Annotated in this window: 44 protein-coding genes (2 of these 44 only partly in view); 15 read left to right on the plus strand and 29 right to left on the minus strand. The window is 72.7% G+C overall.

Features of this window, described 5'->3' with window-relative positions; all coding sequences use genetic code 11:
• The 4 genes from pglZ to ACQUFX_RS18175 all read right to left on the minus strand — a co-directional run.
• Positions 1–452: the 5' portion of a BREX-2 system phosphatase PglZ gene (pglZ, locus tag ACQUFX_RS18160; protein WP_428961533.1), read on the minus strand. The gene continues 2,395 nt to the left of window position 1, outside the view; the window shows 452 of its 2,847 coding nt (coding positions 1–452); it begins with the start codon at positions 450–452; its stop codon lies off the left edge, out of view.
• Positions 422–4,132, minus strand: coding sequence for a phage resistance protein (locus ACQUFX_RS18165; protein WP_428961534.1), 3,711 nt, complete (start codon positions 4,130–4,132; stop codon positions 422–424). The genes pglZ and ACQUFX_RS18165 overlap by 31 nt, the downstream gene beginning before the upstream one ends.
• A 246-nt stretch (positions 4,133–4,378) precedes the next feature.
• A complete protein-coding gene (locus tag ACQUFX_RS18170) occupies positions 4,379–5,092 on the minus strand; it encodes a hypothetical protein (RefSeq protein WP_428961535.1) in 714 nt (237 codons plus the stop codon).
• The gene (locus ACQUFX_RS18175) at positions 5,089–5,340 is read right to left on the minus strand and encodes a hypothetical protein (protein ID WP_428961536.1); all 252 of its coding nucleotides are present in this window, start codon (positions 5,338–5,340) and stop codon (positions 5,089–5,091) included. Before ACQUFX_RS18175 ends, ACQUFX_RS18170 begins: the two co-directional genes overlap by 4 nt.
• Positions 5,341–5,713: 373 nt before the next feature.
• Here ACQUFX_RS18175 and ACQUFX_RS18180 point away from each other — a divergent pair, with 373 nt between their 5' ends.
• The 6 genes from ACQUFX_RS18180 to ACQUFX_RS18205 all read left to right on the plus strand — a co-directional run bounded on the left by ACQUFX_RS18180 (position 5,714) and on the right by ACQUFX_RS18205 (position 8,585).
• Complete coding sequence (locus tag ACQUFX_RS18180; protein ID WP_428961537.1) at positions 5,714–6,598, plus strand: helix-turn-helix domain-containing protein; 885 nt, start codon at positions 5,714–5,716, stop codon at positions 6,596–6,598.
• Complete coding sequence (locus tag ACQUFX_RS18185) at positions 6,591–6,785, plus strand: DUF397 domain-containing protein (RefSeq protein WP_428961538.1); 195 nt, start codon at positions 6,591–6,593, stop codon at positions 6,783–6,785. Before ACQUFX_RS18180 ends, ACQUFX_RS18185 begins: the two co-directional genes overlap by 8 nt.
• A gap of 204 nt (positions 6,786–6,989) precedes the next feature.
• The gene (locus ACQUFX_RS18190; protein ID WP_428961539.1) at positions 6,990–7,253 is read left to right on the plus strand and encodes a hypothetical protein; all 264 of its coding nucleotides are present in this window, start codon (positions 6,990–6,992) and stop codon (positions 7,251–7,253) included.
• Positions 7,254–7,262: 9 nt separating this feature from the next.
• A complete protein-coding gene (locus ACQUFX_RS18195) occupies positions 7,263–7,523 on the plus strand; it encodes a hypothetical protein (RefSeq protein WP_428961540.1) in 261 nt (86 codons plus the stop codon).
• Entirely contained in the window at positions 7,520–8,224 is a 705-nt protein-coding gene (locus ACQUFX_RS18200) for a hypothetical protein (RefSeq protein WP_428961541.1), read from the plus strand. Before ACQUFX_RS18195 ends, ACQUFX_RS18200 begins: the two co-directional genes overlap by 4 nt.
• Positions 8,160–8,585: a hypothetical protein gene (locus tag ACQUFX_RS18205; RefSeq protein ID WP_428961542.1), complete on the plus strand. Its 426-nt coding sequence runs from the start codon at positions 8,160–8,162 to the stop codon at positions 8,583–8,585. Before ACQUFX_RS18200 ends, ACQUFX_RS18205 begins: the two co-directional genes overlap by 65 nt.
• Here the strand turns inward: ACQUFX_RS18205 and ACQUFX_RS18210 are convergent.
• The 8 genes from ACQUFX_RS18210 to ACQUFX_RS18245 form a co-directional block, all read right to left on the minus strand.
• A complete protein-coding gene (locus ACQUFX_RS18210; protein WP_428961543.1) occupies positions 8,582–9,895 on the minus strand; it encodes a PIN-like domain-containing protein in 1,314 nt (437 codons plus the stop codon). The two genes, ACQUFX_RS18205 and ACQUFX_RS18210, sit on opposite strands and share 4 nt — an antisense overlap.
• Positions 9,892–13,398, minus strand: a complete 3,507-nt coding sequence (gene pglX / locus ACQUFX_RS18215; protein ID WP_428961544.1) for a BREX-2 system adenine-specific DNA-methyltransferase PglX — start codon at positions 13,396–13,398, stop codon at positions 9,892–9,894. The genes ACQUFX_RS18210 and pglX overlap by 4 nt, the downstream gene beginning before the upstream one ends.
• Positions 13,395–17,522, minus strand: coding sequence for a BREX system serine/threonine kinase PglW (gene pglW, locus ACQUFX_RS18220; RefSeq protein WP_428961545.1), 4,128 nt, complete (start codon positions 17,520–17,522; stop codon positions 13,395–13,397). The genes pglX and pglW overlap by 4 nt, the downstream gene beginning before the upstream one ends.
• A gap of 196 nt (positions 17,523–17,718) precedes the next feature.
• Positions 17,719–18,585: a DNA/RNA helicase domain-containing protein gene (locus tag ACQUFX_RS18225; protein WP_428961546.1), complete on the minus strand. Its 867-nt coding sequence runs from the start codon at positions 18,583–18,585 to the stop codon at positions 17,719–17,721.
• Positions 18,530–19,696, minus strand: coding sequence for a DNA/RNA helicase domain-containing protein (locus tag ACQUFX_RS18230; RefSeq protein WP_428961547.1), 1,167 nt, complete (start codon positions 19,694–19,696; stop codon positions 18,530–18,532). The genes ACQUFX_RS18225 and ACQUFX_RS18230 overlap by 56 nt, the downstream gene beginning before the upstream one ends.
• Positions 19,697–19,804: 108 nt before the next feature.
• The gene (locus ACQUFX_RS18235) at positions 19,805–21,652 is read right to left on the minus strand and encodes a DNA/RNA helicase domain-containing protein (RefSeq protein ID WP_428961548.1); all 1,848 of its coding nucleotides are present in this window, start codon (positions 21,650–21,652) and stop codon (positions 19,805–19,807) included.
• A 172-nt stretch (positions 21,653–21,824) separates the two neighbouring features.
• Entirely contained in the window at positions 21,825–22,205 is a 381-nt protein-coding gene (locus tag ACQUFX_RS18240) for a nucleotide pyrophosphohydrolase (protein WP_428961549.1), read from the minus strand.
• Positions 22,206–22,216: 11 nt separating this feature from the next.
• Positions 22,217–23,269 carry a hypothetical protein gene (locus tag ACQUFX_RS18245; RefSeq protein ID WP_428961550.1) on the minus strand — a complete coding sequence of 351 codons (1,053 nt, stop codon included), beginning with the start codon at positions 23,267–23,269 and terminating at the stop codon, positions 22,217–22,219.
• Positions 23,270–23,437: 168 nt separating this feature from the next.
• Between ACQUFX_RS18245 and ACQUFX_RS18250 the strand changes: the two genes are divergently transcribed.
• Complete coding sequence (locus ACQUFX_RS18250) at positions 23,438–24,130, plus strand: formylglycine-generating enzyme family protein (RefSeq protein WP_428966996.1); 693 nt, start codon at positions 23,438–23,440, stop codon at positions 24,128–24,130.
• A 133-nt stretch (positions 24,131–24,263) separates the two neighbouring features.
• Here the strand turns inward: ACQUFX_RS18250 and ACQUFX_RS18255 are convergent, their stop codons facing one another.
• From ACQUFX_RS18255 to ACQUFX_RS18270, 4 genes are all read right to left on the minus strand, one after another.
• Positions 24,264–26,699 (minus strand): glycoside hydrolase family 2 protein, encoded by a 2,436-nt coding sequence (locus ACQUFX_RS18255; protein WP_428961551.1) that lies wholly within the window; start codon positions 26,697–26,699, stop codon positions 24,264–24,266.
• Complete coding sequence (locus ACQUFX_RS18260; protein WP_428966997.1) at positions 26,696–27,538, minus strand: carbohydrate ABC transporter permease; 843 nt, start codon at positions 27,536–27,538, stop codon at positions 26,696–26,698. Before ACQUFX_RS18260 ends, ACQUFX_RS18255 begins: the two co-directional genes overlap by 4 nt.
• A 50-nt stretch (positions 27,539–27,588) precedes the next feature.
• On the minus strand, positions 27,589–28,590 hold the full coding sequence (locus ACQUFX_RS18265) for a carbohydrate ABC transporter permease (protein WP_428961552.1): 1,002 nt from the start codon (positions 28,588–28,590) through the stop codon (positions 27,589–27,591).
• A 94-nt stretch (positions 28,591–28,684) separates the two neighbouring features.
• The gene (locus ACQUFX_RS18270) at positions 28,685–29,965 is read right to left on the minus strand and encodes an ABC transporter substrate-binding protein (protein ID WP_428961553.1); all 1,281 of its coding nucleotides are present in this window, start codon (positions 29,963–29,965) and stop codon (positions 28,685–28,687) included.
• A gap of 351 nt (positions 29,966–30,316) precedes the next feature.
• On the opposite strand from ACQUFX_RS18270, the gene ACQUFX_RS18275 reads away from it, so the two are divergent.
• Positions 30,317–31,336, plus strand: coding sequence for a LacI family DNA-binding transcriptional regulator (locus ACQUFX_RS18275; protein WP_428961554.1), 1,020 nt, complete (start codon positions 30,317–30,319; stop codon positions 31,334–31,336).
• Between the two features lie 13 nt (positions 31,337–31,349).
• Here the strand turns inward: ACQUFX_RS18275 and ACQUFX_RS18280 are convergent, their stop codons facing one another.
• The gene (locus tag ACQUFX_RS18280) at positions 31,350–34,253 is read right to left on the minus strand and encodes a putative bifunctional diguanylate cyclase/phosphodiesterase (RefSeq protein WP_428961555.1); all 2,904 of its coding nucleotides are present in this window, start codon (positions 34,251–34,253) and stop codon (positions 31,350–31,352) included.
• 202 nt (positions 34,254–34,455) lie between these two features.
• On the opposite strand from ACQUFX_RS18280, the gene ACQUFX_RS18285 reads away from it, so the two are divergent.
• A complete protein-coding gene (locus tag ACQUFX_RS18285) occupies positions 34,456–34,839 on the plus strand; it encodes a PH domain-containing protein (RefSeq protein WP_428961556.1) in 384 nt (127 codons plus the stop codon).
• A gap of 181 nt (positions 34,840–35,020) precedes the next feature.
• Positions 35,021–35,581, plus strand: coding sequence for a PepSY domain-containing protein (locus tag ACQUFX_RS18290; protein ID WP_428961557.1), 561 nt, complete (start codon positions 35,021–35,023; stop codon positions 35,579–35,581).
• Between the two features lie 84 nt (positions 35,582–35,665).
• On the opposite strand, the gene ACQUFX_RS18295 is transcribed toward ACQUFX_RS18290, so the two are convergent.
• Positions 35,666–36,592: a 2-hydroxyacid dehydrogenase gene (locus ACQUFX_RS18295; RefSeq protein ID WP_428961558.1), complete on the minus strand. Its 927-nt coding sequence runs from the start codon at positions 36,590–36,592 to the stop codon at positions 35,666–35,668.
• 67 nt (positions 36,593–36,659) lie between these two features.
• Between ACQUFX_RS18295 and ACQUFX_RS18300 the strand changes: the two genes are divergently transcribed.
• Complete coding sequence (locus ACQUFX_RS18300; protein WP_428961559.1) at positions 36,660–37,829, plus strand: PQQ-dependent sugar dehydrogenase; 1,170 nt, start codon at positions 36,660–36,662, stop codon at positions 37,827–37,829.
• Between the two features lie 147 nt (positions 37,830–37,976).
• The gene (locus ACQUFX_RS18305; protein WP_428961560.1) at positions 37,977–39,617 is read left to right on the plus strand and encodes a metallophosphoesterase; all 1,641 of its coding nucleotides are present in this window, start codon (positions 37,977–37,979) and stop codon (positions 39,615–39,617) included.
• A gap of 88 nt (positions 39,618–39,705) precedes the next feature.
• On the opposite strand, the gene gatB is transcribed toward ACQUFX_RS18305, so the two are convergent.
• Positions 39,706–41,202 carry an Asp-tRNA(Asn)/Glu-tRNA(Gln) amidotransferase subunit GatB gene (gatB, locus tag ACQUFX_RS18310; RefSeq protein ID WP_428961561.1) on the minus strand — a complete coding sequence of 499 codons (1,497 nt, stop codon included), beginning with the start codon at positions 41,200–41,202 and terminating at the stop codon, positions 39,706–39,708.
• A 133-nt stretch (positions 41,203–41,335) separates the two neighbouring features.
• Here gatB and ACQUFX_RS18315 point away from each other — a divergent pair, with 133 nt between their 5' ends.
• Positions 41,336–41,983, plus strand: coding sequence for a hypothetical protein (locus ACQUFX_RS18315; protein WP_428961562.1), 648 nt, complete (start codon positions 41,336–41,338; stop codon positions 41,981–41,983).
• A 170-nt stretch (positions 41,984–42,153) separates the two neighbouring features.
• On the opposite strand, the gene ACQUFX_RS18320 is transcribed toward ACQUFX_RS18315, so the two are convergent.
• From ACQUFX_RS18320 to ligA, 5 genes are all read right to left on the minus strand, one after another.
• Complete coding sequence (locus ACQUFX_RS18320; RefSeq protein ID WP_428961563.1) at positions 42,154–43,191, minus strand: hypothetical protein; 1,038 nt, start codon at positions 43,189–43,191, stop codon at positions 42,154–42,156.
• Positions 43,192–43,454: 263 nt separating this feature from the next.
• Complete coding sequence (gene gatA / locus ACQUFX_RS18325; RefSeq protein WP_428961564.1) at positions 43,455–44,930, minus strand: Asp-tRNA(Asn)/Glu-tRNA(Gln) amidotransferase subunit GatA; 1,476 nt, start codon at positions 44,928–44,930, stop codon at positions 43,455–43,457.
• 67 nt (positions 44,931–44,997) lie between these two features.
• Positions 44,998–45,303 carry an Asp-tRNA(Asn)/Glu-tRNA(Gln) amidotransferase subunit GatC gene (gene gatC, locus ACQUFX_RS18330; protein WP_067360211.1) on the minus strand — a complete coding sequence of 102 codons (306 nt, stop codon included), beginning with the start codon at positions 45,301–45,303 and terminating at the stop codon, positions 44,998–45,000.
• Positions 45,304–45,461: 158 nt separating this feature from the next.
• A complete protein-coding gene (locus ACQUFX_RS18335) occupies positions 45,462–48,236 on the minus strand; it encodes an EAL domain-containing protein (RefSeq protein ID WP_428961565.1) in 2,775 nt (924 codons plus the stop codon).
• Between the two features lie 189 nt (positions 48,237–48,425).
• Positions 48,426–50,561 (minus strand): NAD-dependent DNA ligase LigA, encoded by a 2,136-nt coding sequence (gene ligA, locus ACQUFX_RS18340; RefSeq protein ID WP_428961566.1) that lies wholly within the window; start codon positions 50,559–50,561, stop codon positions 48,426–48,428.
• 188 nt (positions 50,562–50,749) lie between these two features.
• On the opposite strand from ligA, the gene ACQUFX_RS18345 reads away from it, so the two are divergent.
• A complete protein-coding gene (locus tag ACQUFX_RS18345; protein ID WP_428961567.1) occupies positions 50,750–51,415 on the plus strand; it encodes a type II toxin-antitoxin system PemK/MazF family toxin in 666 nt (221 codons plus the stop codon).
• Between the two features lie 183 nt (positions 51,416–51,598).
• Here ACQUFX_RS18345 and ACQUFX_RS18350 read toward each other — a convergent pair whose 3' ends face one another.
• From ACQUFX_RS18350 to ACQUFX_RS18370, 5 genes are all read right to left on the minus strand, one after another.
• A complete protein-coding gene (locus ACQUFX_RS18350; RefSeq protein WP_428961568.1) occupies positions 51,599–52,627 on the minus strand; it encodes an ADP-ribosylglycohydrolase family protein in 1,029 nt (342 codons plus the stop codon).
• Between the two features lie 120 nt (positions 52,628–52,747).
• Entirely contained in the window at positions 52,748–53,122 is a 375-nt protein-coding gene (locus ACQUFX_RS18355) for a VOC family protein (protein ID WP_428961569.1), read from the minus strand.
• Positions 53,123–53,333: 211 nt separating this feature from the next.
• Positions 53,334–54,338, minus strand: a complete 1,005-nt coding sequence (locus ACQUFX_RS18360) for a methionine synthase (protein WP_428961570.1) — start codon at positions 54,336–54,338, stop codon at positions 53,334–53,336.
• A gap of 156 nt (positions 54,339–54,494) precedes the next feature.
• Positions 54,495–55,568 carry a tRNA 2-thiouridine(34) synthase MnmA gene (gene mnmA, locus ACQUFX_RS18365; protein WP_428961571.1) on the minus strand — a complete coding sequence of 358 codons (1,074 nt, stop codon included), beginning with the start codon at positions 55,566–55,568 and terminating at the stop codon, positions 54,495–54,497.
• 213 nt (positions 55,569–55,781) lie between these two features.
• Positions 55,782–56,960: a cysteine desulfurase family protein gene (locus ACQUFX_RS18370; RefSeq protein WP_428961572.1), complete on the minus strand. Its 1,179-nt coding sequence runs from the start codon at positions 56,958–56,960 to the stop codon at positions 55,782–55,784.
• A 171-nt stretch (positions 56,961–57,131) separates the two neighbouring features.
• On the opposite strand from ACQUFX_RS18370, the gene ACQUFX_RS18375 reads away from it, so the two are divergent.
• Positions 57,132–57,671, plus strand: the 5' portion of a protein-coding gene (locus tag ACQUFX_RS18375) for an RNA polymerase sigma factor (protein WP_428961573.1). The gene runs 75 nt beyond the window's last position; 540 of the gene's 615 nt are visible here — the first part of the coding sequence; the start codon lies at positions 57,132–57,134; the stop codon falls past the right edge of the window.

Here is a 57,671-nt window from a genome sequence, read left to right on the forward strand (position 1 = left end):
TCGACCGGTGCCAGGTCGGTGAGCGCGTCGGCGACCCACCGGCCGGTACGCACCAGCGTCGAGTCGAGATCCAGTCGGGTCTGCCCACCGAACGCCTGTCGGACCAGTTCCCACGGGTCGACGCTGCGCCCGGTCTGCATGCTCACGTGGGCGAGCAGGCCGTCACCGAGTTCGGCGTCGGGCAGGTCGGTGAGAAGCACCAGCTTCTCGTCGGCGCGCCGGTCGACGAGGGCGGCCCGGGCCGCGATCGGCGTCGGGCAGGGCACCACCCGAACCGGGGTGTTGCCGACGGTGAGCACCGGCTCGTCGGTCCACTCCGGGCGGGCGAGCAGCACGATGGCGTCGGTGCCGTCCTGCTCGGCCAACCATGATTCGATTTTCCGTCGTACCGCTGCCGGCCGTACGGCGATCCGGGCGAGGCTCACGTCGGCTGCTCCGGCGTGGCGTGCCACCGAAGGGCGACCGACCGACCGGCGACGATCTCGGCCCGGATCTCCTTCGTCAGCCGGGACAACTCCTCCTCGTCGGTGACGACCCGCTCCCGCACGACGACCTGCGGAGGCGTCAGTTTGTCGCCGCCGCCGGTCTTGTCGGGTCGAGGACCAATGACGGGCGGAAGCGGGGGCGGGGGCGGGTCGTCCTCGGCGAGCAGGGCGGCGGCAGCGGCCACCGCCTGGCCGAGCGCCTGGGCGAGGTCGGCCCGATGGTGTTCCTCACCGGCGGCGGCCCGGAGCTGCGTGAGGATCACGCGGGCCCGGTCGTCGTTACCGGCCCGGTGGGCGATCGCCGCCAGCAGCGGCCACTGGGTACCGGCGAGGGCGTTGGTCACCTTCTGCGCCTGCTTGTACACCTGGCTGGCGTACCGCCCGTCGAGGCCGCCGAGGTGATCAGAGCCGTCGGCGACGATGCGTACCAGGACGACGTCGTCGCGCTCGTGGGTGACCTGGGTGAGCAGGTCCGCGACGCGCCGTGCGGTGGCCAGACGTCCCGTCTCGGCAGCCGGGTCCAGGCCCAGCATCGCGGCGTGCTCGACCAGTGCCGCCACGAGGTGGCCGGCGACGGCGGCGTAGGTGGTGGCGACCCGACGCATGGCGCCGGCCAGGGTGCCGAGGTTGGCCGGGTTGCGGAAGATCGGCAGCACCTCGCCGAAGAATGGCTGCCCGAACTGGACCGCGGCCTTCCACTCCTGCTCGGTGGGCATCGGCGGGTGGCGCAGCTCGAACCGGTCCTCCACGCCGCCGACGGCCGCGACGCTGATCTTGCTGCCGTTGTCGTACCAACTGAGCTGCTGTTCCAGGGCGAAGACCGCGATGATCAGGTTCTGCAGGTCGCGGTCGAAGCCGCGTCGTTTCGGCACGTCGAGGAACTCGCGGAGGACGTGGACCGGGAAGTGGTCGCGGTAGTCGCGCTTGGCGGCCTCCTGCAGGAGGTGCTGGCTCCAGTAGCAGGTGCTGATGTCGAGCACGTACCGGTGGTCGACCAGTTCACCGAGGCGCAGCGGGTTGCAGATGCGCTTGAGGATCCGCTGGTCCGTGGCCGACGGCACGGATACGCCGTGCGTGGGGTCGGCGGCGGCCTGCCGGGCGTGGTCGAGCACCTTGCCGAGGTCGGCGCGGCTCAGCGGCTTCTCGTCGACCGGCAGGGCGGGGGTGCCCGGGTACGACCAGTCGAGCAGTTCGGCGGTGAGGTTGCGGAAAGCGTCGGCGAGCGTACCGCCGCGCGGGTCACCGACGCGCAGCCCGTCGGCGAGGGTGTGCAGCACGCCGACCGTGTCGTCCTGCACGTCGGAGGGTTGCGGGTTGGCCGCGCCGTACGCCTGCTTGAGCGCGGTGATCAGGCCCTCGCGCAGTTGGGTCTGCCGCTGCTGCAGGTAGACCCGGCCCTGCTGACGGTCCGCCTTGGGCCAGTCGGCGGCGAGGGTGTTGAGTCGTTCTCCGGCCCCGCCGACCCCCAGCAGGTAATTGATCTTTGCGAGTTGGGCGACCCGCCCCATCATGTCGTCGGTCAGGTAGAGGGGCAGCCAGAAGACGGTGTTGGAGCCTCGCGGCAGCTCCTCGATCCGGGCCCGGTCGGCGCTGCGCGGCAGGTCCTGCGGGTCGAACGGGTAGTCGATGACGATCCGCCAGGACTCGCCGGGGGCGAGCAGCGCGGCGACCGGCATAGAGTCGCGGTCGCGGACGTTGCCGAACTTGACCTGCACGACGTGCCGTCGGCCGCGCCAGTCGCGGGGCTGCTGCAGCTCACCGTGGGTGCCCTCGGCGCCGGAGAGGCCCATCTCGGCGCTGATCAGCTCCCGCAGGAGTTGCTGCCGGACACCGGCCGACGTCTCCCCGTGCGGCACCAGGTCGAGCAGCTTGTCGAAGTCGACGGTGTGCAGCTTGAGCGAGACCACCGGATCGGTGTCGTCGGTCAGGTGCAACTCCCCGGCGTCCTGTTCGATCTTTCGAAGCCGTTGGAGCACGATGGTGTTCTCGTAGCCGGGGATCGGCGAGGCGATCGAGCCGAAGTTCAGCGCGTGCAGCTTGGCGGCGGTCAGGTTGTGCAGCGCCGGCACCTCGGGCACCAGCGCTCCGAGCATGATCGTCTTGACCAGCTTGTCGTCGAGCTGGAACTGGGTGTGCCCGGCCGCCCGCTCCTCGTCGATGCCGTTGAGGGCGAGCAGGATGGGACGCAGCTTGCGCAGGTAGAGGTTGCGGGCGGCCTCGAAGCGCTGGCGCAGCGCGGGCCGGTCGGGCAGCTCGCCGTGCAGCACCAGCGGGTCGAAGAGAGCGGCGACCCCGATCAGGTCGTTCACCTTCAGGGTGTTCCGCCGGTCGACCAGCAGCTCGGTCATCACCTTCAGCGCGGTCCGCTCCCGCTGCAACGCCTGCGACAGCGCGACCAGGGTCGCCACCAGGGCCGGCGAGAAGGGGTAGAGCTGCCGGAACGCGGTGGCGTCCGAGCCGATGCCGGCGTCGCCGTACTGCGCGCCGAGCAGGAGGATGTCCCACACCTCACGGTTGTGCCGCACCGCGGCGAAGGCGTTGTCGATGACCCCCCGGGCCGCCGGGTTGTGCGGATTGAGCAGCCGCTTCTCGGTGATCTCGGGCAGGTTGGTGTCGGCGAGGACGATCTCCCCGAACCGCCCCTGGACGCTGCGCATCACGTGCGCCAGCGCCTCCCGCTCGGTGCCGCCGACCTGCGGGCCGAGGAACTCCTCCAGGTTGCGTTGTCGGGCGACGAAGGAGACCAGGGGCAGGGGCCGGGCCGCGTCCGCCGACTCGACCAGCTTGTTGAGCTTGGCGCCCTCGGTGTTGACGAAGGTGTGGTCGGCGATCCGGCCGGAGAGCCAGAGGATCAGCTCGTCGAGGAAGAGCACGATCGCGTCGTACCCGAGGGCCTTGGCGTGCCGGGTGATGACCGCGAGGCCGGTGTCCAGGTCGAGGTACTCGCCGCTGTGCACCGCGCCGCTGAAGAAGGTCTCGGTGAGTGCGCTGACCAGGGCGTCGCGGTCCTTGGTGCCGGGTGGCTGGGCGGCTGCCTCGGCGTACCGCTGCGGGGTCCAGCCCTCCCGGCGAGCCCGCAGGGCGGCCAGGCCCGCGCCGCCCGCGCCGGGCGCGGACTCCCCGCCACGCAGGGTGGCGAAGAACCTGTCGTCGCCGAGCGTCCGACGCAGGTCGGCCGCGTTCTTTAACAGCGCGTCCGACCGGTGTACGGCGGGCACCGGCGCGTCCGGGTGGACGGCGGTGACGTACCGCAGGTACCCCTCCAGGACGGCCTGCTCGACGGAGCGGGCGTCCAGCATGTGCAGGGTCAACGAGAGGAACGTCCGCCCGGTGAGCCCGGAGTCGGCGGCGGCCACCGGCTCCTCCAGACCCTCGATCCGTCGGGCGTCCGGGTTGTGCGCGAGGATCTCCCGCAGCACCGCCATGAAGTGCGACTTGCCGGAGCCGAAGGAGCCGTGCAGGAAGACCGCCTGGGACCGGCCGGTGATGACGGCGTGCCCGATCTTCCTCAGCGCCTGGGTGAAGTTCTCCCGGAGTTGGTCGGTGACGACGTATCGGCGCAGGTCGGCGCCCTCTGCCGCCTTGACCACGAAGTCACCCTCACCGACCGACGTGGGAATGTCGATCAGGTCACGCAGCAGCGTCACGCCGTTCCTCCAAGCCTCCCCAGGGTGCCCGACACGCTACCCATCGACGTGTTTGTTCGGTAACCGGACTGGTTGGCCGCTATCCGGGCGGTTGGGCGGATCGTCTCGACCATCAGCATCGACCACAGTGGCCGGTTGTGGGAACCGGCCCAGCTCAACGGCATCCGGCAGTCGCGCAGCCCCGAGCCGACCGGCACGGACGAGCGACCGGAGAAGAGTCGGCATGTCGACAGAGACAACCATCGGTCACGTGAGGTGGAGGGCGGTCAAAAGGGTCGGCAGATCGCCGGCCCGGGCGACGAGGCGTACCTCGTCGTCGTCATGCCGGTGCAGGGCGCAGCCGGCGCGGGCGAAGCTGACGGTGACCTCGAGCAGGAGCAGGTCGGCGAGGGAACACAACTCGACCAGCCGGGCGGCCGGGTCGACCGGCTCCGGCTCGGTGCAGCGGCCGAGCAGTACCCGCCACGGCACCCGGTCCTGATCGGCGAGCGCCCGCGCCTCCAGGGCGTGCCGGCGGTCGGCCGGCAGGTCGGGTGACCACGCGCGGGGCAGCACCAGCGGCAGCGGGTCGGGCCCGGTCACGGCGACCCCGACGGCGGCGGCCAGGTCGCGTACCCGGGCGGGAAGGTCGACCACCCAACCGAGCGCGCGATCCCGCCGGGGATCGAGCCGGCCGGGCGTCAGGCGGTGGGAGGCGACGGCCCCGGTGTCGAGGTTGGCCACGGTCAGCACCAGTTCCGCCCGCCGGCGGCCGGACCGGCGGCACTCGTGGCAAGGGGTGGCGATCCGGCCGACGCCCCGGCACAGCTCGCAGTCCCGGTACGCCGGCTGGCCACCGCTGCTCGGCCGGTCGCCGTCGGCCAGGAACCGGTCGCCGTAGTGGGTGCACCGGCAGGGGTCGAACCGGAAGGTCATCCCGTCGCAGCCGGCGCAGACCACGACGGTCGGTGGCGCGGTCACCGCTGCGGCCGGGGTGAGCAGGCGTCGGTGTGGTCGACCCGGCGCACGCAGCGTCGGCCGCCGGGCAGTGGCAGGTCGCAGAAGACCCGATGATGGACGCACTGTTCATCCTCAGCCGAGACCGTGGTCTCGCCCGCGTCCACCTCGGACAGGAAGCTCACCGACCGGGCCAGGGTCCCGGCGAACTGCCGTGCGGCGGCCAGGTCGGCGGCGGTGAAGGCCAGGTGCGCCACGAAACGCCCACTCACCGGGCACCCGCCGACTTGCACCGGCCGCGCGGGGTGAAGAGCAACTCGCGGCAAATTTCAGTACGGGATTCCCAGCTTCTGTCAATTGCGTGTCGACCGGCCTTCGCAGCTCGACGAAGAATTGAGCGCACGTCAGCATCCCTCCCTTTCCGTACCGGTGAGGTCTGGACCCGACTCGCTGGCCAGGCCAGGATGATGAGGGTGCGGCGGTGCCACCGGGGGGATGGCAGACCGCCGCACCAGGGATATCCTGCGGCCCGACGGAGCATCCGACAAACTCCGACAGCCCCTTTTCTTGACTTATTTTCGTGTTACGGACAGGCGTTACAGCGAAGCCGGCGAAGTGTTGCAGAATCGAATGGAGGAATGACCATTGGCTGAGGACATGGGCTCGACGGTGCCCCGACGGCAGCTCGGCCGGGCGCTGCGCCAGTTGCGCACCGAGGCGGGGGCGACGCTCGACGCGGCAGCCGAGGCGTTGGAGTGCAGCCGGCAGAAGGTCTGGCGGATCGAGAGCGGCCTCGGCGCGGTGCGCTCCCTCGACGTGCGGGCGATGTGCCAGCTCTACGACGCCAGCCCGGAGCTGACCGGCGCGTTGATTGGCCTGGCCACCGAGACGAAGGCCAAGGGCTGGTGGCACGCGTACGGCGACGCCATCCCCGACTGGTTCGAGCTGTACGTCGGCCTGGAGTCAGCCGCCTCCCGCCTCCGGTTCTACAAGAACACGCTGGTGCCCGGTCTACTCCAGACCCGCAGGTACGCCCTGGGCATCTACCGCATCGACCAGCCGGAGATGAGCGAGGAGGACCGGGAACAGGCGGTCGCGCTGCGGTTGCAACGGCAGTCCCTGCTGACCCGCCGACTCCCCCGCGCACCCCGGGTGCAGGTGGTGATCTGCGAGTCGGTGCTGCTGCGCCCGGTCGGGGATGCGTCGGTCATGGCCGAGCAACTCCGTCACCTGTTGGAGGTGACCGACCTGCCGAACGTCTCCCTCCGGGTCCTCCCCTTGGCCGCCGGCCCGCACCTCGGTGCCGTAGGTGGCGAGTTCGTCATGCTGGAGTTTCCGCCGGGAAACCGCAATACGCCGGAGCCTGCGGTCGTTTACTGCGAGTCCTGGACCGGCGCGCTCTACCTCGATCGGCCAAACGAGTTCGCGGCCTACGAGAGGGTGTGCACGAGCCTGGGTCAAATCGCCCTTGATGAAGGACAATCGAAGAACATGATCAGCAAGATCCTTGGGGAGGTTCATCATGGCTGACCTGACCGGTGCCCGGTGGCGCAAGAGCAGCCGATCGGGTGGCAACGGTGGGGAGTGCGTGGAGGTGGCCGACAACCTGCCCGGCCTCGTCGCCGTCCGCGACAGCAAGGACCCGACCGGATCCGCCCTCACCTTCACCCCCACCGCCTGGACCACCTTCACCCGTGCCACCCAGCAGCGCGCCTGACTGCCCGTCAGCCACTGACGACTCGACGTCGGCGATGTCGGGGCTTCCCGCGCTCAGGAGACCCCGACATCGCTGACCCGCACCGCCGCCCAGTTTCGGTGACGAGCGACGGGAATAGGGGCTGCAGGCCATGTTCGTCTCCGATAGTGTCCGTCCGACCACGCAGGAGTGACCTCGCTCGCGTTCGTCGGCCGGAGGGGTGGCATGGCCAGCATCGAGGAAATCAAGGCGGCGCTCAGCCAAGCCGCAGAGCAGGGCAACAGCACCGTTCAGCAGATCAGGGCCGCCGCCGAGAGCACCGAGCAGATGTTGTCCCGACTGCGCGCCGTCGCCGCCGGCACCGGACACCCGGCCATCGGCGAGGCCATCGCCCGGGGCGAGCAGAGCAAGCAGAGTCTCGCGGAGGCGATGACCCTGGTGCAGGGCAGCGCGGAGGCGGCCCGCCGCTACATCGGGGTCCTCGGCTGAGGGCCGGCGGTGAGCATCAGCGAAGTCAAGGCCACGCTCCGCGCCGCCATCGACGCGGCCCAGCACGGCCTGCATCTGCTCGACCAGGCCGCCGATCAGGCCACGCGCGCCACCGGCCGGGCCCAGGCGCTCCTTCGGGGCAGCAACCATGACCAGGTGACCGCCGCCCGGCAGGCGCTCGCCGAGGCGGAGAGCCAGGTCCGACCGACCCGCCGCCGCTTCGGAGCCACCGCCGAGCACGCCCACGACTACCTCACCCGGCTCGGATGACCGGCAGCATCGGTGATCTGGTCGCGCAACTGCTCGCCGTACGTCGCAGCCTGGACGAGGCTGCCGTCACGGCGCTGCGCGCACAGGCGGACGCGGCGCAGGCATCCGCCCACCTGGAAGAGGTACGGCGCGGGAGCAACGACGCCAAGCTCCGCATGGCTGCCCTGGAGGCCGAGACCGCCCGTGCCAAGGCCGGCCGGTACGCCCGTCTGTTGGCGGTGGCCGCCGACCACATCGGTGCCTACGTCACCACCATCGCGCCGGGATCGGACCTGTCCGCCCCCGACGAAGCATCCTCGCCCTCCGGCGACCGTGTGGTCCGGGAGGCAGGCGAACGAACGGGCCGGGCCGAGGCATTCATCCGTCGGCACGTGAAGAAGGCCGACGACACCGAGGACACCCTCAAACAGTCCGAGCAGGCGGTCACCACCGGGCTTCGTGAGCTTGAGAAGATCCTCAAGGGCTCCGGGGCGGGTAGCAGTACGACCTCCACCTCGTCCCACCCCGCCACGCCGGTCGACCGTCCGCAGTTGGAGCACCCGGTCACGTCGGTCATCATGGCTGCTGGCGCGGTCGTGGTGGGAGTCCGAGGTGCCTGGGACATGCTCAAGAAGCGCCGCGAAAGGAAGCGATCCGATGATCAGCCCCGAGATGATCGACTACATCCGGACGATGGTGAAGGGCGACCACGCCGCGAATGACCAGGTTGAGGCCCGGCTGGACCAACTGGGCTGGGAGGGTTTCCCCACCCTCCTCGGCGCGGTCTTCTACTACGCCGTCAACCGACGCTTCGACGACCGGACGGCGCCCGGTGAGATCATCCGCTTCGTCGCCGACATGCGGGCGACCGTCCCGCCGGGCGTACCCGAGATCGACCCGGCCGCTGCCGAGGCACTGATCCGCGCCGCCCTGGACCCTGACGTCGAAACCGATGTCGAGCCCCAGATGGGCGGCCGGATCCAGGGCCTGGCGATCATCAGGATTCTGGGCGGCGGCGACGTCTCGGACGCCGAGTTGGATGCCCTGCTCGTCGATGCCGCCGCCCTGGCCAGCCGGGTCTAGCTTTCAGTCGACACCCCTCTGATCTGATCGGTGTGGATCTCGACGACCGACCGTGGCACGAGGAAACCCTCGGCCTTGCCCGGCCGCAGGTAGTGGGCACGCAGTGCCGGCTCCAGACCAGCAGGTAGCTCACCGGAGGCGACCAGTTCCCTCGTCGCCCCGATCACCGGCCTGGTGAAGCCGACGAGCAGGCGCTTCGCCGGGTCGTATCCGCAGATCTTGTAGACCTGCTCCCGGGGGATGAAGCCCTCCGGGTCGCGGGCCGCCGCACGGAGGACGGCGACCCGCTTCGGGTAGGCGGAGTCCTCAAGCCTCGACAGCAGGGTCTCCCACATCCCCATCGTCCAGGGTGTCGAACCCTCGACGTCGGCGTCCTCACTTAGTCGTTCGGTGTCGTCGACGGTGCTCTGGTTGATCGGCAGGTCGGGGTACGCCTCCAGCAGCGCCTCCCACAACTGCGCCGGCTCGGCGAGGAGCAGCCGGACCCCGGCCCGGTCCCACATCTCGTCCACCAGCTCGGGCCGGGGGCCGAGCGGAGCGCCGAGCTGACCGAGGCGCCACCAGTCCGCCTTCACATCGCGGGTCACGAAGAGGATGTCCCGGCCGTCGACGCGGGCGTACGCGATGAGCTGCTCCCAGAGCAGGAAGTCCCCGGTCCCCTCCTCGACCTGGTTGGCCTTCTCCGCGTCCAGGTAGCCGGGTGGGATGAGGCGGGCGAACCGCCGCCGCCCCTCGGCCACCAACTCGGTCAACCGCTCATCGCTGAAGGGATGCCCGACCCGTCCGGCGAAGATCCCCCCGAGATCCTTCAACACCGGGTCGAGTTCCACGTCCTTGAGGGCAGCGTTGAGCTTCAGGCCCTCCCCGCCGGCCTGGAGCTTCTTCCGGACCTCCTTGAAGGCGCTGTCCAGTTCCCCCTGCAGCACGGTCGCCTCGGCCTGGGACATGGACTGGCGGCCCCAGGCACCGAGCGCGAGGCGGGCCGTCTGCTGAGCCTGTTGTAGCTCCTTGGCCGAGTCCCGGGCGATGACATCCAGGATCACCTGATCCCGGTTCCGCCAGAACTCCCTCTGCACCTGAGCCGGCATGAAGAGCCGGTCGGCGATCTTCCACAGCGCCTTGAGGTTGTCGTCACGGGTCGCCTTCAGCACCCGGTAGAGGTCGAGCAGCACGTTGGTGTCGAGGGCGACGACACTCGACCGTACGGCCCGCTCCAGATCGGCCGACTCGATCCTCCGGTAAGCCTCGAACCCGTCGAAGATCCCGCCGAGCGGGCCCGCCGCCTCGGCGTGCTGTGCCTGGTCGCTCATGCCGACACCAATCCTGCGACACCGCGCGCCTCGGTGAGGGCCGACCGGTCGGCACCGAGTTGGGACAGCTCGGCGTCCAGCAGGTCGGTGAAGAACTGCGCCGGGGATCCCGGGAAGCCGGGCCGCTCGTCGGCGTACCACTGGTGCAGCCACGGCTCCAGCTCGGCGATGCCGGCGAGCAGTGGCAGCAGGCGTTCCGCCGGCCAGGCCGCCTGGAGCTTCCGGTCCAGGTAGACGGTGGCCAGCGCCTGGGCCTGCGCGAGGTGGTCCCACCCGGCCCAGCCGAGCAGTTCCGTGCCGTCCCCGTCCCGGCCCGCCTTCGGGTACGAGACGAACCGCTCCTTCGGCACGTCGAGCTTGCCCCGCGCCCGCCAGTACGACGGCTTGGCAAAGTCAGCCGAGGTGTACTTCGGCGGCACCTTGATGTCGACGTCCTCGCCCGCGTCCTCCAGCCGCTGCTGCGCCCAGGTCCGCTCCCACTGCACCCGCTTCCGCAGCCCCGAGGGCTTGTACCGGTACGCCGGCAGGTAGGGAACGTGCTCGTCGGCGACCAGCTTGGCCAGGGTCTTGGTGAGGTCGTAGTCGTCCCGCCCGACCCACAGCTCCAGCACCGACCGGAAGTCCTCGTCGTGGCGCACCTTGTCGGCGAGCTGCGCCACCGACTGCGGCGTCGGCCGGTCACCCCACAGCTCGGGAGCCTCCAGCCGGTCGAGCAGCCACTCCCGCAACGCCTTCGCCTGCATGGCGTCCCAGCCGTCGGTGGCCCACCGCCGCTTGCACTCCGGCCGCTCGATCAGCTCGATGTTCCGATCCGACCCGATGACCTCGATCCGCCGCTCCACCAACCGCCGGTACTCGTCCGACCAGTGCGCCGGCAACTCCGTGATCGGCGTCGACCCGTGCCGCGCGAACCACTGCGTCTCCACCTCGCCAGCCGCCATCCGCCGCGCCAGCACGATCTCGAACGCCCGCTCCCCCAGCTTGAGTTCTGGCGGCTCCGCACAGGTCAGCTCGTCGTCGCGCAGCTTGTAGAGCCGGTAGACCTCCCAGTCCAACTCCTCCTGCAACGCGATCATCCGTGCCCGGGTCGAGTGATATTCGGCCTGCGCCGACCGCAGCCGCTCCCGGGTCGGCACCCCAACCTCGGCGACCGCCGCCGGGGTCAGGCTGGCGAGCCGCTGCGCCAGCGAGTCAAGCAGTCGCGCCCGCTCCAACGGGTACGCCCCCGGCAGCGGAAACTCCTGCAACTTGGTCCCGGTGAACTCGTAGAAGTTCTCCCAGGCAACGGTGGTCTGCCTTGCCCCTCGTTGATCAACTGTGCTGCCCTTGTTGTGGCTGACCTGCTTCAGCCACAAGCAGGCGGTCGAACTGTTCAACACCCCCAGCAACCGCAGATGCTCGTCCTCCGTCGCCCCCTCCGGCAATTTGATCACCGGTGCCGACCGATTGAAGACCTTCCCACCTCGATCGAGTACGAAGTGATTATGCGTCGCCACGAAGGCAAAGACAATTGACAGCGGCACCCGGTAGGCGGATGCGGTGTGTTGGTGATACTCCCACCAGCGGAGGCCCGCGTCGGCCATGCTGCCCTGGAAGGTGCGCCTTGCCGCCAGAAGCGCCTGCCACGGCCACAGCTCAACCGATAGCCCTACCTCGTCCAAGATCGGGTCGTACGGGTACCAGATTGCGTCTTCCGGCGACGATCCCCAGTCGCGGACAACTTCACCGATCACCAAGGGGCGCAGAGCTGCCGAATCGGCGGCCGTCCGCAGCTTCCGCCCCACAGGCCGCATGAAGGCTTCATCAGCGCCGGCCCTGATGGCACGCCCCACCGGCAATTCGATAACCTTCGACATCTTGACCGTGCCGACTTCTATCGCAGCGACCAGGTCGCCTGCTCCACCCCCACTGAGGCTCCACGGATGCGCTGCCAGTCGATCGCGTGGGAGATCAGCAACGGTGACCCACTCCGAGGTCTTCGTATGGTCACGCATACTCGCCGTGATAGCTGCCCAGACCAGACCCGCGCCGGGATCCTCTGGCTGTTCCGGCTCGCCGCGAACACCGAGCACAGTCCGAACAGTGCGGGTGCGCCTCCGATCCTTGGCACGGCCAATCAGAATCACGGTGGGTGTTCCGTGGCCAGGGATATATGCGCCTGAAGTATCGATGACCTCGGTCAACTCGACCTGATGGCCGAAGTAGTTCTCGACCAGCTTCTTGCCGAACTCTCGCTTCATGAAGCCGTTGCCGGTGATCTGGCCGACGTGACCGGCCCCCTCGCCGTGCTCGTCCGACCGCTTTGCCAGGTCGAAGAAGCGCTTGGCGAACGGGACCGTCAGGGCATACTGCCGGTGGCACACCTCGGGGTAAATCTCCCGGTAGAGCTGGTTACGGGCCTTGTCCGCCACGGTGATGTACGGCGGGTTGCCGACCACCACCGTGTACTGCCCCTCCCGCAGGTAGTCCGCGAGCACGTCGGCGTCCTCGGTCACGTACGCGAAGGCGTCCCGGCCCTCGACCAGGGCCAGCAGGTCGCCTTGGTGACGTGACTTTCTTCCCCAGTGCAGCAGGGAGTCACCCGTCGCCACGCGCACCGGCCAGGACGGGGTCCGCTCCAGCGACGTCAGACCGCACTCCTTCATTGCCGCGACGAGTAGCCGGAAACGGGCGATCGCCACCGCGAACGGGTTGATGTCCACCCCGGTCACCTGGCCGAGTGCCCGCTCGGTCAGCACCCGGATGTCCCCGAGCGGCTCGCGCTCCCGCCACCGCTCCACCAGCCGCTTGAACGCGCCGAGCAGGAAGTGGCCCGAGCCGCAGGTGGGGTCGATGACACTCGTCTCCGACAGGCCGAACTCCTTCACTGCCGGCTCGAAGGTCCGGTCGAGGATGAACTCCTCCACGAACTCCGGGGTCTGCAGCAGCGCGTACGTCTTCTTCGCGTGGGTCGACAGGTCCTGGTAGAGGTCGCCGAGGAACCGGGTGTCGAGATCCTCGACCCGCAGCGACGCCAATCCCGGCCCGCGCCGGAAGAAGTCGGAGAGCTTCTCGGCCGCCTCACCCGAGATGGGGAAGCGCCACACCGGGTTGTGCTCGTCGAAGATCTTGCCGGTGGCCTTGAGGGTGCGCAGATACCCGAATGCCTCGCGCAACCACTCCCGGTCGTTGTGCCGGGGGTTCTCGATCAGGTGCTGCTGCCGGTTGTGCAGTGCCCGCTCGACCGGGGCGACCGGCTCGGGGCCGCCGATCCAGAGCGGCTCGACCAGGCCGTTGTCCTCGCAGAAGCGGACGAAGACACAGCCCAGCACCCAGGCCACCGCCGCCTGGTCGACGATGTCCTCCAGCCAGGTCTCGAAGGTGCCGGCGGTACGCCGCGCCTCGGTGGCCTGGCCGTGCTCCTTGCGCAGCGACGACTCCAGCTCGGAGTCCCGGTACACCTGCCCGCGCAGGTCGTCGGTGAGGGCGGTGACCTGGCCTTGCAGCGCCTTCAGCGCGATCATCGAGCGGTGTTCCTTCCGGGGGCGGGGGTGGTGGCGTCCGACCACTCCTCGGGCAGCCACATCGACTGGCTGGCCGGCGAGGTGAGGGGAAGCTGCTGGCCGTCCAGCAGCGCCGGCTCGGCGCGGCGGGCCGGCACCAGCAGCAGGCGGGCGGCCGGGCGAGGTCGGGTCGGGTCGGCCAGCTCCTGGATCAGCCGGAATTGCTGGTAGCGGGCGAGCGGCGCGGCCTCGGTGATCAACACCGGGCGGTCGGTCTCGGCGAGGGTCCGCTCGATGGCCGGCATCACCTCGTGCTGGACCAGCTCGACCAGCGACCGGAAGTCGGGGTCGGCCGGGGAGCCGTTGTCGGCGGCGACGATCGCCTCCCAGGGGAAGCCGAGGGACCGGAGCCGGTCCAGCAGGATCGCGGTGACGTCGACCTCGACCGGGTCGAGCCGGTCCAGCAGCGCCCGGCGGGCCGGGCCGAGCCGGCGCACCGAGGCGAGCACGACCAGGAAGCCGCGCCGGTCGAGCACCCCGGCCAGTCGGGCGGTGGCCTGGGCGGCGGCGTCCGGAGCAAGGATCGGTGCGACCGTGCTGCGCATCCGGGTGCCGGTGACCGAGGAGTTGCGGTCCGGCGGAGCATAGCGGCCGTGGACCGCGTCCCAGGTGAGCGGGATGTCGCGCAGCAGCGCGTCCAGCGCCGGGCGGGGCGGCAACTCCTGGGCACGGGGGAAGCGGGTGCGGACCCTGGCCCGTACCGTCTCGGGGTCGAGGGTCTGACCGACCAGCGTGCCCGCGGCGAGGCGCAGCGCCCGCTCGGCGGGCATCTCCGCCGGGTAGAGCTGACCCTGCGCGTTGACCGCGACCCCGCCGCCGCTGCCGGCGGCGGCGAGTTGCAGCAGCCGGGCGTCGCTGAGCGCGGGCATGCCGGCCGGCGGCGGCTCCAGAGCCCGTAGCTCCTCCACGGCCCGGCCCCGGCTGGGCAGCGGGTCCGCCGCCGCCAACGCGCCGGCCCGTCGACCCAACCGCGTCACGTACGCCAGCAGGTCCGCCGCGCTGCCCTCGGCCGCCGGGTCGTGCGGTTCCCGGCCGACCAGGACGGTCTCGGTGCCACGCAGCCGGTGCATGGCGACCCGGGCGTCGCCGCCCCGCACCAGCTCGGTCTCGACGGCCGCCCGGACCAGGCCGATGGCCTGCGCGGTCCGCTTCGGCTCGGCGGTGTAGGAGCCCCGGGCGGCAATCAGCGCCTCGGCGATCTCCTCGGCGGACATCACCCCGCCCCGCCCGTCGAGCAGCGCCACGATTTCGTCGCGGACCAGAGTCAGGGCCGGGTTGGGCTGCCAGTCCCGGTCGACGGCGCGGCGGATTGCCCGGGACAGCTCCGGCTGGGCCTTGCCGACCGCCCGCGCCGCCTCCACCTGCGACGGCCAACGCAGGTACCGGCCCTCGGTGGTGGCGGCCTGGCCGAGCAGCACCTGCAGGGCGGTGTGTTGCCAGGTGGTCCGGCCGGTGGTGGCGGGTCGCAGGGTGGCGCAGAGCGCCTCGATGCCCTGGGCCTTCGGCGGGGCCGGCCGGTCCGGGTCGGTGTCGGCGAGCAGGTCCCGCAGGTCGCGGGTGTGGGCCAGGATCTCCTTGCGGGTGGCGTCGGGAACCCCCCGCGCCCGGGTCAACGCGGAGGGTTCCGCGTCCATCAGCTCACCGACGGTGGTGATGCCGAGCCGTTCCAGGGCGGACCGGGCGCGGGCGGTCAGCTCGGTGGCCTCCAGCGGTGAGCCACGATCCAGCGGGGGCTGGCCGCCCGTGTCGTCGGGGTCGGGCGGCTCGGGGATCTCCCGGAAGACCGCCCGCCACGCGTCGGTCATCTCGTCGAGCGTGTCGAAGCGGGCACCGGAGTCCCGGGCGAGGGCGCGGGCGAAGAAGGCGACCAGCCGGTCGGCGACGGCGGTGTCGAAGACCGCCGGGTCGAGGGTGACCTCGACGCTGACCGTGACCGGGTTGGCCCCGTCGCCCCAGCGGGGCAGTGTCCCGGTGGCCATCTCGTAGAGCGTGACGGCGGCGGCGAACCGTTCGGCGGCGGCGTCGTAGCGCAGCCGGCGCGGCGGCCCGAGGAAGGGATCGAGGTACGCGGTGGTGCCGGCGGTGAGCTGGTCGGCGGGGACGGGTGCCAGGGAGAAGTCGAAGATGCACAGGTGCGGCTGCTTGTCCTTCGGCCGGGGCCGCGACGCCAGGTTGGCCGGCTTGATGTCCCGGTGCCAGACGCCCTGCCCGTCCAGGAAGGCGACGATTTCCAGCAGGTCCCGGCCGTACCGCTCCAGCAGGTCCAGCGCCAGCCGGCCGCCGCGCAGGTCCTCGGCGAGGGTCCGCTCCCCGGCGTTCTCCAGCAGCAGGGCCGTCCGACCGCCGACCTTCACCGGGCCGCGCACCAGGGCGGCGACCCGGGCGTCGCGGAGCTTGTCGACGGTACGGGCCTCGGCGGCGAACCGGTCGGCGTACTGCTCGTCCCGGGCGACCTTCAGGACCAGTTCCCGCTGCCCCTCGGGCCCCTCCTCGGTGACGAGCAGGGCGACGGCGGTGGCCCCGCTGCCCAGGTTGCGCAGCACGGTCAGGCCGCCGTCGAGCACGTCGCCCCGGTGCGCCTGCAGCGGGTCGACCACCGGCTCCGGCTCGGGTGCGGTCAGTTCCTCCCAGACCAGGTCGAGCCACTCCAGGAACTCGCCGACCCGCTTCATCCGCTGCCCGGGGTCACCCCGGGTGGCGTCGTAGACCGCCTCGACCAGGGCGTTGGGCATGCCGTCGGTGACCGCCGCCAGGTGCAGGCCGCCGTCGGCCACCGCCGTGACCAGTTCCTCCGCCGACGCGGCCGGCTCGACCCCGGCGAAGATCCGGTACGCGAGCGCGCCGAGGGAGAACAGGTCGAGCTGGTGCCCCGGCAGGTCGTCGAGGGTCGCCGCCTCGGGCGCCTGGTAGCGGCGTACCGAGTCGTCGAAGAACAACTCCAGGCTGGCCGGGTCGGTCGACGGCCCGAGGGAGGTGAGCCGGGTGCCGGAAGTCCGGCCGCCGGTCTGCCAGTCGGTGACGACCAGGGTCGGGCGGGCGCCGTCCGGGTCGCAGACGTAGATCGCCCGGGGGTTCAGCGACCGGTGGGACAGCCGCCGGGAATGGGCATAATGGACGATCTCGGCGAGTTCCTGGACGAGCTGGAGTCGCTGGGCGAGCTGGAGCTTGCCGTCCCGCTCGGCGAGCCACTGGTCGAGGCGTACCCAGCTCTGGTCGTGGTCGAAGACGACCGCCGGCCCCCACGGGTGCTCGACCAGGTCGAGAGCGCGGGCGATGCCCGGGTGGTGGATTCCCTGCAGCAGACGGAACTCGCGCTCGGCGGCCCGCCGGATCAGCGGCACGTCCTCCTCGGCGGCCCGGCTGGTGAGGTAGAACCGCACCCGGCGCAGCAGCTCGGTGCCGACGGTGTGGTCGGCGAGGAAGTCCTGCCAGCCGCTGCCCTCGGCGAACGGGCGCTGGTGCAGCACCAACTGGTTGACCCGACGGTCCGCCACCGAGGGACGGATCTTCGCGCCCCGGACCAGCTCGACGATCTGCCGGCCCCGGACGGCGTCGACGTGGTGCCTGGCGTCCAGCGGCGGGGCGAGCAGCATCTTCTTGAGGCTGTCCAGCTTGCCGGTGTTGCCGTCGAGGCCGTAGACGTGCTGGCGGCCGATCTCGTCCAGCTCGGAGCGGGTGCCCGTGGCGTGCAGGAAGACCGCCGCGTGCACGAAGGGGAGCTTCGCGCCGGGTGGGGCGTAGTGCTGGATGAGATTGCGCAGCCGCTTGGCCTTGCGGTTGGCGAGGATGAGCGGGCTGTCGACCACCTTCGGTCGGCCGGTGCCCACCTTGCGGCGCCACTGCTGACCGTCGCCGGAGACAGTGCCCGGCCAGTGCTTCAGCTCCAGCAGGTAGAGACCGCTGCGGGTGAGTACCAGCGCGTCGACCTCGTTGATCGAGCCGTCGGTGCCGACGAACTCCACATTGGCCCAGACGTGGTACGGCTCGGCGTCCGGCAGATACGACGCCAGTTCCCGTAGGCCGTCCTGTTCGTGCTGGTAGGCGCTCGGATTGATCTGCTCCCAGCGCGGCGAGCCCTCACGCATGCCGCAGCGCGCCCCCGTACGCGATCATTCGTGTTTCTCCCCGGTCGTCCAGCCGCCCTTAGGTCCCGTGGACGGTACCGGCAGATCACATTGGTGCCCATAGTCGGGAGGTCCGGAGAACTGAGCCGAGTGAACAAATGCCCCATTGACCAGCCTGATTTGCCTCTCCACCTGCGCATTCACGCCACTACCGTGATCATCTCGGCGAGCGTGGTCGGGAATCTGACAGTCGCTGGCGTCCGGCCCCATTCGTGCTGTCCCGTCCTTCGACTGACACCACCCCCGGTGCCACCGCCGGGCCCCGCCGACGGGGCCGAGGGATCAGCCCGGCCAGAAACGCCTGGGTCTCCGGGTCGACCGAGTAGAGCAGAGTGCCGTAGAGACCCCGGGTGAGTAGGACCTTGTACGCGTTGCGAATCAGCCGGTCGGGGTTCTTCGCCTTGATGCGTCCGTCCGGCCCGACCAGCTTTGGGTCACGGGACTCGGCGACCCGGGTGATGAACCGCCCGTCCCGTACCACCAGGTCCGGGCCGATGATCACCCCGGACCAGTGGTACTCGAATCCCTGCGCCGTGTAGATGCAGCCGACCTGGTGGAAGCCGCGCGGGTCCGTCGCCCAGTAGGAACTCGACGGAACACCCGGCGGTGGGTGCTCCTCATAGGCGTTCCACGGCCGGGCCCAGCCGTCGATTCTGACATCGGCGGCGAGCCGGCCACCCCGTGACTGCTGCGTCCACGGCCAGCAGAAACCCGCCGAGATCCGGGCCGTCTCGCCCCCGCCGTTGCGGCTCCGCAGGATCGATTCCATCTCGGCAGGCGAACCAGCCAGTGCGAGCCGGAAGTCACCACCCTCGGTCCATCGGTACGGCCCCCGGTCAGCCAGCCCCAGCAGGCACCGAACCCACCGCTCGTACCGAGGGCTGCCACCGCACCGGAACTGCGCGCCCAAGGTGACCTCGTCGACCTCCAGGTCAGCGCGCTCCGCCGCCGCGACGATCGCGGCGACGCTACCCACCTCGTCCGGCCGGACGACCTGGTGGTCGTCGAGCAGAAAGACGGGCACCCTGGCCACGTCGATCAACTCCTGGACCTGGGGGGCGGGGAGCGGTCCGCCTCCCGATCCTCGTGTGCGCCCGGATGCGGTGGGCCTCGTCGCAGACCAGCACGTCGAGACTGTTCGCCGGACTGTCCGTGAAGCTCATGAAGTACTTGAACACCCGGTTCGACCGCAGTGCCGCCGGCAGGGGTCGCCGGCGGGCGTAACGCTGCAGGGTGCGGGTGAACGCCCTCGAACCCGTGGCATGCTCGACCTGCCGTCCCTCCCCGGCCAGGTCGGCGAGCAGGTTCAGGGCGATGGCGCTCTTGCCGGTGCCCGGCCCGCCCGAGACCACCACGACCCGCTTGCGGCGGCCCGCGTCCGCCCACCGGACCGCCCGCATGACCATCTCGTACGCTTCGCGCTGCTCATCGAGAAGGGTGAGATGACCACGGTTGGCCACCTCGTCCGCCGTCATTGTCAGCAGTTGTGGGCTCTGCCGTACCGGGCTGGTCAGCAGCCGGCGGGCTGCCCGTCCGTCCCGCAGGCGGGCGAACCGGGTGGCCAGATAGGCCGGGAACCGGTCCGCTTGATCCGGGGTGTAGAGCATGTTCCAGTGGCTTCTCGACCCCGGGCGGTCCGGGATCCGGTCAGCGGTCGCGTTGTGCAGGTAGGCCATGCCGTGCACGGCGTCCGGCGATTCGCGGAGCCGTTCCAGGTGATCCACGAGGTAGGAGCAGTACGCCTCGACCTGCACCGACGGATGCAGCATCGGCTGCGACGTCCAGGGCACCCGCAAAAGGTGGCCAGCCTCGTCGTACCGTTCCGCCCGGCTCCACTGCTTCAGCTCGACCACCAGGTAGGCCGGACGCATGGTGATCGGGGCGGCCCCCGCCAGGATCACGTCGACCCGGGTGCTGCTGCGGGGAAGCTGGTACTCCACCAGCGCGTCGAGGTCACCGAAGCCCAGGTCGCAGAGGTGCCGGGCGAGCGCCGGCAGGCTGTTGCGCCAGGCTCTCCGCTCCGCCTCGCCCACCTCGTACCCCGCCGAGGTGAGATGGTTGCCCACCTCGTCCTCCAGACGCTCCGCGTCGGCCAGTTTCAGGATCTGGGCGGGTGTGGTCTGGTACGCCGACACTGACGGGCTCCCGAGGCACGAGAATCTCGTGCGGTGGGAGCGTGTCCCGAGGGAAGCCCGTCGATCCGCCGAACGGCAGCCACTGTACCGAGCGTGGTAGCGCCGTAGCTACCGATCCCCGGCGGCCTCGTACCGGGTCTCCGGGTCCCGATCGACGCGGACCAGTTCGCGCAGGTGCTTTCGGGTCTCCGGGTCCGTCGCGTACAGCACCGTGCCGCGCATTCCCCGGGTCAGCAGCACCTTGTAGGTGTTGCGGATGAGCCGGTCCGCCTCCTCGTCACTGAGCGACTTGCGGCTGCGGAAGGCGGGGTCCTTCGACTCCGCCCGCCGGGTCACCAGTCGCCCGTCCCGGGCCACCAGGTCGGGGCCGATGATCACACCCGACCAGTCGTACTCGAAGCCCTGGGCGGTGTAGACGCAACCGACCTGTCCGAAGCCGTTCGGGTCGGTGGCCCAGAAGGCGCTGCCCGGGGCCTCGCCGACGCTCCGTTCGCTCTTGACGTTCCATGGTCGGGCCCAGCCGCCGATCGTCACGTCCGGCACCAGCGTCCCGTCCGGGCGAGGGTCGCTCCACGGCCAGCAGTACCCGGCCGACATCCGGGCGGTGCCGCTGACGCCCTGTCGCTCCGCGAGGTACGCCTCCAACTCCTCCGGCGAGTCGACCACCCGGACGTCGAACCGGCCGTCGCCGGCCCAGACCGACGGCTCACCGCCGTCGAGCCCGAGCAGGTCGAGGACCCACTGTTCGTACGCCTCGCTGCCGCCGCAGCGGAACTGGTCGTGCAGCGACACCACGTCGACGTCGAGCCCGAGCTTCCCCGCGTACGCCGAGATGACCTCGACGTTGCCCAGTTCGCCGGGCTTGACCACCTGGTGCTCGTCGAGCAGGAAGACCGGCACCCGGGCGGCGGCGAACAGCTCCTCGATCTGCGGCCGGGCCGAGGTCCGGCGGTCCTTCGCGGTGAACCGGTTGACCGACGTCTCACGGATCCGGTGCGCCTCGTCGCAGATCAGCACCTCGATGTCGTTCGGGTCGGCGTCCATGAAGCTGTTGAAGTACTTGAACAGGCTCTGCAGCCGGGTCGACCCGCGACCCGCGTACCGACGCAGGGTTTGGGTGAACGACCGGGAGCCGGTGGCGTGCAGCACCGTGCGGTTGCGCCGGGCCAGCTCACCGAGGACCGACAGCGCGATGACGCTCTTACCGCTGCCCGGGCCGCCGGCCACCACCACCGCCCGCTTGTGGTTGCCCGTCCGGGCCCGCTCCACCGCGTGCATGACCAGCTCGTACGCCACCCGCTGCTCGTCCAGGAGGGTGAAGTGCGAGCGTTCCTTCAGCTCCAACGCCGCGTACGCCAGCAGGTGCCGGCTGGGACGGACGGTGCTGGTCAGGAACCGGTCCCCCGCCCCCGCTCCGGGCTCCGGCGCGAACAGCGTGCGGAGGTGGTCGAGCCACTGCCCGCGTCGCTGCCCGGTGAAGATCCGGCTCAGCTCGGTCGCGGGCCGGTCCAGCAGGTCGATGACGTCCCGATCGAAGGCGTTGTGCAGGTACGCCGCGCCCCTGAGCAGTTTCCGGTCTCGCCCGAAGAGACCGAGGAAGTCGGTGAGGTACTGGCAGTAGTCCCCGACCTGCACACCGGGGTGCAGCCGTGGCCCGCGAGCGTGCTCCACGACCACCAGAGTGTCCGAGCCCTCGTACGCCGTCGCGTAGGACCACTGCTTCAGCTCCACCACCAGGTAGGAGTCCTCGCCGGTCCGCGGGTCAATCCCGGCCAGCACCGCGTCGAGACGCCGGCTCGTCAACGGGAGCTGGTACTCAACCAGCACCTCCACCTGACCCAACCCGGCATCGACGAGGTCCTGGGCCAGCACCGGCAGGCTCCGTGCCCAGGAGCGCTTCTCGGCGGGGCTGGCACCATGCCCGTTCGCGCGGGTGTGCTCGGTCAGGACGTCCACGAGGGTTCCCTCGGCGGAAAGGCGGAGAAGGCCAGTTGCTGACGTACGGTACGCCGACATGGAAAGGGTGCCCCCGGGCAGCACGAAGTGATCGTGCGGATGGGGGCATGTCCCTGGTACGGAAGCCCGTCGGACCGCTTGGTGGACAAGACTCTAACCGGAAAGGCTCCGGCTACGCGTCGACAGCCTTCGCCGCCGAGCCTCGGGCCTGCTCAACGGGATAGCGGCGGGCCGAGTCGGCCAGTTTGTCGGTCGCTGCCTGCACGAGATCGATTCCGAGCACGTCGGCCAACCGGACCAGATAAATCATGACGTCGCCGATCTCGGCCCGGACCCGTGCGCCGGCCACCGGATCGGCCATGACCCGCGCCGATTCGTCCGGGGTGAGCCACTGCAACTCGGCCAGCAACTCCCCCACCTCACCGGAGAGCGCCATGGCGAGGTTCTTCGGGGTGTGGAACTGCTGCCAGTCGCGTTCCTCGGCGAAACGTCGGAGCACCTCGGCGAGGCTCTCGACGCCCGCCCCACCGTGCGTCGCGGGCTGGTTCGTCATGATTGCCGACCCTACCGACCGCCACCCGACCTCGGCTCAACGGTGCTGGCCGGTTCCACGAATTCTGTGCCGAATGACCCGCTCCCACCGTGCTGGTGGCGGTGATCGTCGAAGTGGTAGTCGAGGATCAGGCCAGAACCCTGGTCGATCCGCGCGACGTGCGCGGCGAAGTACTTCGCCGACGCCGGGCCGAAGGCCGGGCACAGTCTTCCGGTCAACGCCTGCACGGCAGCCGTCACGGTCGGACCTCCCACCCGGCCGGGCCGGATCCGGCCATCGGTGCCGATGTGGATGTGACCGTGTTCGAAGAGCGCGTCGCACCCGAGAAGGCAGGCCGCCATGACGTTCTCGGGGTCCTGGCGTTCGCGGTAGTTCGCCTCTGCCCGTCGCTTGATGTGCGCCAGGACGACCAGGTGGCGGGGGACATCGGAACCACAGAGATCACACCGGATGATCCTTCGGTCGCCGAACTTGAGCTGGCGAAGCCGCTTCTGTTCCTTCCGCCGCGCCAGCCAGGCGTACGCGTCGAGTTTCTCAGGCTGGTCGGCAGGCGTGTCGCCCCCCGGCGGGCCGTCATCGCCGGGCACCGGTGCGGTCGCCGCAAGCACCTCGGCCGGGAGCGGATCCCCAACCACCGGAACGCCCTTGGTGTTGGCGGACTGCTTCAGCGCTGACATTGCCGAGCGACCGAGCCGCGCCCCGGAAACCTCGTCGACAACATCGAGGACATTCAGCCTGATCCGCTCGGGGAAAAGCTCCGGCTTGTCCGGCTTGCTTGGCCAGATCGGGCTGTCATCCTCGTAGAGCGCACCCAGAACTTGAGTGACCACAATCCTGTGGACCTGACCAGCGAGATACGCCTCGAGATCCGACGTTCTCGGGTTGGGCCCCCACCAGCCGAGGAGCAGATGGTCCCCGGCCCGCATCTCCTTCGCCACGCGGCGAGCGTCACCGTCCCGCATGTCCAGCGCGGACGAGCGCCAGCCCCACACGCTCCGCTCCATGCCGATGGCGAGGTTTCCCTCGTGTTCCTTGCCGACATGCACGTAGTAGAACCGCGACATTGATGCCCCCGGGTACGAGTTCCGTGCAGCGGAGCCCCGCCGGTCGCCGGCCGTCGCACCGCTTGTGCGTCGACTCTAGCCAGTCGCCTGCACTCACAATCCGTGTACGCCGGCCTGGGAAACCTCTGGCTGTACCGTGACCCGGTGGAGAGGTCCGGGGGACACTCGATGATCACCGTACCGGCGGGGCGGGTGACGCTGTCCGACCGGCGTACGCAGACCAGTTGGCCGGTCGAGGTGGCCTCTTTCCATCTCGCTGCCGTGCCCACCACACAGGCGCAGTACGCGGCGGTGACCGGTGCGCGGCCGAGCGCCGCGCGGGGCGAGCACCTGCCGGTGGAGTGCGTCTCCTGGCCGGACACGGTCCGGTACTGCAACGCGTTGTCCCGACGTGAGGGGCTGACACCGGCGTACCGGATCGGCGACGGGACCGGTCGCGGCCTCGGCGGTGAGACCGGTGACGACGGCGACGACACCGTCGTCGTCGCGTGGAACCCGGCGGCCGACGGTTACCGGCTGCCCACCGAGGCCGAGTGGGAGCACGCCTGCCGGGCCGGCACGACCGGGCCACGGTACGGGCCGCTCGACGAGATCGCCTGGTACCGCGACAACTCCGCCGAGCGCAGCCACGAGGTGGGCGGCAGACGTCCCAACGAGTGGGGCCTGTACGACCTGCTGGGCAACGTCTGGGAGTGGTGCTGGGACGTCTACGACCCCGAGGTGTACGGCACCTACCGGGTGCTGCGTGGCGGGGGCTGGTTCGACGAACACTGGAGCTGCCGCGCCTCGGTGCGCCGCCGCAGCCACCCGACGTATCAGATCGACGACCTGGGTTTCCGCGTCGCCCGCTCGCTCGCCTGACCCCCTGGCCCGCACCACAACCCCGGCGGCCGGGGTGGCGTCCTGCCACCCCGGCCGAAGCCATGTCCACTTCGCCCGATTGTTTGGAGGGGGCCCTTCCTATACAAAAAGCGTTAATAGGGGGCCCCTCCTTTCAGTTGACGGCGCGGAGGACGGGGCGGGTGGTGAGGGCGGAGGCCTCCAGCGGGACGGGGGTGTGCACGGTGAAGGTGGCCGTCTCGCCGGGTAGGAGGGTGAGCAGGGCCTCGTCGACGGTGGCGTCCGGGTGCAGGCGGTCCGGGTACAGGGTCAGGTCGCGCAGGATGGTGCGGGCGGTGACCCGGATCCGCACCCCGCCGTCGAACCGTTCGACGGTGCTGTCGAAGTCCGCCGCCGGCCAGGTCACGTCCTTGTCCTCGGCGAAGAACCACAGCGCCCGGTCGACCTCCTCGCCCGCCTCGGCGACCAGCAGTTCGGCGCGCGGCTCGTCCGGGCCGGCCAGCTCCGCCGGCAGCGGCACGGTCACCACGCCGTACGCCGGCACGTCCAGCTCCACCGAGGTCTTCGCCCGGGGCGCGCCGGCCAGGGTGAGCCGGGTGACCGTGGCCGGTGCCCGCCACGGCTGCCCGGTCTCGTTCACCGCGACCAGGGCCAGCCCGCCGTCGCGCGGCTGGACGGTGAGCAGCCGGTCGGCGTACGCCCGGCGCAGCGCGTACCACAGGGGTTTGCGCCGGCCGTCGCCGTCGACGGCCGCCCAGGAGGTCACCGGCCAGCAGTCGTTGAGCTGCCAGACGATGGTGCCCATGCAGACGCCCCGGTGCGCGCGGAAGTGCTCCACCCCGAGCGCGATGGCGCGGGCCTGGTTGAGCTGGGTGAGGTAGTGCCACTCGTCGAAGTCGGCCGGGGCGGGCAGGTGCGCGTCCAGCCCCCGCTGGAGCTTCAGGTCCCCGTCGACGGCCTTCTGGTGGTGCGCCATGCCGGGCGAGTCCGGGGCGAGCGGGTCGTCGGAGAGCGCCCGGCGCAGCGTCGCGTACGTTGGGGGCGCCTGGTAGCCGAACTCGGCGAGGAACCGGGGCACGTACTCCCGGTACTTGACGTAGTCGTCGGTGTTCCAGACGTCCCAGATGTGCATGCTGCCGTGCGCCGGCTCGTTGGGGTGCAGGTCGTCGCGGCCCGACCAGGGGCTGCCCGGCCAGTACGGGCGGGTCGGGTCCAGCTCGGCCATGATCCGGGGCAGCAGTTCCAGGTAGTAGCCCCGCCCCCAGGTCCGGTCGTCGAGCTGTTCCTGCCAGCCCCAGTCGTGCCAGCCCCAGATGTTCTCGTTGTTGCCGGTCCAGAGCACCAGCGACGGGTGGACCGACAGCCGGGTCACCTGCTCGGCCGCCTCGGCGGCCACCTCGGTGGCGAACGGCTCCTCCTCCGGGTACGCCGCGCAGGCGAAGAGGAAGTCCTGCTGGACCAGCAGCCCGAGGTCGTCGGCGAGGTCGTAGAAGTCGTCCGACTCGTACCGGCCGCCGCCCCAGACCCGCAGCAGGTTGACGTTCGCCCCGACCGCCTGGTCGAACCGGTGCGCCAGCCGTTCCCGGGTGACCCGGTTGGGGAAGACGTCGTCGGGGATCCAGTTCACCCCCCGGGCGAAGACCGGCACGTCGTTGACGACCAGGGTGAACGGGGTGCCGTGGGCGTCCGGGGTGGTGTCCAGCCGGACGCTGCGGAAACCGATCCGCCGGGACCACCCGTCCAGCACCGTGCCGGCCGGGTCGTGCAGGGTCACCGTCAACGGGTACCGGTGCGGCTCGCCGTACCCCCGGGGCCACCACCGCCGCACGTCGGCGACGGTGAGGTCCAGCGCGGCGGTGCGCGCGCCGGCCGGGATAGTCGCCTCGACGTCGACCCCGGCGACCGACGCCCGGACGGTCAGCGGCACGTCGGCGGCCCGCTCGACCTCGACGTGCACCGTCACCCGGCCGGTGGAGTCGGCGACGGTCGCCAGCGGGCGGACGGTCGCCAGCCGCGCCGTCGACCAGGAGTGCAGCCCGATCGGCTGCCAGATCCCGGCGGTGACCAGCGTCGGTCCCCAGTCCCAGCCGAAGTTGCAGGCCATCTTCCGGATGAAGTTGAACGGCTCCCGGTACGCGTTGGGCCGGTGGCCGAGCCGTTCCCGCTGCGCCGCCGCGTAGCGGTAGGCGGAGTCGAACCGGACCTCGACGGTGTTGCCGCCGGGGCGCAGCAGCGACCGGACGTCGAACCGGTACCCCCGGTGCATGTTCTCGGTCCGGCCGACCTCGGCGCCGTTGACGGTGACGGTGGCGACGGTGTCCAGCCCGGCGCAGACCAGGTCCACCCGGTCGTCGTCGCCGGGGGTCCAGTCGACGGTGCTGCGGTACACCCAGTCGGTGCGCCCGATCCAGCTCAGCCCCACCTCGTTGTCGTCGCGGTACGGGTCGGGGATCAGCCCGGCGGCGAGCAGGTCGGTGTGCACGCAGCCGGGCACGCTCGCCGGTACCTCCCGGCCGGCGAGGACGGTGGGCACCGGCGAGCCGGGTACGGCGTGCAGGGTCCACCCGTCGTGCAGGGTTCGCTGGGTCATGACTTGAGCGCACCTTCCATGATTCCGCGGACGATCTGCCGGCCTCCGATCACCAGCATGACCAGCAGGGGTACGGTCGCCACGAACGCGCCGGCGAGGACCCGGCGGTAGACGACGTAGTTGCCGGCGGCCAGGTCGGAGACGGCCACCATCGAGGTCGGGAAGTCGGTGCCGCCGAGCGTGATCAGCGGCCACTGGTAGTCGTTCCAGGTGGCCACGAAGGTGAGCAGCCCGAGCACCGCCATCGCCGGACGCAGCGCCGGCAGCGCGATGCTCCAGTAGACCCGCATGGTGCTGGCGCCGTCCACCCGGGCCGACTCGATCAGCTCGTCGGGGACCGTGTTCACGATGAACTGCCGCATGTAGAACACCCCGAACGCGGTGACCAGGCCGGGCACGATGACCGCGAGCAGGGTGCCGTTCCAGCCCAGCTCCCCCATCACGATGTAGAGGGCGACCACGCCGAGCTGGTTCGGCACGGTGAGGGTGATGATCACGATGAGCATCAGCACCCGGCTGCCCCGGAACCGCAGCTTGGCGAAGGCGAACCCGGCCAGCGAGCTGAAGAACAGCACCGAGGCGGTCACCACGGTCGAGACGATGAAGCTGTTGATCAGACCGGCGGCGAAGAAGACGTCCTGGGAGGAGAAGACCTCCTCGATGTTGACGAGGAACTGGCTGCCGGGCACCACGGTCGGCGGGATCTGGGCCAGCGCGTCGTCGGTGCTGGTGGCGATGACGAACATCCAGTACAGCGGGAACGCGGCGAAGAGCATCGACACGGCGAGCAGCAGGTACGTGCCGACGCCGGCCGGGGTCTCCTGCGGCGCGCGACCCATCGCGGCGTACCGCGCCCGGCGGGTCCGCTGCGGTGCCCGGGTCGGGGCGGTCATCGGCGGCCTCCGGAGAATCGGCTGGTCAGCCAGGAGTTGAAGCCGGCCACGACCAGGATGATCAGGAACAGGGCCCAGGACATCGCCGCGGCGTAGCCGAGGTTGAGGTCCTTCCAGCCGACCTTGTAGATGAGCTGCGCGATGCTCTGCCACTCGCCGTTCGGCCCGCCGGTGGCGGCCTGGGAGTTCAGCTCGAAGAGCATCGGCTCGGTGAAGAGCTGGAAACCGCCGATGGTGGAGAGCACCACGGTGAAGATGACCACCGGCTGGATCATCGGCACGGTGATCCGCCAGAGCTGCCGCCACGCCCCGGCCCCGTCCAGCGCGCTGGCCTCGTAGACGTCGCGCGGGATGGACTGCATCGCGGCCAGGTAGAGCAGGGCGTTGTAGCCGATCCACTTCCAGTTGACCATCGTGGCGATGGCGGTCCAGGCGGCGGGCTTGCTGGCCCGCCAGTCGATCGGCGCGGCCGGGTCGCCGATGCCGAGGGTCTGCAACGCCCAGTTGGCCAGCCCGTGGTCGCGGGAGAAGAAGACCCCGAAGACCAGGGTGGAGGCGACCAGCGGGGTCACGTACGGCACCAGGAAGCCTACCCGCCACCAGGTCTGGGCGCGCAGCTTCCGGTTGAGCAGCGAGGCGAGCACGAGCGCCAGGAACAGTTGCGGCACGGTCGACAGCAGGAAGATGCCGAGGGTGTTGTAGAGCGCGTTCCAGAAGTCCGAGTCGGTGAAGAGCCGGGCGAAGTTGTCGAAGCCGGCCCAGCCGGTCAACGTGGGATCGTCCAGCCGGTAGTGCCGCAGCGACACCACCCCGTTGTAGATCAGCGGAAACAGGCCGAAGACCAGGAAGAGCAGGAAGAACGGGGCGACCAGCAGGTACGGCACGTACCGCAGGTCGAAGCGGTGGAGCCGGTCCCGCCAGCTCATCCGGGCGGCGGGGCGGGGGCCGCCGGGTGGCCGACCGGCGCGCCCGGGTGGTGCGGCTCGCGTGGTGGACATGGGGGTTCTCCTCCGGCCGAGGGGTACGGGGGCGGGGGGCTGCGCCGGCGACGGTCGCCGGGGCGGGCGGAGGGCCCCGGCGACCGACGTACCGTCAGGAGGTGGCGGCCTTCTCGGCCGCCTTGACCGCCTCGGCCCAGGCGGCCTCGGCCTTGAGGGTGTTGTTCTGCACCCGGCCGATCACGTTCTCCACGGCGACCCGGGTCGGACCGTTCTTGCGGCCCAGGTACTGCGGGGTGAGGCCCTGCGCCATCTTCGGGAAGATCTGCCCGACCGGCGCGTCGCTGAAGAACGGGTTCGTGAACTCGGTGATCGCCGGGTCGGCGTAGAGCGCCGGCTGGGAGGGCAGGTTGCCGACCTGCTTGAAGACCTCGATCTGCTGCTCCGGCTGGATCAGCCACTCCAGCAGCTTGTACGCCTCGTCGACGTGCTTGCTCTGCTTGGGGATGGTGAGGAAGGACCCGCCCCAGTTGCCGCCCCCACCGGGGATCGCCGCGATGTCCCACTTGCCCTCGGTGGAGGGCGCGGTCTCCTTGATGTGCCCGAGCATCCAGGCGGGGCAGGCGAGCGCGGCGAAGGAGCCGCTGGTGAAGCCCCGGTTCCAGTCGGTCTGGAAGCTGGTCAGGTTCGCCGAGATGCCGGCCTGCAGGGCCTTGACCGTGTAGTCGAAGGCGACCTTGGGACCGCCCTCCATCTGGAGCTGGTCCTGCTCGTTGTAGAAGCCGGCCGGCTGCTGGCCGAGGATCGGGTTGAACAGGTTGGTGCCGGAGTCGATGAACTTCTTGCCGGTCTTGGCGGTGTAGTCCTTGCCGACCTCGAGGAACGCGTCCCAGGTGGGCCAGAGCGCGGAGACCTGGTCCCGCTCGGTGGGCAGCCCGGCGGCGGCGAACAGGTCGGTGCGGTAGCACATTGCCAGGCCGCCGACGTCGGTGCCGAGGGCGATCTGGGTCTTGCCGTCCGCCGACAGCGACTGCTTCCACTTCCAGGGCAGGTACTTGCTCTCGTACGAGGCGGCGCCCTTGTCGAGCAGGTTGACGAAGTTGTCCGACTGGCTGCGGAACTGGACCATGAAGCCCTCGTCGATCGCCGCGATGTCGGCCGCGCCGGAGCCGGCGACCAGCTTCTTCTGCAGGTCCTCGTGCTGGGCGTTGTACTCGCCGGAGTTGAGCACGATGCGCACGTTCGGGTTGGCCGCCTCGTACTTGCTCTTGAGCTGGTCCAGGCCGAAGTCGCCCCAGAAGTTGATCCTCAGGGTGACCTGACCACCGGCGTCGGAGCCGCCACGGGTGCTGCTGCCGCTACAGGCGGCAACCATGGTCAGGCTGACCGCGCCCACCGCGATCGCGCGGGCCCAGCGGGTCCAGGACGGTGTCATGTCTTCCTCCGCGCATGTGGGAACGCTCCCGATATCGAGGAACGTTGACTGAACCGGATAAGTGAGGCCACCGTACGGGCGACCCTCCGGAGTGTCAACGGCTGGTTAACTCTGCGCTCAGTCCGTAACCTGAAACCCCCCATGACAGGGGGCGGACCGGCCCGCTCGGGCATCCCCGGCACCCGCCGCCGGGCTTCGGTCGACGTACGCTTAACCGGGCAAGCGGCTTCCGCCCCCGGGCACCGCACCCGCGGCACCGCCACGGGGCGAGACACCCGGTCGACGGGTGATCATCACGGGGTGGGGTGCAGTAGCGTGGTGGCCGAGCACCGAGAACGGAGGAACACGCCGGTGAAGCGGCCGACCATCGCCGACGTCGCCCGGCGGGCCGGGGTCTCCAAGGGCGCGGTGTCGTACGCGCTCAACGGGCAGCCCGGCGTCTCCGAGGCCACCCGCCGGCGCATCCTGGACATCGCCACGGAGATCGGTTTCAGCCCGAGCAGCGCCGCCCGCGCCCTCTCCGGCGCCACCGCCAACGCCGTCGGCCTGGCCCTGTGCCGCCCGGCCCGGACCCTCGGCATCGAGCCGTTCTTCATGGAGCTGATCAGCGGCGTGGAGGCGGAACTCTCCGCCCGGTCGTACGCGCTCACCCTCCAGGTGGTCGCCGACCCCGACGCCGAGATCGAGGTGTACCGGCGCTGGTGGGCCGAGCGGCGGGTGGACGGCGTCCTCCTCTGCGACCTGCGCACCGAGGACCGCCGGGTGCCCGCCCTGGAGAAGCTGCAACTGCCCGCCGTGGTGATCGGGGGGCCCGAGCACACCGGCAACCTGGCCCACGTCTGGTCCGACGACGCGGCGCCCCTGGTGGAGACGGTGGAGTACCTGGCCGCCCTGGGGCACCGCCGGATCGCCCGGGTCGCCGGGCTGCCCTCCCTCCAGCACACCCGGGTCCGCACCGAGGCCTTCACGCAGGTGTGCCGGCGGACCGGGCTGACCGAGGCGCTGACCGTCTGGTCGGACTACACCGGCGAGGAGGGCGCCCGCGCCACCCGTCGCCTGCTCAGCTCCGCCGGCCGCCCGACGGCGGTGATCTACGACAACGACGTGATGGCGATCGCCGGGCTGTCGGTGGCGCAGGAGATGGGGCTCGCCGTCCCCGCCGACCTGTCCATCGTGGCCTGGGACGACTCGCCGCTGTGCCGGCTGGTGCACCCGCCGCTGACCGCCCTCGGCCGGGACATCCCGGCGTACGGCGCGCACGCCGCGCGGCTCCTGCTCGCGGTGATCGCCGGCCAGCCGGCCACCGGCACCCAGGACGAGACCGCCCACCTGACCCCGCGCGGCAGCACCGCCCCGCCACGCGGCCACTGAACCGGTTCACCGCTCACCGCCCCGGGCCCGGAAAACCCGCCAGGTACGCCTCCACCCGCTCGGCGGTGGCCGGCCGGGCCAGCGCGTAGCCCTGCCCGTACCGGCAGCCGGCCCGGTGCGCGAGCCGCACCTGCTCCGGCGACTCCAGGCACTCGGCGACGATCTCCAGCCCCAGCCGGGTACCGAGCCCCACCAGTACGTCGGTCAGGGGCTGCTCCGGGCCGACTGGATCCGGCCCGATCTTGAGCAGGTCGATCGGCAGCCGGCGCAGGTGGCTCAGCGACGCGTGCGCGGCCCGGAAGTCGTCCAGGGCGGTCCGCACGCCCAGCGCGCGCAGCTCACCGAGGCGGACCGCCAGCACCTCCTCCTCGCCGACGAGCTGCGGCTCGGAGACCTCGACGACCAGCCGGTCGCCCGGCACCCCGTGCGCGGCGAGGGTGGCGGCGGTCCGCCGGACGAAATCGCCCGCCACCAGCTCCCCCGGCGTGACGTTGACCGCCATCCACAGCCCCGGCCCCACCGTCGACCAGTCGGCGAGTTGTCGGCAGGCCCGGCCGAGCGTCCAGCGCCCCAGCTCGCCCACCAGCCCCAGGCTCTCGGCCACCGGGAGCAGTTCGTCGGGGAGCACGGTGCCCAGCACCGGGCTGCGCCAGCGCAGCAGGGCCTCCGTCCCGACCGGGAAACGGTCGGCCAGCCCGAGCACCGGCTGGTAGACCAGGTCCAGCTCACCCCGGGCGACCGCGCCGGGAAGCTGCCGTTCCAGCTCCAGCCGCCGGAGCAGTTGCCGTTCGAGCTGCGCGTCGTACCACTCGATCCGGTCCCGCCCGAGCTGCGCGGCCCGGCGTCGGGCCAGGTCGGCCTGGCGCAGGACGTCGTCGGGCCGGTCCCCGCCGATCTCGGCGAGGCCGATGCTGACCTGGAGCCGAACCAGTGCCCCGGCCGAGGCGGAGTCGGCCGAGGCGGAGTCGACCGAGGCAAAGTCGGCCGAGGCGGAGTCGACCGGTGCGGCCGGAACGGCGTCGGCCCGTTCCACCGGTGCGGCGTCGGCCGGCTCCGCCGGTGCGGGCGACGTGGCGTCGGCCGGCTCCGCGCCGACCCGGTACGGCTCGGTCAGCGCGGCCAGCATCCGGGTGGCCAGCCCGTACGCGGGCACCGGTCCGGCGGGGGTGACCACGGCGAACTCGTCCCCGGTGAGCCGCGCGACGAGGTCCCGTGGCCCGGCGACGGCCCGCAGCCGCCCGGCCGCCGCCACCAGCACCCCGTCCCCGGCGGCCCGGCCCTGTCCGTCGTTGACCGCGCCGAGCCCGTGCAGTTCGACGATGAGCAGCGCCCCGGCGGGCACCGGCGGCGCCACCCGGCCCACGCCGGCCGCCACCGGCACCCCGCGCACCGCCCCGGCGGTCGCCGCGCTCCGCGCCGCACCGGACACCGGTGCCACCACCCACCCCGGCCCGGCGAAAGCCGCCGACGCCCCGCCCAGCCCGGAGGGAGCCGCCGACGCCCGGCCCGGTCCGGCGGGGGCCGGCTGCGGGCGGTCCGGGCCCAGCGCCGCGACGACCCGCAACAGCTCGGCACGGTTCGCCAGGCCGGTGAGCTGGTCGGTGACGGCGAGCTGGCGCACGGTCCGCTCCAGCCGGCGGCACTCCCCGACGTCGCGCACGTGCAGGACCAGGGCCTCCAGGTCGGGCACCGCGCGCTGGTCGCTGACCGTGGACTCGGTCTCCCGCCAGCCGCCCCGGCCGTCGGTCAGCCGGGCCATCAGCAGACCGCCGTCGGTGTCGCCGTCGACCGCGGCGAGCCGGGCGGCCATCCGCGCCACGTCGTCGGGGTGCACCAGGTCGCGGAAGAGCCGACCGACGACGGCAGCGTCGGGGAGGCCGAACAGCCGGGGGCCGGCCGGGGACTGCCAGCTCACCCGCATCTCGTCGTCCAGGAGCAGGATGAGGTCCCGGGCGCCGGCCACCAGGGCCCGCAGGCGGGCGTGCCGGGCCACCCGGCGGGTGGCGTACCGGCGCTGCTCGGCGGCCCGGACCAGTTCCCGGACCACCAGGGGCGGGACCACCCCGAGGCCGAAGACGAGGACGGTCGTCTCGATGTGGTCGACGGCCCGGACGTAGCTGCCGAGGACCAGCAGGACCACCAGCGCCGGCACGATCGACCGGAGCCTCGTCCCGGACGGCGCGGTGGTGGGGATGGGCTCGGCGCAGACCGCCCGGCGCGCTCCGACGGCGGCCACCAGCACCCCGACCACCAGGGGCGGGATCCCGGCCAGCCGGGCCCGGTCGGCCTCGGGCGCGGCGAGCGGTGCCACCGTCAGCAGCAGCCCGAGCAGGGCCAGCGTCGCCCCGCCCCGGCAGGTGGCAGCGGCCGGGCGGTGGTGCCGGCCGGTCAACGCGGTCAGCGCGGTGACGGCGAGCAGGCCCGCGCCGATCGCGGCGGGCACCCGGACGGCCGGGGGCAGGGACTGCGGCAGCAGTACCCAGGCGGAGAGACACAGGCCGACCGCCGACACCGCCGGATCGACGGCCAGCCGGACCCGTTCCCGCAGGGTCGATCGGGAGCGACCGGGCAGCAGCGCCAGCGCGACGGCGACCAGGACGGCGGTGCCGACCAGGCCGGCCGACCCGATGGTCAGTCGGAACGCCGCCGGGAGGTACCCGGGCAGCGCCGTGGTCAGCCCGGCCGTCAACAGGGCGGCGTCCAGCAGGGCGGTGGGACGGGGGGTCGGCGGCCGCCGGGCGAGGCGGAGGGCGGCCGGGGCTGCGGTGGCCACGCCGACGAGCGCCACCGCGGCCGGTGCCGGCACCAGCGCGACCGCTCCGGCGGTGCCGAGCAGGGCCGCCGCGACCAGCACGACGAGGTCGCTCGGCGGGCAGCCGGCCGAGGGGATACGGGAGGTGAGGTACGCGAGGGACACAGGGAGGTCGCCTTCGTGAGGGGGGGCACGGGGCGGGGACGCCGGGATGGTCCGCCGCCCACCCGCGTAACGAATGGGAGCGTTCCTCGGCTACGGCCCCGCCCGCCCCGGAAACCACGAACCGCGCCCCCGGTTGTGCCGGTGGTCACCGCGTTCGCCGCCCGGCTCCGCGCCGCCGTCCGCCAGGTGGGACCATCAGGGGGTGAGTCGCGCCGACACCGTCCAGTTCCGGCACAACCAGTCGATCGTGGCCGCCGCGGTGATCGCCGCCATCGGCGCCCTGCCGTTGGCCTCCGCCCGGTGGTACCTCGCCCCGGTCATCCTGGTGCCGCTCGCCGTGGTCTTCTGGGGCTGGCGGGCCGGCACCCGGGCCGACGCCCGCGAGCTGCGCCTGCGCGGCCTGGTCGGGCAGCGCCGGATCGGCTGGGACCGGGTCGCCGAACTCTTCGCCGACCCGCGCGGCCGGGGTGTCGTCCGGCTCGACGACGGCACCACGCTGCACCTGCCGGCCGTCCGGGGCAGCGACCTGCCGCGCCTGGTCGCGGTCACCGGCCGCACCACCACCCCCGCCGACCCGGACGCCTGAGCACCGCCCCGCCACACCGCAGCCCCGTCCCTGCGGCCGGCCGCCACGCACGGCCCACCCCCGCCCCGCCGTGCCCCGACCCGCCCCGGCCCTCTTAACCCGGCCTTAGCATTCGGACAGCGCGCCCCTATCCGCCCAGGACCGATCCTCGATTGCAGCAACCGAGGAAAGGATGGACCCGATGAAGCGGATCTCGCTCGTACTGGCCGCGATCGGCGGTACCGCCGTGCTGTCGGTCACCGGGGTCGCGCTCGGCAGCGTCGCCGCCGACCGGAACGCGCAGCGCACCACGGACACCGCCCTGGTCGCGACCACCGCCGCCCCCGTCACCGAGGCGCCGGCCACCCCCACCGCCCCGACGACGGACGACACCCCGGTCCCGGGCCTGACCGCCACCACCCGGGCGGCGACCCCGACGGCGACGGAAACCAGCGCCCCGCCGGCCAGCCAGGACACCATCAGCCGGGAGCGGGCCGGCGAGATCGCCCTCGCCGCCGCCGGCGGCGGCCGCATCGTCGACGTCGACCGCGAACGCGAGCACAACCGCCCCGTCTGGAGCATCGAGATCATCAACGGCACCACCGAGTACGAGATCGACGTCGACCGCGAGAACGGCAAGATCCTCGACACCGAGAAGGAGCCGGTCGACGACGATGACGACGACCGGGACGACGACGATGACGACCGGGACGACGACGATGACCGCGACGATGACGACGATGACGACCGGGACGACGACTGAGACACCGGCCCCGGCCGGCCCGGCCCGCACCGACGCCTGACCGGCGAGGCGGGCCGGGTGCCCGGCCGGGAACAGCCGGGTCGGTCAGTAGCCGCCGACGACCTCGTTCACCAGCGGCTCACCGGCGGCGAACCGGCGGAGCTGCTGGCCCACCAGCCGGTACGCCCGGGGCAGCAGGCCGCGTACCGAGCCGGCGACGTGCGGGGTCAGCAGGACGTTCGGCATCGTCCAGAGCGGGTGACCGGCCGGCAGCGGCTCGGGATCGGTGACGTCCAGCGCCGCCGAGATCCGCCCGGTGGACAGCTCCGCGACCAGGGCCGACGTCCGGACGACCGGCCCCCGGGCGGCGTTGACCAGCAACGCCCCGTCGGGCAGCGCGGCGAGGAACGCCTCGTCCACCAGTCCCCGGGTCTGCGGGGTCAGCGGCACCAGCAGCACCACCACGTCGGCCGAGGGCAGCAGGTCGGGCAGCTCGTCGACGCCGGACACCCCCTGGTCGGGGCGGGCGGTCCGGGCGACCAGGGTGACGGTGACCTCGAACGGCGTCAGCCGGGCCTGGACCGCCGACCCGATCGAGCCGGCCCCGACGATGAGCACCCGCTTGCCGGCCAGCTCGTCGGTCGGCGCCACCTCGGCGTACGCCCACTCGCTCCGGGCCTGGGCGCGGGCCAGCACGGGGAAGCCACGTAGCTGCGACAGGATCGCGGTGACCACCCACTCGGCGGTCGACGAGTCGTGCACGCCCCGGGCGTCGCAGAGGGTCACCCCGTCACGGACCCGCCCGACCCAGGCCTCCGCTCCGGCGGTGAGCAGCTGCACCACGGCCACGTCGGGCAGCCGGTCCAGCACCGCCGGGACGTCCCGCCCGCTGAGGAACGGCGGTACCCAGAACCGGACACCGGCCCCGCCCGAGGGCAGCCGGGTCGGGTCCTCGACCACCTCGACGTCGACCCCGTCCGGCAGCTCGCCGAGCAGGGTACGGCCGGTGGGGTGCGGAATCCAGACCTTCACGCTGCCCGACGATAGTGCGCCCGCCGCACCGGGGCGGGGCGGGGTGCGGGCGGCTACGCTGGGCCGGGTGAACGTCCGTCCCTCGTACCCCCGCACCGGCCGGCTCCGCGCGGCGGCCGTGACCTCCTGCGCGGCGCTGCTCCTCGCGGGGTGCAGCTTTGGCGAGCCGGAACCGGACCCGGCGGGGGAACCGCCGACCTTCCCGACCCCGTCGGCCAGCGCGACGCCGGAGGGGGGCGAGCAGCAGGTGGTCACCACCGTGCTGGCCAAGGGGTTGCGGGTGCCGTGGGCGATCGCCTTCCTGCCCGACGGCGCGGCGCTGGTCACCGAGCGGGACAGTGGCCGGATCCTCCAGGTCGGCCCCGAGTCCGGGCCGGACGGGCTGACCGTCTCGGTGGTGCAGACCATCGCCGACGTGGCCCCGGCCGGCGAGGGCGGTCTGCACGGCATCGCCGTCTCCCCCGACTTCGCCCGGGACCGGACGGTCTTCGTCTACTACACCGCCGAGCGGGACAACCGGATCGCCCGGATGGAGCTGGGCTCCCGGCCCACCCCGATCCTCACCGGCATCCCCAAGGCCGGCACGCACAACGGGGGCGGTCTCGGCTTCGGGCCGGACGGGCTGCTCTACGCCAGCACCGGGGACGCCAACGACCGGCCGCTGGCCCAGGACCGCGACAGCCTCGCCGGCAAGATCCTGCGGATCACCCGGGACGGCAAGCCGGCACCCGGCAATCCCGACGCGGACTCCCCGGTCTGGTCGCTGGGGCACCGCAACGTGCAGGGCTTCGGCTGGGACGCCCAGAAGCGGATGTACGCGGTCGAGTTCGGCCAGAACACCTGGGACGAGATCAACCAGGTCACCAAGGGCGGCAACTACGGCTGGCCCCGGGTCGAGGGGCAGGCCGAGGACGACCGGTACACCGATCCGATCGTGCAGTGGCCGACCGAGCAGGCGTCCTGCTCCGGCCTGGCCGTCGCCGACCGGCTGCTCGCCACGGCCTGCCTGCGCGGCGAGCGGGCCTGGCTGGTGGAGCTGACCGACACCGGTACGGTGCTCGGCCAGCCCCGGGAACTGCTGACCGGCCGGTACGGTCGACTGCGGGCGGCGGCCGTGGCCCCGGACGGCTCCCTCTGGGTGACCACCTCGAACCACGACGGTCGGGGTGACCCGGAGCCGGAGGACGACCGGATCCTGCGGCTGGTGTTCGCCGACGGTGGCGCCGGTCGGAGCTGACCGGCGAGCGCCGGGCGGGACGGCCCCGGCGGGGTGGGACGACTCCCGTGGGGCGGAACGGCTCCGGTGGGACGGCCGACGCGGTCGTGACCCACCGGAGACGGCGGGTTTGCCAAGATCTTTCAGGGGGCAGGTCAGAATCTCGTTATGGACGGCCAGGGGAACGACCAGGACAGGACCCGGGACAGCGACGCCCGGGAGACGGCGGGTGCCCGCCGGTGGCTGCCGCGCCTGCGGCGGCCCGGCGCGGGCCGCGCCGGGACCGGTGACCGGGGCGGCCGGCCCGGACCGCTGCGCCGGCTCGGGGTGACCCTGGCGGTGCTGGTGGTCGCCATGGCCGGGGTGGTCATCGGGACACTGGCCGGCGGACACGTCGACACCGACATCGGCCCGTTCCGGGCCCAACTGAACCTCACCCCCGCCTCGGCGGGCGGCACCACGGTCGACATCCCCCCGCTCGGCGCGCTCCTGCTGGACTCGCACAGCGGGCCCGTGCACCTCAACGTCGAGTTGGGCGCGCTGGACCAACGGCGTACCGAGGCGCTGATCGACGACCCGGCGAGCATCGCCCGGGCCAGCCAGTCCGCCGTCGAGGACGTCCGCGACGGGGTGCTGCGGCTGGGCCTGCGGACCGTGGCCGCGGTGGTGCTGGTCACCCTGATCCTGGCCTGGCTGGTGTTCCGGGACAGCCGCCGGACGGCCTGGTCGGGCACGCTCGCCCTGCTGGTCGCGGCGGGCAGCCTGGGCACCGCCGCGCTGACCGTACGCCCGCAGGCGATCGAGGAGCCCCGGTACGAGGGGTTGCTGGTCAACGCCCCGGCGATCGTCGGTGACGCCCGCAAGATCGCCAACGACTACACCAAGTACGCCGAGCAGCTCAAGCGGCTCGTCGGCAACGTCAGCCAGCTCTACACCACGGTCTCCGCGCTGCCGGTGTACGAGCCGGAGCCGGGCACCACCCGGGTGCTGCACGTCTCCGACATGCACCTCAACCCGACCGGCTGGCAGCTCATCCGGACCGTGGTCGAACAGTTCAGCGTCGACGTGGTGATCGACACCGGGGACATCACCGACTGGGGCAGCGAGCCGGAGGCCAACTACGTCGGCTCGATCGCCCTGCTCCAGAAGCCGTACGTGTACATCCGGGGCAACCACGACTCCGGCCGTACGGCGGCGGCGGTGGCCCGGCAGCCCAACGCCATCGTGCTGGACAACTCGACCACGACGGTGGCCGGGCTGACCATCGCCGGCATCGGCGACCCCCGGTTCACCCCCGACAAGAGCACCGCACCGGCCGCCGGTGGCCTCAACGCGCCCACCGCGAACCAGTTGATCGACAACGGCGAGACGATCGCCGAGACGGTCCGCAAATCCCCCCGGCCGGTGGACATCGCCCTGGTGCACGACCCGGCGGCGGCCGGCCCGCTCTCCGGCACCTGCCCGCTGGTGCTGGCCGGGCACACCCACGACCGCCAGGTGTCCACCCTGCCCGAGGTGCCCGGCCAGCAGGCCACCGAGCTGATGGTGCAGGGCTCCACCGGCGGCGCGGGCCTGCGCGGCCTGGAGGGCGAGCGGCCCACCCCGCTCAGCATGACCGTGCTCTACTTCGACAGCGAACGGCGTCTGCAGGCGTACGACGACATCACCGTCGGCGGCACCGGCCAGGCGCAGGTCAACCTGGAGCGACGGGTGGTCGAGGGGCCCGACCCGGCCCCCTCCCCGCCGGTCACCCCCACCCCCACCCGGGGCCCGGCCCCCGCCACCCCGACGCCGAGCCCGACCGGCTGAACCGGGTACCCACCACGGCTGAGCGCCGACGACGGCGGCCCCGGTCCGCAGGGACCGGGGCCGCCGTGTGGGTGCCGCTAGGCCGGGCTCAGCTCGCGCCCAGCCGGGACAGGATCAGCTCGCGGACGGTCTTGGCGTCGGCCTGTCCACGGGTGGTCTTCATGACCGCGCCGACCAGCGCGCCGGCCGCCGCGACCTTGCCGCTGCGGATCTTGTCGGCGATGTCCGGGTTGGCGGCGATCGCCTCGTCCACGGCGGCGGTCAGCGCGCCGGTGTCCGAGACGACCTCCAGGCCCCGGTTGGTCATGATCTCGGTCGGTGAGCCCTCGCCGGCCACCACGCCCTCCAGCACGGTGCGGGCCAGCTTGTCGTTGAGCTTGCCGGCGTCCACCAGGCCCTGGAGCTCGGCGACCTGGGCCGGGGTGGCCCCGACGTCGGCCAGCTCGACGCCGGTCTCGTTGGCCCGGCGGGACAGCTCGCCCAGCCACCACTTGCGGGCCGCCGCCGGGGTGGTCCCGGCGGCGATGGTGGCCTCGATCAGCTCGACCGCGCCGGCGTTGAGCACCGACTGCATGTCCAGGTCCGACAGGCCCCACTCCTGCTGGAGCCGGCGACGGTGCAGCCGGGGCAGCTCGGGCAGGGCGGCCCTCAGCTCGGCCACCCAGGCCGGGTCCGGGGCGACCGGGACCAGGTCCGGCTCCGGGAAGTACCGGTAGTCGGTGGCGGTCTCCTTGGAGCGGCCCGGCGTGGTGTCGCCGGTCTCCTCGTGGAAGTGCCGGGTCTCCTGGGTGATCCGGCCGCCCGCGTCGAGCACCGACGCCTGACGCAGCATCTCCGAGCGGACCGCCCGCTCCACCGACCGCAGCGAGTTGACGTTCTTGGTCTCGGTCCGGGTGCCCCACTCCGCGCCGGGCAGGTTGAGCGAGGTGTTGACGTCGCAGCGCAGCGACCCCTCCTCCATCCGGACGTCGGAGACGCCGAGGGACCGGAGCACGTCCCGCAGCTCGGTGACGTACGCCCGCGCCACCTCCGGGGCGAGCGCGCCGGTGCCGGGGATCGGCTTGGTGACGATCTCGACCAGGGGGATGCCGGCCCGGTTGTAGTCGACCAGCGACTCGGTCGCACCGTGGATCCGGCCGGTGGCCCCACCCACGTGCAGCGTCTTGCCGGTGTCCTCCTCCAGGTGCACCCGCTCGATGCCGATCCGCACCGTCTCGCCGTTCACCTCGACGTCCAGGTAACCGTCGACGCAGAGCGGCTCGTCGTACTGGCTGATCTGGAAGTTCTTCGGCATGTCCGGGTAGAAGTAGTTCTTCCGGGCGAACCGGCACCACGAGGCGATCGAGCAGTTCAGCGCGAGACCGATCCGGACGGTCGCCTCGATCGCCGCCTTGTTCGCCACCGGCAGCGAGCCGGGCAGCCCCAGGCAGACCGGGCAGACCCGGGTGTTCGGCTCACCGCCGAAGTCGGTCGGGCAGCCGCAGAACATCTTCGTGTTCGTGCCCAGCTCGACGTGGGTCTCCAGGCCGATCACCGGTTCGAAGCGCGCGACGACCTCGTCGTACGCGGGCAGTGTCGTGGTCATTGAGACGCTCCAGGCGCGATCCGGACAGAACCGTTCCAGCCTAATGGGGTTGCCGGCCCGTCCCGCCGCCGGGTTTCACCGCCACCACGCTCGGGTCGTGTGGCGGCCACCCCGGCGGGGTACGCATCGACGCATGACGACGGGGAGCGGGCTGGACGACGACGAACGCCGACGGACCGCCGAACGGACGCGGCAACGGCACACCTGGCTGGTCGTCCTGCTCGTGGCTCTCGTCCTGGTGGGCGCGGTACCCGTGCTGGTCGGCGCGTACGTCGGGGAGTTCGGTCGGCAGCCGGCGCGGGTCGCGACCGTGCTCCTGGTCGCCCTGGTGCCGGCGATGATCGGCGCGGCGGTGCTCGTCGCCCTGCGCCGCGGCCGGTGGCGGGACCTGAGCCGCACGACGGGGGCGGACCGGGCCACCGGTCGACGGGTGCTCCAGGCGCTGCGCGAGGGCGGCAGCGACGACCCCCGGATCGACGCGCTCGCCCGCGACGAAGCCGCCCGACAGGTCCGTACCCGATGGCTCACCTGGGTTTTCCCGGTCGTCGCCGTGAACGGCGCGAACATGCTCGTCACCGGGACGACGACCGTGGTCCGGGTCCTCGGCGGACTGAACGTCGCCACCATGCTCGTGCTGACCTTGGCCAGCCACCGCACCGTGCGGCGGGCGCGACGCTACCTCGCCAGCCCGGTCCGGCACCCGGTCGCGCCGGGCCGACGAGACGGCATGACCGGAGCACCAGGCGGGTACGCATCGACGCGTGACGACGACGGGGAATGATCGGCCGGAGGCCGCGCCGAGCGGTGGCCGGCGGCGCCGGCCGTACGCGGTGTTGGCGACGGCCGTCGCGGTCTGCGTGGTGATCTCGATGGTGACCACGTCGTTGGCCCCCGACGGCGGCCCGGCGGGGTTGCTGACGATCGTCCTGCTGTCGGCGATCCCACCGGCGCTCAGCGGGTCGACCCGGACTGGCGGAGCAGCCTGGCGGGCACCAGGCGCAGGATCGTCCGGTCGCCGTCGGCCCGGCCGTACTTCTCGCCGAAGTGGCGGGCGACCGTCGCGCGGTCCCCGTCGGCGGGCTCGACCAACGTGAACGCCTGTGGCGTCGACTGGTGCGTACGCCGCGACAACCTCACCCGGGCCGTGAGCGGCAGACCCGGCCGGACCTTGCCGCAGTCGACGTAGTGTTCGCCGTCGGCCACCACGTACGGCGCCTGGATCTCGGCCACGTCGGCGTCCTGGAACCGGAGCACCACCGTGATCGTCCAGTACTGCGCCAGCGGCACGGTCGCCTGGTCGTGCTTCCACAGCTCCTCGAACCGGGCGTGCACGAACGCGCCCCACGGGCTGTCCATGTCCACCTCGAGCTGGGACACGTTGAACGAGAGCTTCCCGACCGGGAAGAACGAGATCAGTCCCCGGTCGTCCCACTGGTAGAGCTGGATCGACGGCGACGCGTCGTAGATGCGCACCTGGAAGCGGTGGCGTTCCTCCACGGGCAGCTTGGCGTGGAAGGCGGACAGGTGCCGCAGGTTGGTCCGGATCTGGGCGGGAACGTTCACCCCCTGCTGTTCCAGCTCCTCGGAGCGCTGGTGCGCCGCCCTGCAGTCCGGGTCGAGCAGGAGCACCTGCACCACGGCCCCACCCCGCAGGGCCGCCGTCACCGCGTCCAGGGTCGCCTGCCGGTGCCGGTCCTCCAGCAGGATCGTCCAGGTGTCGAGGATCCGGATGTGCCGCCGGCTGCGGCGCAGGTGGGACACGAAGGCCTGCTGGTCGAAGCTCAGGTGCTCCTGCACCCGGGCCCGGCGGGCCTCCTCGAAGAGCGGATCGAAGATCAGGTACGAGATCGCCGCGAGCACCACGCTGGAGCCGACGTTGAGCAGCAGGTCGCTGAGGAAGCCGGTGGTCCGCCAGGCGGTCAGCAGGATGACGGTGGCCACACCGAGCAGACACCCGGCGATCACGAACGCCCGCCGCTGCCGTGGCACGCGCCCCGCTCGCCGCAATCCCGGCCCCCTTCCGGCCTGCCGCCGGCGACGACTTCCGACGTCCGCCAGGATACGCACCCACCGTGTCGGAGGCTGTCCTGTTGGTGACGGAACCGGCAACGCCGCCGTCACCGTCGACCACGATCGACACGGTGGCGGCGGCGCGGCCGGTGGTCAGCGGCAGGGGCGGGATGCCCGACTCGACGTCGCGGACCGACCGGGAACGGTCGGCCCCGGACCGGTCGGCATCCCGCCCTACCGCACTACAGCACCGGCGGGGTGAGGGTGCCGACCGCCGACTCCAGGGCGGCGGCGACCCGGTACATCCGGTCGTCGGCCATGGTCGGCGCCATGACCTGGAGACCGACCGGCAGCCCCTCGGAGAGGCCGCACGGCACCGAGATGCCCGGCCCGCCGTACAGGTTGGTCGGGATGGTGTACAGGTCGGCCAGGTACATCTGGTACGGGTCCGAGGTCCGCGCGCCGAGCGGGAACGCCACGAACGGGGTGGTCGGCGAGATCAGCGCGTCGACCCGCTCGAAGGCGGCGGTGAAGTCGCGGGTGATCAGGGTACGGACCTTCTGGGCCTGGCCGTAGTAGGCGTCGTAGTAGCCCGAGGAGAGCGCGTACGTGCCGATCATGATGCGGCGCTTGACCTCGGGGCCGAAGCCGGCCTCCCGGGTGAGCTGCATGACCTCCTCCAGCGACCGGTTGCCGTCGTCACCGACCCGCAGGCCGAACCGGACGCCGTCGAAGCGGGCCAGGTTGGAGGAGCACTCGCTCGGGGCGATCAGGTAGTACGCCGGCAGGGCGTACCGGAAGTGCGGGCAGGAGACCTCGACGATCTCGGCGCCCAGCTTGGCGAGGGTGTCGACCGACTCGCGGAACGCGGCCAGCACGCCCGGCTCGGCCCCCTCCCCGGAGAACTCGGTGACCACGCCGAGCTTCACCCCGGTCAGGTCACCGGTCGCGCCGAGCCGCGCCGCCGCCACCACGTCCGGCACCGGGGCCGGGATGGAGGTGGAGTCGCGCGGGTCGTGCCCGCCGATCGCCTGGTGCAGCAGCGCGGCGTCCAGCACGGTCCGCGCACACGGGCCGGGGGTGTCCAGCGACGAGGAGAACGCCACCAGGCCGTACCGGGAGGTGCCGCCGTAGGTGGGCTTCGCGCCGACGGTGCCGGTGACCGCGCCGGGCTGCCGGATCGAGCCACCGGTGTCGGAGCCGATCGCCAGCGGCGCCTCGTACGCGGCCAGCGCCGCCGCGCTGCCCCCGCCGGAGCCGCCCGGGATGCGGTCCAGGTCCCACGGGTTGTGCGTCGCCCCGTACGCCGAGTACTCGGTGGACGACCCCATCGCGAACTCGTCCATGTTGGTCTTGCCGAGCATCACCGTGCCGGCGTCCCGCAGCCGCTGCACGATCGTCGAGTCGTACGGCGGACGCCAGCCCTCCAGGATCTTCGAGCCGACGGTGGTCGGCACGCCCTTGGTGGTCAGCACGTCCTTGACCGCGACCGGCACCCCGGCCAGCGGGCCCAGCTCCTCGCCGGCGGCCCGGCGCTCGTCGACCGCCCGCGCGGCGGCCAGCGCCCCGTCGGTGTCGACGTGCAGGAAGGCGCGTACCCGGTCGTCCACCGCCGCGATCCGGTCCAGGTGGGCCTGGGTGACCTCGACGGCGGAGGTCTCGCCGCCGGCGACGAGACCGGCGATCTCGACCGCGGTCAGCCTGGTCAGGTCACTCATGCCGTCGCCTCGCTTCGCTCACCGGCGCCACGGGCCGCCGGTACACCGGGAAGGGTGGTCCGCTCGCTCATGACGCCACGTCCTCGTCCAGGATCCGAGGCACCCGGAACCGCTGCTCCTCGGCGTCGGGAGCGCCCGACAGCGCCTCGGCCGGGGTCAGGCCGGGCACCACGACGTCGTCCCGCAGGACGTTCGTCAACGGCACGGAGTGCGAGGTCGGCGGGATGTCCGCCGCGGCGACCTCGCCGACCTGCGCGACCGCCTGGAGGATCACGTCGAGCTGGCCGGCGAAGGTGTCCAACTCCTCCTCCGTGACGGCGAGCCGCGACAGTCGCGCCAGGTGCGCGACCTCCTCGCGGGAGATGGCGGCCATCGGTGCCCCCTTCGTGGCTGTCCTGTTGCGTCCGCTGGTCGGCCGCGCGGCCGGTGGGGATGACGCGCGGTGACCGCAGCGAGTCTATTGTCCTGCCCGCACGCCGTGCCGCCGGCTCCCCCTCCGGGCGTCCGCGCCGCCCCACGGCCGCCGGTCCCTCAGCGGGCCGCCCCGCCGGGCGTCCCCGGGTCGCCACCGCCGCTCGGCCGCAACGGCCGGTACCGGGTCAACCAGGTGGCGAGTTCGTCGGCGGGCATCGGGCGGGCGTGGAACCACCCCTGGGCCACCTCGCACCCGGCGGCGTGCAGCAGCCGCCAGGTCCGCTCGTCCTCGACCCCCTCCGCGACCACCCGCAGCCCGAGCGCGCCGGCGAGGTCGATCATCGAGCGGACGATCGCCGCGTCGTCCCCGCCGTCGGCCATCCCGAGCACGAAGGAGCGGTCCACCTTCACCTCGGACAGCGGCAGCCGCCGCAGGTGCTGCAACGAGGAGTACCCGGTGCCGAAGTCGTCCAGCGAGATCCCCACCCCGGTCCGGTGCAGCCGGGTGATGGTGTCCAGCACCCGCCGGGGGTCGGCCATCAGCGCCCCCTCGGTGATCTCCACCTGGAGCCGGTCGGGCCGGATGCCGTACCGGGCCAGCCGGTCGGCCACCTGGTCGGCGACCTCGCCGCTGTGCAGGTCCCGCACGCTGACGTTGAGCGCGGCCCGTAGCTCGACACCGGCGGCGGACCACGTGGCGAGCTGCGTCAGCACGTCGTCGACCACCCGCCGGGTGAGCAGCCGCATCACCGCGGTCTGCTCGGCGACCCGGATCAGCTCCTCCGGGTTGACCATGCCCCGCCGGGGGTGCCGCCAGCGCAGCAGCGCCTCCACCCCGACCACCTCGCCGGTGGCGATGGCGATCTGCGGCTGGTAGTACATGGTGATCTCGCCCGCGTCGACCGTCCGGCCGGGCTCCCCGCCCCGGCGGGCGCCCACCGTCGGGCGGCTGCCGCCCCGGCCGGACCGGCGCGGCACCGGGCTGCGGACACCGTCGCGGTGCGCGGCGTTCTGCTCGTACCGACCGGGTGCCACGCCGGCCCGGCGGCGGATCGGGTCCGCGTTGGTGATGATCCGGGTGATCAACTCGTCGGCGGGCGCGCTCTCCGGCTGCCGCCGCAGCCGCCGGCCCCACCAGCGCCAACTCCCGGCGGCGCCGGCCATCCGCCCGGCCCCCACCGTCGACCGGCCCGCCACCGGCCCGCTGTCCCCACCTGCCCCGGCACCACCGTCCACTCCCGGCCCGGCGGGATCGCCCACTCCCGGCCCGGCGGCACCGCCCGCTGCCGGTCCGGCAGCCGTGGCCGGCGGGTCGGCGGGGGGCGAGCCGGTGGCCCGGGACGAGGACTCGCCCCCCGCCGAGCCGGTGGTCGGCCGGACCGACGCCGGGGCGGCAGCCACCGGGTCGGCGGCGGGTGCGGCACCGGCCGGCCGGGACGAACCCGGGGCGGCGGGCGGCCCGCCGCTCGCGGTGCCGGCGGCCAGGTCGAGCCCGCGCACACCGGCGGCGTCGGCGGCCAGGGCCGCCCCGTCGCCGCCCCGCGCGCCGCCCGGCTGGTCGCCGGCCGGCGGCTCGGCGGGGACCGGGCCGACCTCCAGGACGCGCCGCAGGTCGGCGAGGAGGCTCAGCCGCTCCGCCGAGTTGTGGTCGGACTCGGGGGTGTAGACGGCGACCGTGTCGCTGCGGTCCTTGGCGTCGTACATCGCGACGTCGGCGTGCCGCATCAGGGTGGCGAAGTCCTCGCCGTGCTCGGGATAGACGGCGATGCCGATGGAGCCCCCGACGTCCAGCGGCAGCCCGTCCAACGACACCGGCTCGGCGAGCGTGCCGACCAGCCCCTCGGCCAGTTCCCGCGCCTCGTCGACCCCGGTCAGGCCGGGCGCCACGATGGCGAACTCGTCCCCGCCGAGCCGGGCCACCAGCTCACCCGGCGCCACCGCGCCGGCCAGCCGGGCGCTCACCTCGACCAGCAGCCGGTCCCCCACCCCGTGCCCGAGGGCGTCGTTGACGTTCTTGAACCGGTCCAGGTCGATCAGGAGCAGGCCGAGGTGCGCGTCGGGTGCCCCGCGCGCCGCGCGTTCGGCGTGCAGGTGCACCTGCTCGGCCACCTCGGCCCGCAAGGCCTTGCGGTTGGGCAGCCCGGTGAGCGGGTCGAGCGCGCCGAGGTGCGCCCGCTCGGCGGAGAGCCGCGCCATCCGGTACACCGCGAAGAGCGGGAGCAGCACCAGCGGGACCAGCGCCGCGCTGGCCCAGGCCGCGGCGGCGAGAACCGGCGCGAGCAGCAGGTGCGACCCGGTGGTGAGCAGTTCGAAGCCGAGCCCCTGGCGGTACCCGGGCCACCAACGGTCGCCGAAGCGGAGCCGGACCGCCGTACCGACCAGGCCGTAGTTGACCACGAACCAGGCGCCCGCCGCGCCGGCCACCACCAGGACGTCGACCCAGCCGGGGCGGGCACCGTCGAAGAGGCCGCCCGGCCCGAGCCGGAGCACCCCGTACGCGGCGGCGAGGGCGCAGCCGTACTGGGCGGCGTTGAAGGTGGTGCGCCACGCCACGTGCCCCATCCGCCAGCCGGCGACCACCACCGCCAGCACCTGCACCGCCACCGCCGGGCCCAGCCCCCAGCCGAGGAGGATCGCGAAGGTGAAGCAGGTCGACGGGAAGACCGGCGAGGCCGGCCGGCGGCCCGGCGACTCGAACGGGCGCACGTCGCAGAGCACCGCCAGAGCGGCCATCACCCAGAACGCCGCCGGTAACCCGGGCAGCAGGTCCGGCAGGGCGACCAGCGCACCGGCACCGACCAGCAGGGCCGCGCCGATCGTGGCGGCCACGAAGCCGAAGAACGGCGTACCCCGGCCGGGAGGCACAGAGTTTCGCGGGTCGACGGCCTCCATCGCACCTCCCGGGCGTGTGTGGATGACGGGACCCTGCACGCCCGCCGCTCCAATGAAACGCCCTCAGTGCCGTATTTGCCGGTAGGACAGCCACGAATCGGTTGTAGTCGTAATTAAGTTGGTATTCTTCGCCCTGCCCCTACCGTGGTGGATAGGCCGTTAGCGGGCGAAGATTCACATTGGTGGTGATCATCCCTCGGTCCGGGCCACCTCACGGGCCGCGTCCGGGCCACTGTCGAGCAGCACCCGGAAGCCCTCCTCGTCGAGGATCGGCACCTTCAGCGTGGCGGCCTTCTCCGCCTTGCTGCCCGGGTTGTCACCCACCACCACGAAGCCGGTCTTCTTCGACACCGAGCCGCTCACCTTGCCGCCCCGGCTCTGTACCGCCTCGGCCGCCTGGTCCCGGGAGAACGTGGCCAGGGTGCCGGTGACCACCACGGTCAGCCCCTCCAGCGGGCGCGGCCCCTCGTCGACCGCCTCCTCGGCCATCCGTACCCCGGCCTCGGCCCACTTGCGGACCACCTCGCGGTGCCAGTCCACGGCGAACCACTCGCGGATGCTGACCGCGATCGTCGGGCCGACCCCGTCGACGGAGGAGAGCTCCTCCTCGCTCGCCGCCGCGATCGCCTCGATCGAGCGGAAGTGCCGGGCCAGGGCCTGCGCGGCGGTCGGGCCGACGTGCCGGATGGAGAGCGCCACCAGCACCCGCCACAGCGGACGCTGACGCGCCTCGGCCAGGTTGTCGAGCAGCTTGACCGCGTTGGTGCCCAGGGTGCCGTCCTTGTTGACGAAGAAGTCGGCGCGGGCGAGTTGCTCGGCGTCGAGCTGGAACAGGTCCCCCTCGTCGGTGACGATCTGCGCGTCGAGCAGGGCCGCCGCCCCCTTGTACCCGAGCACCTCGATGTCGAAGCCGCCCCGGCCGGCGAGGTGGAAGATCCGCTCCCGGAGCTGGGCCGGGCAGGACCGGCTGTTCGGGCAGCGGATGTCGACGTCGGCCTCCTTCGCGGGGGCCAGGGGGGTGCCGCAGGCCGGGCAGGTGGTCGGCATGACGAACGGGCGGGCGTCGGCGGGACGCAGCTCGACCACCGGGCCGAGCACCTCGGGGATCACGTCCCCGGCCTTGCGCAGCACGACGGTGTCCCCGATCAGCACGCCCTTGCGCTCGACCTCCCGCGCGTTGTGCAGGGTCGCCAGCGCCACGGTCGAGCCGGCCACCCGGACCGGCTCCAGCACGGCGAACGGGGTGACCCGACCGGTCCGGCCGACGTTGACGTCGATGTCGATCAGCGTGGTGTTGACCTCCTCCGGCGGGTACTTGAAGGCGATCGCCCACCGGGGCGCCCGGCTGGTCGAGCCGAGCCGGCCCTGGATGGCGACCGGGTCCACCTTGACCACCACGCCGTCGATCTCGTGCTCGACGTCGTGCCGGTGCTCGGCGTAGTAGGCGATGAACTCGGCCACCCCGGCCAGGTCGGGGACCACCCGCCAGCGGTCGCTGGTCGGCAGCCCCCACGCCGCCAGCGCCGCGTACGACTCGGACTGGGTGGCCGGGCGGAAACCGCTGCGGGCGCCGATGCCGTGCACCACCAGCCGCAGCGGCCGGGACGCGGTGATCCGGGGATCCTTCTGGCGCAGGCTGCCGGCGGCGGCGTTGCGCGGGTTGGCGAACGGCGCCTTGCCCTGCTCCACCAGCGAGGCGTTGAGGTCGGCGAAGCCGGCGACCGGGAAGTAGATCTCGCCCCGCACCTCGATCAACTCGGGCACCTCGGGGAACGCCTCGGACGGGGTCAGCCGGGCCGGCACCTCCCGGATGCTGCGGACGTTGGCCGTGACGTCCTCGCCGGTGCGCCCGTCCCCCCGCGTCGCGGCCCGGACCAGCCGGCCCTTCTCGTAGGTCAGGTTGATCGCCAGGCCGTCGACCTTCAGCTCGCACAGGTACGGCACCGGGCCACCGGCGTCCCGCTCGACCCGCTCGGCCCAGGCCGTCAGCTCCTCGTCGGCGAAGGCGTTGTCCAGCGACATCATCCGCTCGGCGTGGTCGACCGGGGTGAAGTCGGTGGAGAAGGTGCCGCCGACCCGCTGGGTCGGCGAGTCCGGGGTGCGCAGCGCCGGGTACTCCTCCTCCAGCGCCTCCAACTCGCGCAACTGCCGGTCGAACTCCGCGTCGGAGACGGTCGGCGCGTCCAGCACGTAGTAGCGGTACTGGTGCTCGGTCAGCTCCTGGCTCAGCGTGGCGTGCCGCTCCCGCGCCTCGGGCGTGGGCTCGGCACCGGCCGCCGCCTCCTGCGCCGCGCTCACCTGCTGAGGGATGGCTTCCTCCGACACGCTGCCGCCTTCCGACACCCTGTCGCCTCTCGACACCTGGCCGCCTTCGGACACCCCTGGACCTCCCGTGACTCCGCTACCCCCGCACCGTATCGGGAGGGTGGGACAATAGTCCGCCCACCTGCCCGGACACCGGTGCGCACCCGGCGCGGCCCGACCGGGACTTTCGGCGAGAGACGGAGGTACGGATGCCCGAGTGGTCACCGTGGGCGGCGCTGATCCTGCTCGCCGTCGCGGCCGGCTGGGCCTGGGACACCTGGCGGCACCGCCCGGCCCGACCGTCCCGGCCCGGCCGGGCCCGCCCCACCGGCTCCCGCACCCCCCGTTCCCGCCCCGGCTCCCGGGCGGGCAGCTCCCGTCCGCCCGGCTCCCGCACGGACGACTCCCCGGCGGACAGGTCCGGGACCGCCAGCTCCCGGGCGGACCGGAGCGGCGCGTCGACCCGGTCGCGCCCGGCCGGCGGCCGACGGTCGGGCAGCCCGAGCGCCCCACGCCCCCGCGACACCGACCGGCCCCCGACGGGTACGCCCCGGGCCGGGGAGATCTGGTGGGCGGACGTCCCGTTCGCCGACGGGACCGGCTCGAAGGTACGGCCCTGCCTGGTGCTCGGGGTGGACCGCCGGCACGCCGACGTACTCAAGATCACGAGTCGGGACCGGAGCGACCGGGACGACCACGTCCCGATCCCGACCCGGGACTGGGACCCCGACGCCGAACACGACAGCTACCTCGACCTCGGTGAGTCCATCCGGGTCACCCTCGACGCCTTCGACACCCGCGCCGGCACCTGCGACCCACCTCTCTGGCGCAGGATCCGCACCCTCCCCCACCTACACCCCCACCCCACCCCCTGACCCCCTCCACCCCCGGCCCCCCGCCCCACGCCCTCCACGCCCCGCCCCACGCGATCGTGGAGTTGCCGCCCAGGCACAGCGGACAAAGGCCCCGACACCGGGGCCCCAAGTGCAAGATCGCCACACGCCTGCCCCCGAGCCCAGCCCCGACCACCCCCACGCCTGGGGGGCGGGAGTGGGTGGTTAGTCCCAGGGGGTGGCGAGGGCGGTGAGTTGGTCGGCGTACTCGATGCGGGTGGCCCAGGCGGCGGGCCAGGCGGACATGCCGGTGGCGGCACCGACGAAGGCGCCGGCCAGCGCGGCGATCGAGTCGGAGTCGCCGGCCGTGGTGGCGCCCCGGGCCAGCGCGGCCACCGGGTCGTCGGCGTGCCGGAGCGCACAGTACAGCGACGTGGCCAGGGCCTCCTCGGCCACCCAGCCCTCGCCGGTGTACCGGCACGGGTCACCGCCGTCGTCCGGCTGGGACAGGGCGCTGACCAGCCGGTGCAGGGCACGGCGGCACTCGTCCCAGCCCCGGGCGACGAACTCCTGCGGCGAGTCCACCCCGGGGCGCTGCCACAGGTCGCCGAGCCAGTCCCCGTGGTACGTCCGCTCCTGCCCGTGGGTCCGCTCGATCAGCAGGGCCGGCAGGTCCGCCGGGGCGGCCCCGTCGCGGAGCAGCCGGACGGCGTACGCGGTCAGCTCGCTGGCGGCGAGCCCGGTCGGGTGGCCGTGGGTCAGGCCGGCCTGCAACTGGGACAGCCCGGCGAGGGTGTCCAGGTCGACGTCGAGCAGGCCGACCGGGGTGACCCGCATGTTCGCCCCGCACCCCTTCGAGCCGGCCTGGGTGGCCTCCTGCCAGCGCACCCCCCGGGACAGTTCGGCGCAGGCGCGCAGGCAGGTCATGCCCGGCGCGCGGTTGTTCTCCGGGCTGACCGCCCAGTCCAGGAAACGCTGGCGCAGCAGCGGCTCGACGGCCTCCGGGGTCAGCGTCGGCGCCTCCCGCAGCGCCCACGCCACCGCCAGGGCCATCTGGGTGTCGTCGGTGACCAGCACCGGGTCGCCGACCAACTCGCGCGGGCCGGTCGGGCCGTACCGGCGGTGGATCTCGGCGACGGTCAGGAACTCGGTGGGTCGGCCCAGGGCGTCACCGTAGGCGAGACCGAACAGTGAGCCGGAGGCGCGCCGGAGCGAGGAGTCGATCACGGCGGTCATCATGCCCAGTCGCCGCAACCCTCGGGAACCCCCGGCCCCGGCGTACCCGAACGGTCACCGCCACGGACGGCCCGCAGCGGGCGGTGACCGGGTCGCCGGAGCGCCGGCCCGCGAGCCCGGCTGCCGCCCCGGCGACGGTCAGTCCCAGCAGAGGCAGAACGGGTGGCCGACCGGGTCGGCGTAGACCCGGAAACCCTCATCCTCCCCATCCCCCGGCAGCCGCCGGGCGCCCAGCGCCAGCACCGCCCGCTCCGCGGCCTCGATGTCGTCGACCGTGACGTCGAGGTGGAACTGCTGGGGACGCGCCGGGTCGGGCCAGTTCGGCGGTTGCAGGTCCGGGGCCCTCTGGAAGGCCACCCGGGGATGGTGCCCGCGCGGCCCACCGAGCACCACCCACTCGTTGTGCTCGGAGTCCTGCTCGGCCAGCGGCAGGCCGAGCAGCTCGGCGTAGAAGCCGGCGAGGGCCCGGGGGTCGGGGCAGTCGATCACGACTGAGCGCAACTGTCCGATCATGTGCCTCATCCTGCCCGCCGACAGCGACCGGAAACCCGGCATCCGGCCCGCGTGTTCGGGGCACCGGCCCGCCGCCCCGCCCGCCGGCTCACGCCCCAGGCCACTCACCACCCGAGCAGGCGCACGCCACGGGCCTAGGCCCGCGCCACAACCTCAGCCCACGCCACGACCCCAGCCCGCGCCACAACCCCGGCTCACGCCGGGAGTTGGCTCACTCGTCGGCCAGGCGGCGGCCGGCGTCGCGGCAGGCGGCGAGGACCGCCCGCACGTACCCGGTGGAGGCGTTTGCCAGGCCGCAGGCCGGGGTGACCACCACCTGCTCGGCCAGCCGGCGGCGGGGGAAGCCGAGCCGGTCCCAGAGCTGGCGTACCCGGTCGGCGACCTGGGCGGAGGTCGGCGGGCGACCGGCCGGCGGCGCGGCCGTGCCGACCGCGCCGGCGAGCAGCCCGAGCCCGGCGTCGATCGCCTCGCCGAGCGGGTCCAGGTCGGTGACCAGGGCGAGGTCGAGCGCGACCCCGACCGCGCCGGCCGCGCGGACCACTTCCAGGGGTACGTCGGGCGCGCAGCAGTGCAGCACGGTCGGTACCCCGGCCGCCTCGACCACGGTCCGCAGGGCGACGGCCGCGTCGGTCGCCTCGACCGGCCGGTACGCGCCCAGCCCGCTCTCGGTGGGTACCCGCCCGGCGAGGACCGCCGGCAGCGACGGCTCGTCGAGTTGCAGCAGCACCGAGGCCTGCGGCAGTCGGCGGCGGACCGCCTCGACGTGCCCGCGCAGCCCTTCGGCGAGGGAGCCGGTGAGGTCGCGGACCGCGCCCGGGTCGCGCAGCAGCCGGCCGCCGATCGGCAGCTCCACCGACGCGGCCAGGGTGTACGGCCCGCCGGCCTGGATCTTGACCGGCCCGGCGTACCCCTCGGCCTGCTCGGCGAGCTGGTCCAGGTCGCGTTCCATCAGGTCCCGGGCACGGCGCAGGTCCCGACCGGGGCGGGTGGCGATCCGCCAGCGGGCCGCGTACAGCTCGATCGGCAGCTCGACCAGCAGTCCGCCGGTACGGCCGACCAGGTCCGCGCCCGGTCCCCGGGCGGGCAACTCGGGCAGGTGCGGCAGCGCGGGCAGCTCGCCGAGGACGACGCGCTGCGCCTCGGCGATGTCGGTGCCGGGCAGCGAGCCGATTCCCGTCGCCGCGCCGGCCGGCCAGGGCCAGGGCTGATCAGTCACGGCCGAAGGGTATCCGGTGCGCCGGCCGGTGGTGGGACGGTGCCGCCCATCCGGGAGGCGGCGCCGCGACCATCCGGGGCGCGGTGCCGCCGACCCGTGGGGCGGTGCCGCCCACCCGAGGCGCGGTGCCGGCAACCTGCGGCGGGGTGGTGGTGGTCAGGCGGTGATGGTGGCGGAGCCGAGCACGACGTCCCCGGCCGGGTCCGGCCGGTACGCCACGATCGCCTGCCCGGCGGCCACGCCCCGCAGCGGGCGGCGCAGCTCGGCGTGCAGCCCGCCGTCGGTCAGCTCGACGGTCGCCGGCACCACGTCGCCGTGCGCCCGGAGCTGCACCTCGCACTCCACCGGCGCGGTCGGGCGCGTCCCGCCGGTCCAGACCGGACGCTGGGCGCGGACCGTGGACACCTCCAGCGCCTCGGCCGGGCCGACGGTGACGGTGTTGGTCTTCGGGGTGATGGAGAGCACGTACCGGGGGCGGCCGTCCGGGGCCGGCCGGTCCAGGTGCAGCCCCCGCCGCTGACCGACGGTGTACTGGTAGGCGCCGGTGTGGCTGCCGACCACCGTCCCGGTGAGCGCGTCGACCACCTGCCCCGGCGCCTCGCCGAGCCGGTTGGCGAGGAAGCCCCGGGTGTCACCGTCGGCGATGAAGCAGATGTCGTGCGAGTCGGGCTTGTCGGCCACCGCCAGCCCGCGCCGGGCCGCCTCCTCGCGGACCTGCGCCTTGGTCGAGTCGCCGAGCGGGAAGACCGACCGGTCGAGCTGCTCGCGGGTCAGCACCGCCAGCACGTACGACTGGTCCTTGGGCAGGTCGACGCTGCGGCGCAGCAGACCGTCCGCGCCGAGCCGGGCGTGGTGACCGGTGACCACCGCGTCGAAGCCCAGGGCCACCGCCCGGTCCAGCACCGCCGCGAACTTGATCTTCTCGTTGCAGCGCAGGCAGGGATTCGGGGTACGCCCGGCGGCGTACTCGGCGACGAAGTCGTCGACCACGTCGGCGTGGAACCGGTCGGCCATGTCCCACACGTAGAACGGGATCCCGAGCACGTCGGCGGCGCGGCGGGCGTCGCGGGAGTCCTCCAGGGTGCAGCAGCCGCGCGCCCCGGTGCGGTACGTCTGTGGATTGCGGGCCAGCGCCAGGTGCACCCCGGTCACGTCGTGCCCGGCCTCGACGGCCCGCGCCGCCGCCACCGCGGAGTCCACCCCGCCCGACATCGCCGCCAACACCCTCACGCCCCGCCCCCCTTCCCCTCAACCCTACCCACCCCCACCCCCCACCCCGCCTGGCTCCCCACCCCGCCTCCCCGCCCCACCCCCGCCCCGTCGATCATGGACTTGGCGGCAGTCATGGTGATCGAACTCGCCGTCAACCCCATGATCAACGCGCTGAGGTGGGGGGCAGCGCGGGAGCGGGGCAGCACGGGGGTGGGTGGGTGGGGTGGGGGGTTAGCGGGGGGTGGAGCGGAGGGCGGCGGCGCGGCGGGCGCGGTCGACGGCGGCGGGAAGGGCGGTGATGAGGGCGTCGACGTCGGCGGCGGTGCTGGTGTGCCCCAGGGAGAAGCGCAGCGAGGAGCGGGCCCGGTCGTCGTCGGCGCCCATCGCGAGCAGCACGTGCGAGGGCTGGGCCACCCCGGCCGAGCAGGCCGAACCGGTGGAGCAGGCGATGCCCTGGGCGTCCAGCAGCAGGAGCAGGGCGTCCCCCTCGCAGCCGGTGAAGGAGAAGTGCGCGTTGCCGGGCAGCCGGTCGACCGGGTCGCCGTTGAAGACCACCTCCGGCACCGCCCGACGGACCCGGGCGACCAGGTCGTCGCGGAGGGCGGCGACCCGGGCGGCGTACTCCTGCTGGGCCTTGACCGCCGTCTCCACCGCCACCGCGAAGGCCACGATGCCGGCGGCGTCCAGGGTGCCGGAGCGGACGTCGCGTTCCTGGCCGCCACCGTGCAGCAGCGGGATGGCGGTCACGTCCCGGGCCAGCAGCAGCGCGCCGACCCCCGTCGGGCCGCCCAGCTTGTGCCCGGTGACGGTCAGCGCGGCGACGCCGCTGGCGGCGAAGTCGACCGGTACCTGGCCGACCGCCTGGACCGCGTCGGTGTGGAACGGCACCCCGTGGCCGGCGGCGACGGCGGCCAGGTCGGCCACCGGCTGCACCGTGCCGACCTCGTTGTTGGCCCACATCGCGGTGACCAGGGTCACCCGGTCGGCGTGCTGGTCGAGTTCGGCGCCGAGCCGCTGCGGGCTGAGCCGCCCCTCGGCGTCGACCGGTAGCCAGCTCACCTCGGCGCCCTCGTGCCGGACCAGCCAGTCCACCGCGTCGAGCACGGCGTGGTGCTCGACCGCGCTGCACACCACCCGGTCCCGGCCGGCACCGGCGGCCCGCCGGGCCCAGAAGATGCCCTTGACCGCGAGGTTGTCACTCTCGGTCCCACCACCGGTGAAGATCACCTCGGAGGGGCGGGCGCCCAGGGCGGCGGCCACCCGCTCACGGGACTCCTCCACCCGGCGGCGGGCCCGGCGACCCGCAGCGTGCAGCGACGACGCGTTGCCGACCTCACGGGCCGTGGCGACGTACGCCTCCAGTGCCGCGTCGAGCATCGGAGTGGTCGCCGCGTGATCCAGGTATGCCATCGGGCACCAGCCTATCGAGGCGACGGCACCGCCCGCCCCGCGCGTCCACCCGATGACACCACGCGACGGGGGTGGGGCACCGGCGCGGCCCGGGGCGACGGCACCGGCCGGCGGGGACGGGGGCCGTGACGGCTACAGTCCGGGCATGCCCGAGGAAAGGCGAACCGCCCGGTGACGGCGGTACGGCAGGCAGCCGACCCACCCGACCCACCGCAGGACGACGACCTGGTCGAGCGGTTCCACGCGGGTGACGAGTCGGCCCTGCGGGAGGCGTACGACCGGTACGGCCGCGCCGTGTTCCACCTGGCCACCAGCGTGCTCGCCAACCGCAGTGACGCCGAGGACGTCACCCAGGCGACCTTCGTCGCCGCCTGGCTGGGCCGGGACACCTTCGACCCGGCGCGCGGCTCGCTGCTCGGCTGGCTGCTCGGCATCGGCCGACGCAAGGTGGTCGACCGGCTGCGCGCCTCGGCCCGGGAGAACCGGGTGGTGGAGAGCGTCCGGCAGCTTCCCGGGCCGGCGACCGCCGACCCGGATCCGGACACCGTGGTCGACCGGCTGGTGGTCGCCGACGAGCTGGCCCGGCTGCCGCAGGAACAGCGGCGGATGCTCGAACTCGCCTTCTACGAGGACCTGACACACCAGCAGATCGCCGCGGCGACCGGGGTGCCGCTGGGGACGGTCAAAAGTCACATCCGACGCGGCATGGCG

It is taken from the genome of Micromonospora fluostatini (genome assembly GCF_050410825.1).
GTDB lineage: Bacteria > Actinomycetota > Actinomycetes > Mycobacteriales > Micromonosporaceae > Micromonospora > Micromonospora rosaria.

Bases quoted from the DNA above. Each gene is read 5' to 3' on its own strand.
- ACQUFX_RS18270 (WP_428961553.1), bottom strand. From the start codon at position 29,965: ATGACACCGTCCTGGACCCGCTGGGCCCGCGCGATCGCGGTGGGCGCG.
- gatC (WP_067360211.1), bottom strand. From the start codon at position 45,303: ATGGCCGCCATCTCCCGCGAGGAGGTCGCGCACCTGGCGCGACTGTCG.
- ACQUFX_RS18355 (WP_428961569.1), bottom strand. From the start codon at position 53,122: ATGATCGGACAGTTGCGCTCAGTCGTGATCGACTGCCCCGACCCCCGG.
- ACQUFX_RS18265 (WP_428961552.1), bottom strand. From the start codon at position 28,590: ATGTCCACCACGCGAGCCGCACCACCCGGGCGCGCCGGTCGGCCACCC.
- ACQUFX_RS18250 (WP_428966996.1), top strand. From the start codon at position 23,438: ATGATCACCGTACCGGCGGGGCGGGTGACGCTGTCCGACCGGCGTACG.
- gatB (WP_428961561.1), bottom strand. From the start codon at position 41,202: ATGACCACGACACTGCCCGCGTACGACGAGGTCGTCGCGCGCTTCGAA.
- pglX (WP_428961544.1), bottom strand. From the start codon at position 13,398: ATGATCGCGCTGAAGGCGCTGCAAGGCCAGGTCACCGCCCTCACCGAC.
- ACQUFX_RS18345 (WP_428961567.1), top strand. From the start codon at position 50,750: ATGCCCGAGTGGTCACCGTGGGCGGCGCTGATCCTGCTCGCCGTCGCG.
- ACQUFX_RS18210 (WP_428961543.1), bottom strand. From the start codon at position 9,895: ATGAGCGACCAGGCACAGCACGCCGAGGCGGCGGGCCCGCTCGGCGGG.
- ACQUFX_RS18370 (WP_428961572.1), bottom strand. From the start codon at position 56,960: ATGGCATACCTGGATCACGCGGCGACCACTCCGATGCTCGACGCGGCA.
- ACQUFX_RS18200 (WP_428961541.1), top strand. From the start codon at position 7,520: ATGACCGGCAGCATCGGTGATCTGGTCGCGCAACTGCTCGCCGTACGT.
- pglW (WP_428961545.1), bottom strand. From the start codon at position 17,522: ATGCGTGAGGGCTCGCCGCGCTGGGAGCAGATCAATCCGAGCGCCTAC.
- ACQUFX_RS18315 (WP_428961562.1), top strand. From the start codon at position 41,336: ATGACGACGGGGAGCGGGCTGGACGACGACGAACGCCGACGGACCGCC.
- ACQUFX_RS18190 (WP_428961539.1), top strand. From the start codon at position 6,990: ATGGCCAGCATCGAGGAAATCAAGGCGGCGCTCAGCCAAGCCGCAGAG.
- ACQUFX_RS18255 (WP_428961551.1), bottom strand. From the start codon at position 26,699: ATGACCCAGCGAACCCTGCACGACGGGTGGACCCTGCACGCCGTACCC.
- ACQUFX_RS18335 (WP_428961565.1), bottom strand. From the start codon at position 48,236: ATGGAGGCCGTCGACCCGCGAAACTCTGTGCCTCCCGGCCGGGGTACG.
- ACQUFX_RS18245 (WP_428961550.1), bottom strand. From the start codon at position 23,269: ATGTCGCGGTTCTACTACGTGCATGTCGGCAAGGAACACGAGGGAAAC.
- ACQUFX_RS18185 (WP_428961538.1), top strand. From the start codon at position 6,591: ATGGCTGACCTGACCGGTGCCCGGTGGCGCAAGAGCAGCCGATCGGGT.
- ACQUFX_RS18290 (WP_428961557.1), top strand. From the start codon at position 35,021: ATGAAGCGGATCTCGCTCGTACTGGCCGCGATCGGCGGTACCGCCGTG.
- ACQUFX_RS18240 (WP_428961549.1), bottom strand. From the start codon at position 22,205: ATGACGAACCAGCCCGCGACGCACGGTGGGGCGGGCGTCGAGAGCCTC.
- ACQUFX_RS18260 (WP_428966997.1), bottom strand. From the start codon at position 27,538: ATGGGTCGCGCGCCGCAGGAGACCCCGGCCGGCGTCGGCACGTACCTG.
- ACQUFX_RS18305 (WP_428961560.1), top strand. From the start codon at position 37,977: ATGGACGGCCAGGGGAACGACCAGGACAGGACCCGGGACAGCGACGCC.
- ACQUFX_RS18205 (WP_428961542.1), top strand. From the start codon at position 8,160: ATGATCAGCCCCGAGATGATCGACTACATCCGGACGATGGTGAAGGGC.
- gatA (WP_428961564.1), bottom strand. From the start codon at position 44,930: ATGAGTGACCTGACCAGGCTGACCGCGGTCGAGATCGCCGGTCTCGTC.